This is a genomic window from Pseudomonas sp. GM41(2012), assembly GCF_000282315.2.
In the GTDB taxonomy this organism is placed as follows: Bacteria; Pseudomonadota; Gammaproteobacteria; order Pseudomonadales; family Pseudomonadaceae; genus Aquipseudomonas.
Genome location: NZ_AKJN02000006.1, coordinates 1143889 through 1200625 on the forward strand (window position 1 = coordinate 1143889; position 56737 = coordinate 1200625).

A 56737-nucleotide genomic window follows, 5' to 3' on the forward strand; every position below is an offset into this window, starting at 1 on the left:
TAATTCATGACGAGCGCGATGGTGCTGTGCCGCTTTCTGCATTTCACCGTCGTGCTGATGCTGTTCGGGGCGTGGGTGTTCAGGCCTCTGCTGGTCAATGGCGACGCTGGACATCTGGATCAGCGACTGACGAAAACAAGCCGCTGGCTGGCGGCGATGGCGTTGGTCACTGGCGTTAGCTGGTTGCTGCTGATCACCGCCAGCATGGCCGGTTCGTGGGACGCGGCATTCGATCCGTCGACCCTGCGCCTGGTGCTGGGCAATACATTTTTCGGCCAGGTCTGGCGCTGGCACTTGCTGCTCAATGCGTTGTTGGTCGCGCTGCTGATGACACCCTTGCGTGCAAACCTGCCCCTGCGAATCGGACTCGCCAGCCTGCTGCTGGCCACCCTCGCCCCGGTCGGCCACGGGGCCATGCTCGACGGCCTCAACGGCCAATTGTTGATCCTCAATCAAATCATTCACCTGACCTGCGTCGGCGCCTGGCTCGGCGGCTTGATGTTGTTGGTGATGATCCTGCAGCAGCCGGTAGAGCATTCCATCAAGGCGACCTTGCAACGCTTCAGCGGCATTGGTTACGTATTGGTGGCGGGGTTGGTGATGACCGGGTTGATCAACGTGCGGGTGCTCACCGGGCAGTTCTGGCCGACGCCGTTGCTGTCCGGGTTTGCGCTGATTCTGTTGATCAAGGTTGTGCTGGTCGCCGCGATGCTGGGGCTGGCGTTGTTCAATCGGCTGCGGATCAAGCATTGCGAGCAACAACTGCCAACGCTGAAAACCAGCGTGATCATCGAATGGTTTCTGGGGATTGGCGCGGTGGCGGCGGTTTCCCTGCTGGGGACCATGCCACCGATGATTGTGAGCTAAAACACAAAACCCTGTGGGAGTGAGCCTGCTCGCGATAGCGGTGTGTCATTCAACATCAATGTTGCCTGACAGGGCCTAATCGCGAGCAGGCTCACTCCCACAGGGGTTCTTCGACATACCATAAAACCGAGCCAAGTCATCGTACAACTTCTGATTGACAATCCCGGTAACACTTGCAAATAATCCGCCCCGATGTTGTACGACGACGTATAACAAAAAAAATAAAAACAACAAGAAACACGGGAGCGTCACTGTGAGCAAGCTCGTCCGCAATTCCTCCGTCAGCACCCCTCGCCCAACCTTCGCACGCCGTCACACCCTGAGCCTGATCGGTTGCAGCAGCCTGGCCCTCGCCCTGCCCATGACCAGCCATGCCGAAGGTTTCGTCGATGACGCCAAAGCCACGCTGAACCTGCGCAACTTCTACATCAACCGCAACTTCACGAACCCGGCCTACCCGCAGGGCAAGGCTGAAGAGTGGACCCAAAGCTTCATCCTCGATGCCAAATCCGGGTTCACCCAGGGCCCCGTCGGTTTCGGCATGGATGTGCTGGGCCTGTACTCGGAAAAACTCGACGGTGGCAAAGGCACGGGCGGCACCTCGTTGCTGCCGATTCATGACGACGGCCGTCCGGCCGACAATTACGGACGCCTGGGTGTGGCGCTGAAAGGTAAAATTTCGAAAACCGAATTGAAGGTCGGCGAATGGATGCCGGTGTTGCCGATCCTGCGCTCCGACGACGGCCGCTCCCTGCCGCAAACTTTCCGTGGTGGTCAGTTGACGTCCACCGAGATCAGTGGCCTGACGCTCTACGGCGGCCAGTTCCGCGCCAACAGCCCGCGCAACGATGCGAGCATGGAAGACATGTTCATGAACGGCAAATCCGCGGCCTTCACCTCGGACCGTTTCAACTTTGGTGGCGGTGAATATGCGTTCAACGAGAAGCGCACCCAGGTCGGCGTCTGGTACGCGCAACTCAGCGACATTTATCAGCAGCAGTATTTCAACCTGAGCCACAGCCAGCCCATCGGCGACTGGACCCTCGGCGCCAACCTCGGCTACTTCATCGGCAAGGAAGACGGCAGCGCCCTGGCCGGCGACCTCGACAACAAAACCGCGTTCGCCATGCTCTCGGCCAAATACGGCGGCAACACCTTCTTTGTCGGCCTGCAAAAACTCACCGGCGACGATGTCTGGATGCGGGTCAACGGCACCAGCGGCGGCACCCTGGCCAACGACAGCTACAACTCCAGCTACGACAACGCCAAGGAACGATCCTGGCAACTGCGCCACGACTACAATTTTGTGGCGCTCGGCATTCCCGGCCTGACAATGATGAACCGCTACATCAGCGGCGATAACGTGCACACAGGCACCATCACCGACGGCAAGGAATGGGGTCGCGAGTCAGAACTGGCTTACACCGTGCAGAGCGGCGCGCTGAAGAACCTCAACGTCAAATGGCGTAACGCGTCGATCCGCAAGGACTTCAGCACCAACGAATTCGACGAAAACCGCATTATCATCAACTACCCGATCTCGTTGCTGTAAAGGCGAACATCTTTTGCAAGGCTGACACAACCCTGTGGCGAGGGGGTTTACCCCCGTTCGGCTGCGTAGCAGTCGTAAACCGAGTCCTTGCCGTGTGCCTGATGGAATCAGATTCTGGGGGCTGCTGCGCAGCCCAACGGGGGTAAACCCCCTCGCCACAGGTTAGTGCGTGCATGAGGACCCTTCGTCAATTTCAATGGATGCCGCGTTGACAACGGCCTGAGACCCTAACGATACTTCGACTTAGTCGTACGACAACCTACAACAAATTCAATAACAATGACTGCTTGTTCAGGGACTTCCATGACCATCACAACTAACGCCCGCGCTCCTTTCAATCGTCTCCTCCTGACCGGTGCCGCCGGTGGCCTCGGCAAAGTCCTGCGCGAACGCCTGCGGCCCTACGCCAATGTGATTCGCCTGTCGGACATCGCCGACATCGCCCCGGCCATCGATGACCGTGAAGAAATCGTGCCCTGCGACCTGGCAGACAAGCAAGCAGTCCATCAGTTGGTTGAAGGTGTGGACGCGATCCTGCACTTCGGTGGCGTGTCGACGGAGCACTCGTTCGAAGAGATCCTCGGCGCCAACATCTGCGGCGTGTTCCATATCTACGAAGCAGCGCGCCGTCATGGCGTGAAGCGGGTGATTTTCGCCAGTTCCAACCACGTGATCGGCTTCTACAAGCAGGATGAAGTCATCGACGCCCACTCCCCTCGCCGCCCGGACAGCTACTACGGCTTGTCCAAGTCCTATGGCGAAGACATGGCCAGTTTCTACTTCGATCGCTATGGCATCGAGACCGTCAGCGTGCGCATCGGCTCCTCGTTCGCGGAACCGCTGAACCGCCGAATGATGAGCACCTGGTTGAGCTTCGGCGACCTGACTCAATTGCTCGAATGCGCGCTGTACGCCCCTAATGTCGGCCACACCGTGGTTTACGGCATGTCCGACAACAAGAACGTCTGGTGGGACAACCGTTTCGCCACCTGCCTGGGTTATGAACCTCAGGACAGCTCCGAAGTGTTCCGCGAAAAAGTCGAAGCCCAACCGATGCCAGCCGCTGATGACCCGGCACGGGTCTACCAGGGCGGAGCGTTTGTCGCGTCCGGCCCGTTCGGCGACTGAACCCGCGTACCTCACTTGATCCCGACAACAAAAACCCGAGGGGATGAGCTGTCATGCAAGCCGAATTGATTGTCGATGCCCGCAACGCAGTCGGTGAATGCCCGGTCTGGGTGCCTGAGGAAAACGCCCTGTATTGGGTCGATATTCCTGCCGGTGGACTTCAGCGCTGGAGCGCCGAAACCGGCCATGTCCATGCCTGGAAAGCACCGGAGATGCTCGCCTGCATTGCACGTCACCGCGACGGCGGCTGGGTTGCCGGGATGGAAAGCGGGTTCTTTCACCTGCACCCGCATAACGATGGCAGCCTCGACAGCAACCTCCTGGCTCCGGTCGAACACGCCCGCACAGACATGCGCCTGAACGACGGTCGCTGTGATCATCAGGGGCGTTTCTGGGCCGGTAGCATGGTGCTGAACATGGGCGCCAACGCTGCCGACGGCACGCTTTACCGTTACAGCGCCGGTCAACGCGGGCCACTCGAGGCGCAACTCAGCGGGTTTATCGTGCCCAACGGCCTGGGTTTCAGCCCGGATGGGCAGACGATGTACCTGTCTGACTCTCATCCCTTGGTCCAGCAAATCTGGGCCTTTGATTACGACACCGACAGCGGCACGCCGTCCAACCGGCGGCTGTTTGTCGACATGCATCAGTTCGCTGGTCGTCCCGATGGCGCAGCGGTCGATGCCGAAGGCTGCTACTGGATTTGCGCCAATGACGCCGGGCTGATTCACCGTTTCACCCCCGACGGCCGACTGGACCGTTCCCTTGCCGTACCGGTGAAAAAACCGAGCATGTGCGCCTTCGGCGGCAGTCGCCTGGACACCCTGTTCGTGACCTCTATCCGCCCCGGCGACGACCATGACGAACAGTCACTGGCCGGCGGTGTGTTCGCCCTCAATCCCGGGGTGAAAGGTTTGCCGGAGCCGTTGTTCAAGGACTTTTGATCGACTTCGCATCAGGTGTTGTGCCCCTTAAAAGATCGCAGCCTCGTTTCACTCGACAGCTCCTACAGGGGTAAGCATTTCAATGTAGGAGCTGTCGAGTGAAACGAGGCTGCGATGTTTTCAACCATTCAATGCAAGACGAAAACCCATGACACTCCTCGAACTCGAAGACGAATTCACCCACCTCACCCTCGCCCCGGAACTCGGTGGCAGCATCGTCAACTGGAGCGTGCGCGGCACGGGTCTGCCGCTGTTGCGCCACAGCGATGCCCACGCGCTGAACACCGGCCTGCCCGGCAAGCTCGGCTGTTTTCCCTTGGCACCGTGGTCAAACCGCATTGCCGAAGGCGGTTTTGAATGCCCCGAAGGCTGGCTGACCCTGACACCCAACAGCCTCACCGATCCCCTGCCGATTCACGGCAGCGCCTGGCAACAGCCGTGGCAGGTGGTTTCGCAGACGCACGATGAAGTCGTCCTGCAACTCGACAGCACCACGCCCTTCGCCTATCGCGCCCGGCAACGATTCCATCTGAGCGGAGGCAAGCTGAGCATTGATCTTAAGGTCACTCATCTGGCCGAAAGTTCTGCCTGGCATGGGCTCGGTTTACACCCTTACTTTCCGCGTACCACGGGCACCCAGTTGCAGGCGCAAGCCCGGCAGGTCTGGTTGTGTGACGGGACAAAACTGCCGACGCACCTCAGTGCATTACCAGCCGAATGGGATTTCCAGTCACTCAAGACGTTGCCCGGCACATTGGTCGACAACGGTTTCTGCGAATGGGACGGCCACTGCCTGATCCGCCAGCCAGCGCTGGGCTATGAGCTGGAATGCCGGGCCACCGGCAGCGATTACTACCTGCTCTACTGCCCGGTGGGCCTGGATTTTTTCTGTATCGAACCGGTGAGCCACCCGGTCAACGCGCATCACCTGCCCGGTCGACCGGGGTTGCGACTGCTGAAGCAAGGCGAGTCAGCCGAGCTCGGTTTCAGCCTGCACTATCGCTACCCCAGCAACTGACTCAGCACCGCGCGCAACTTGCCGGGTTTCACTGGTTTGTTCAGCAGCGGTGCGTCAAGTCGCTGCAATGAGCGCCGACACTGATCCGTGCGGTCGGCGGTAATGATGACCGCCGGAATCGCCTGGTGGTAATGCTCGCGCAAATGCCTGACCACGTCACAGCCCACCACCCCGTGATCGAGGTGGTAGTCCGCCAGAATCAGTTCCGGCGGTCGTCCCTGCAAGGCGGCCAGTGCGGAGAATTCATCGGTGGCCGTGACCACTTCGCAGCCCCATTGCCCGAGCAACGCGCTCATGCTTTCGAGGATGCTCACTTCGTTGTCCAGCACCAGCAAACGCCGGCCCGGCAATGGATTGCCGGTGCCGGGTTGTGGTGCCGCCAGGCTGATCGGCAACGGAACCTCACGGGAAATCGGCACGTCGATGCTGAACATCGAACCGCGCCCCGGCAACGAATGAACCCCGACTTTATAGCCGAGAATCTTGGCGATGCGTTCAACGATGGCCAGCCCCAGGCCCACACCCTTGCGGTCGGCGGCGCGGCCGACGTCCAGTTGGTTGAACTCGAGGAAGATCGAATCCAGTCGGTCCGCCGCGATCCCGCGTCCGGTGTCCCAGACTTCCAGGCGCAGCATTTCACCCCGGCGCCTGGCCCCCAGCAGGATGCTGCCCTCGTCGGTGTAGCGGCAGGCATTGCTGAGGAAGTTGCGCAGAATCCGCGTCATCAGCCGCAAGTCAGTGCTGATGGCGTAATCGCCCATGTGCACCCGCAGGTTCAAACCTGCAGCCTGGGCCACGGACTGGAACTCCGAGACCAACGGCGCGAGCAATTCGTCGAGGCGGTACAGCGCGATGTCCGGCTTGACCGCGGCCTGATCGAGCCGGGAAATATCCAGCAAATCGGTGAGCAAATCTTCTGCGCCTTCGAGCGCCTGGTGCGTACGCTCCACCAGCACTTGCTCGACGTCGGGCAGTTTGCGTTCGCGCAGGGTCGAGATCAGCAAACGCGCGGCATTGAGCGGTTGCAGCAGGTCATGACTGGCGGCGGCGAGGTATTTGTCCTTGCTGCGGTTGGCGGCCTCGGCGGCGTCCCGGGCATCACGCAAGGCTTGGGCGATCTGCTTACGCTGGGTGATCTGTTGTTGCAGGTTGCGGTTGGCTTCCAGCAATTCGTCGGTGCGCGCGGTGACGCGCTGCTCCAGTTCGTCGTTGAGTTGTTGCAGACGCTGCTGGGCGAGTTTGCGTTCGGTGATGTCGGCAACAAACCCCTCCACCAGCCCTTCCTGATCGGGCTTGAGCAACAGGTTCATCAGCACGTCGAGGTTGCTGCCATCCTTGCGTCGCAGTTGGGTTTCGTAGCCATGCAGGCTGCCCTGGTGCCTGAGGATTTCGCCGATATTTTCCAGTTCCTGTGCACCACCGACAAACAGGTTGCTCGCCAGATCCGCCAGTGAAAACAGCACTTCCTGGGGATTGTCGTAGCCGAGCATCCGCGCCAGTGCCGGATTGGCGGCGCGCATGCCTTCAAGAAGGCTGGCCTGGAAGATCCCGTGGACCGCGTTTTCGAACAGCCATTTATAGCGATTGCGCTCGGCTTCCAGCTCGTCGAGGCGCGCGGCCAGTTCCGGGTAATGACTCTTGCGCGCCGAGTGGCTGCCTAATCCCAGTAACCCCGCCAGCGCCCGTTGCTGTTCGTCAGAGGGCTTCGCCATAGACGACCTCGACATCACGCTGACTGGACTCGCGCGGGTTGGTCAGGATGCACGGGTCGTGCATGGCGTGTTGCGACAGGAACGGAATGTCCGCCGTGCTGACCCCGTGCAGTCCAAGGGTTTCGTGAAAGCCGATGGCGTGTTTCAACGCAATCAGATGTTCGACCAGACGCCCGCAAATCTGCCGGTGATTGAGGCCACGGCAATCGATGCCAAAGGTCTCGGCGATCACCTTGAAGCGCTCCGGTGCGGAGCTGTAATTGAACGCCACCACGTGTTCCACCAGCACCGCGTTGCACAAGCCATGAGGCAAGTCGAGAAAGCCACCGAGGCTGTGGGACATGGCGTGCACGGCGCCGAGGATCGCGTTGGAGAACGCCAGCCCGGCCTGCATGCTGCCGAGCATGATTTTCTCGCGCAGGGCAATGTCGTTCGGGTTGGCGATCATCTGCACCAGGTTGCCGTTGATCAGGCGCATCGCCTCCAGCGCGTGGGGATCGGTCAACGGCCCGTGACCGGTGGACACAAACGCTTCGATGGCATGCACCAACGCATCGATGCCGGTACAGGCCGACAGGAACGGGTCCATGCTCAGCGTGGTTTCCGGGTCGATCAGCGACACATCCGGGACCACCGCCTTACTGACGATGGAGAACTTCATGCGTTCTTGCTGGTTGGAAATGATCACGAATTGCGAGACATCGGCCGAGGTCCCGGCGGTGGTCGGAATCAGGATCAGCGGCGGACTGGGGACGCGGATGGTGTCCACGCCTTCGAATTCGAGAATGCTGCGCCCGTGGGCGACGACAATGCCGATGCCTTTGCCGCAATCCATCGGACTGCCGCCACCGACGGCCACGATCACATCGCAATGGTTTTCCCGGTACAGATCGGCGCCGAGCATCACTTCTTCGACCCGCGGGTTGGGCGAGACCGCGCTGTACAGGACGTACTCGATACCCTGGGCTTGCAGGCTGGCCTCGACATCGGCGACCCAACCGGCGGCAATCACACCGGGGTCGCTGACCAGCAGCACCTTGCGGGCACCAAAGGTTTTCGCGCAATTGCCGACGTTGTGCCGGCAGCCGGCACCAAAGATGATTTCAGGCGAAACGAATTTACGCAGCTGACTGAGACTCTGGCTCATTGGAAAGCCTGTTTTTATTGTTTTGGAAGGTAATGTCCACACTAAAGCATCCGGCTGTGAATGCAATCAGACCAATGGGTAGCAGGCGGGTGTACGCAAATCCTATATCCACCGCAAATCCCCTGTGGGAGCGAGCCTGCTCGCGATAGCGGTCTTCCAGTCACCATTGATGCTGCCTGACACTCCGTCATCGCGAGCAGGCTCACTCCCACAGGGGATTTGTGTTGCTTGAATCATCCGCGATAGATCAGTCGCGAAGCTTTCTCGTTACGTAACGTCAGGTGTTCCATGCCCAACCCCGGTGCCTCGGCTTCCTCGCGGGCCTTGAGAATCACACCGTGGTGCGGGGATTTGCTGCACACCGGGTCAGCGTTGGCGGCGTCGCCGGTCAGCATGAAGGCCTGGCAGCGGCAGCCGCCCAGGTCCTTGTGCTTTTCATCGCAGGAGCGGCACGGTTCCTTCATCCAGTCATCGCCACGAAAGCGATTGAAACCGAAAGAATCAGTCCAGATGTGCTCGATGCTGTGCTCGCGCACGTTGGGAAACTGCACCGGCAACTGTCGGGCGCTGTGGCAAGGCAACGCCGTGCCGTCGGGGGTGATGTCGAGAAACAGATTGGCCCAGCCGTTCATGCAGGTCTTGGGACGTTCTTCGTAGTAATCCGGGGTGACGAAGATCAACTTGCACGGGTGGCCCTGCGCTTCAAGACGCTCGCGGTATTCGTTGGTGATGCGCTCGGCACGCTGCAATTGTTCGCGCGTGGGCAACAGGCCGACACGGTTGAGCTCGGCCCAGCCATAGAACTGGCACGTCGCCAACTCAACGAAATCCGCTTCCAGCTCCAGGCACAAATCGATGATCTGCGCGATCTGGTCGATGTTGTGCCGATGAGTGACGAAGTTCAGCACCATCGGGTAGCCCTGGGCCTTCACCGCGCGGGCCATCGCGAGTTTCTGGGCGAAGGCCTTGCGCGAACCGGCGAGCATGTTGTTCACCGCCTCGTCAGCGGCCTGGAAGCTGATCTGGATATGGTCCAGCCCTGCGATCTTGAAATCGCGCACTTTCTGCTCGGTCAGGCCAATGCCCGAGGTGATCAGGTTGGTGTAGTAACCCATGTCCCGGGCGGCCTTGATCAGTTCGGCCAGATCCTGGCGAACCAACGGCTCGCCGCCGGAAAAACCCAGTTGCGCGGCGCCCATCTCCCGGGCTTCGCGGAACACCCGGATCCACTCTTCGGTGCTCAACTCTTCGCCTGATTGGGCAAAATCCAGCGGGTTGGAGCAATAAGGGCATTGCAGCGGGCAACGGTAGGTCAACTCCGCCAACAGCCACAGCGGCGGACCAGGACGCGAGTCACTCGATCCAGAATTGAGCATGGGCCACCTCCAGAAATGCCAGCACGTCTTCATCGATCCCCGGTACGCCGGGGAAACTCTCAGACAGTCGATCAATGATCGTCGCAACGCTGCGCTGGCCGTCCACCAGTTCAAGGATTTGCCCGGCACTGGTGTTGAGTTTGATCATGCCTTCGGGGTACAGCAGCACGTGACAGTCCTGACGCGGTTCCCATTGCAGGCGAAAACCCTGGCGCAGCGACGGTGATTGCTCGCGGTTAATCAGGCTCACAGGGCAATCCCCCGGTGCCAGACCCGTTCCGTGGTGACGCTGTGATACGGCGGACGCTCCAGCTCGTAGGCCATGCTCATGGCGTCGAGCATGCTCCACAGCACGTCGAGCTTGAATTGGAGGATTTCCAGCATGCGTTGCTGGCCTTCGACCGTGACGTAGTGCGCCAAGGTAATGCGTAAACCATGCTCGACATCCCGTCGCGCCTGACTCAGGCGAGTACGGAAATAGTCGTAACCGCCGACGTCAATCCACGGGTAATGGGCCGGCCAGGTATCGAGCCGGGATTGGTGAATCTGTGGCGCAAACAGCTCGGTCAGCGAACTGCTGGCGGCTTCCTGCCAACAGGCGCGACGGGCGAAATTGACGTAGGCGTCGACGGCGAAACGCACACCGGGCAGCACCAGTTCCTGCGAGAGGATTTGCTCGCGATCCAGCCCCACCGCTTCGCCCAGCCGCAGCCAGGCTTCGATCCCGCCTTCGCTGCCGGGTGCACCGTCGTGGTCGAGAATTCGTTGCAGCCACTCCCGGCGCACGTCGCGGTCCGGGCAGTTGGCGAGAATCGCGGCGTCTTTCAGGGGGATGTTGACCTGATAGTAGAAACGATTGGCGACCCAGCCTTGAATCTGCTCGCGGGTTGACCGGCCGGCGTACATGGCTTGGTGGAATGGATGATGGATGTGGTAATAGGCGCCTTTGGCGCGCAGGGCTGCTTCGAATTCGGTGGGGGACATTGGGGTGTCAGTCATTGCGGTTCTCCGGGGAATCTGCGGTGTCTGGTCTGGCCTCATCGTCGGAACGCCGCCCGGAGCAAGCTCGGCTCCTACAGTTTTGTGTCGTGCCTCTGCCTTGTAGGAGCTGAGCTTGCTCGCGAAGGGGCCCTCCGCTACAGCTCAATACTCATGCCGTCATAGGCCACTTCGATCCCGCGCCGCTCCAGCAGCGCCCGCTCGGCCGAGTCTTCATCGAGGATCGGATTGGTGTTGTTGATGTGGATCAGCACCTTGCGCTGGCGGGTGAAGCCTTCAAGGATGTCCAGCATGCCGCCAGGGCCGCTTTGTGACAGGTGCCCCATTTCACTGCCCAGGTTCTGGCCGACTTCGCAGACTCGCATCTCGTCGTCGCGCCACAAGGTGCCGTCCAGCAACAGGCAATCGGCGCGTTGCATCCATCTCAGCACCTCGTCGTCGACCTGTCCCAGACCCGGCGCGTAGAACAGCGAAGCACCGCTGCGCCGATCTTCGATAAACAAACCGATGGTGTCGCCCGGCTGCGGATTGCCGCGATTGGGCGAGTACGGCGGCGCGTTGCTGACCAAGGGGATCGCGCGAAATCTCAGGTGCGCGCAAGCCGGAATGCTGAAGGGCTCGCGGTCGAGTCCGACCGGTTGCCACTGCAACCCGCCGTTCCAGTGCTTGAGCATGGTGAACAACGGGAAGCCGCTGCTCAGGTCTTCATGGACCCGTTCGGTGCACCACACCGAATGCGGGCACCCTTCGCGCAGACTCAACAGGCCGGTGCAATGGTCGATCTGGCTGTCCAGCAGGACGACGCCGGCGATCGCGGTATCCCGCACCCGGCGCGCCGGTTGCAGCGGCGCGAAACTCTCGAGTTGCGCGCGAATGTCCGGTGAAGCATTGCACAGCACCCAATCCACACCGTTGTCGCTCAGGGCAATCGAGGACTGGGTCCGGCGTTGGGCCCGCAGGCTGCCATTGCGCATCGCGGCGCACTGGCGGCAGTTGCAATTCCATTGCGGAAAACCACCGCCAGCGGCGGATCCGAGAACGCGAATGTGCATGGGCAATGCTCCAGAAGGCAGGCCCGGCCAACGCAACAGCTGGCCGGGTGAACAATCAGCGGTTGGCGAAATACATCGTCACTTCGAAGCCAATGCGCAGATCGGTAAACGCGGGTTTAGTCCACATGGGTCAATCCTCTTCTTGTGCCGGACGATTCCGGTAAAGCCATTAATGCACGGGGCGCCAGGCACCCGAATGCTACTTTCGAACGAGGTGGCGGCGTGCATTGGTAGGGGGTGTTGCGGGGTGTCATGAATGGCCAAATCGCGGGCAAGCCATGCTCCTACAGGTACAACGCAGTCCTGTAGGAGCCGAGCTTGCTCGCGATAGCCGTTACGCGGTATCGCGCCGAATCAGAAGAACCCCATCGGATTGATGTCGTAGCTCACCAGCAGGTTTTTGGTCTGCTGATAGTGGTCGAGCATCATCTTGTGGTTTTCACGGCCGACACCGGACTTCTTGTAGCCCCCAAACGCGGCGTGGGCCGGGTAAAGGTGGTAGCAGTTGGTCCAGACACGTCCGGCCTTGATCGCCCGGCCCATGCGGTAGGCACGGTTGATGTCGCGGGTCCACAGACCGGCGCCGAGGCCGAACTCGCTGTCGTTGGCAATCGCCAGGGCTTCGGCTTCGTCCTTGAAGGTGGTGATACCCACCACCGGGCCGAAGATTTCTTCCTGGAACACGCGCATTTTGTTGTGGCCCTTGAGCAGGGTCGGCTGGATGTAATAACCCGTCGACAAGTCGCCCTCAAGACGCTCGGCCGCGCCGCCGGTGAGCAGCTCGGCGCCCTCTTCCTGAGCAATTTTCAGGTACGAGAGGATCTTGTCGTATTGCTGCTCGGACGCCTGGGCGCCGACCATGGTTTCGGTATCCAGCGGGTTGCCGCGCTTGATCTTGACGATCTTCTGCATCACCACTTTCATGAAGTCGTCGTAGATCGACTCCTGTACCAGCGCTCGCGATGGACAGGTGCAGACTTCGCCCTGGTTGAAGAACGCCAGCACCAGGCCTTCGGCGGCCTTCTCGATGAACTGCGGCTCGGCTTGCATGATGTCTTCGAAGAAGATGTTCGGCGACTTGCCGCCCAGCTCGACAGTGCTCGGAATGATGTTCTCGGCCGCGCATTTCATGATGTGCGCGCCAATCGGGGTGGAACCGGTGAAGGCAATCTTGGCGATGCGCTTGCTGGTGGCCAGCGCCTCACCGGCTTCACGACCGAAGCCCTGAACGATGTTCAGCACGCCGGGTGGCAGCAAGTCGGCGATCAGCTCGGCGAAGACCATGATCGACAGCGGCGTCTGCTCGGCGGGTTTGAGTACCACGCAGTTACCGGCAGCCAGGGCCGGGGCGAGTTTCCAGGCGGCCATCAGCAGCGGGAAGTTCCACGGAATGATCTGTCCGACCACGCCCAGCGGCTCGTGGAAGTGATAGGCGGTGGTCAGCTCGTTGATCTCGGCGGCACCGCCCTCTTGAGCGCGGATGCAACCGGCGAAGTAACGGAAATGGTCGGCGGCCAGCGGCACGTCGGCATTCAGGGTTTCGCGCACGGCTTTGCCGTTGTCCCAGGACTCGGTGACGGCGAGGATTTCCAGGTTCTGCTCGATGCGGTCGGCGATTTTCAGCAGCACCAGTGAGCGGTCTTGCGCCGAGGTCTTGCCCCAGGCGTCAGCGGCGGCATGCGCGGCGTCGAGGGCTTTTTCGATGTCGGCGGCGTTGGAGCGCGGGAATTCGGCGATCACTTCACCGGTGACCGGCGAAGAGTTGGTGAAGTACTCACCATTGACCGGAGCGACGAACTCGCCGCCGATGAAATTGCCGTAGCGCGGTTTAAACGTAACGATGGCGCCAGGTGTACCAGGTTGTGCGTAGATCATGGTGGGCCTCTGTCTGGGTCGATGCCTGTCGGGCAAACAGGCGATGAACCGATAGTAGAGAGCCCTGCGCGCCAGACGAATGCGCCGTTGGCAGGAGGACTCTCGTTATTTGGTAGTAGGAGCTGAGCTTGCTCGCGATGGGAGCGCCACAGTTATCCGGGCAATCTGTAGGAGCAAGGCTTGCCCGCGATTGAGGCGCCGCGGTGATTCAGTCAAAACGCGGTGCGTTCATCGCGAGCAAGCTTTGCTCCTACAGGTTTGGCGCGGGCGGCAGCGTCAGTGCTTGGCGACCAGGTCTTTCGGCAGCTTGAACGTCCAGAGCATGCCGCCCTGGTTGAAGTCCTTGATGCGCTTGGCCACTTCACCGCCCCACAGCGGTACGGCGCCGCCCCAACCGGACAGCACCGAGACGTACTGTTCGCCGTCCATTTCCCAGGTCACAGGTGAGCCGAGTACGCCGGAGCCGGTCTGGAATTCCCAGACTTTCTCGCCGGTCTTGGCATTGAACGCCTGCAGGAAACCTTCCGGCGTGCCGGTGAACACCAGGTTGCCCTTGGTGGTCAGTACCCCGCCCCACAGCGGCGCGAAGTTCTTGTGGCGCCAGACTTCCTTGCCGGTTTTCGGGTCGATGGCGCGCAGCACGCCGATGTAGTCTTCATTCAATGGCTTGATGGTGAAACCGGCACCAAGGAACGCCGCGCCTTTCTTGTAGGCGATGCCTTCGTTCCAGATGTCCATGCCCCATTCGTTGGACGGCACATAGAACAGTCCGGTGTCCTTGTTGTAGGCCATCGGCATCCAGTTTTTCGCGCCGAGAAATGCCGGTGCTACGAATACCGAACTGCCTTTGGCTTCGGTGCCGGGCGCGCCTGGACGGCTGGCTTCGTTGTAAATCGGCCGGCCGTCTTTATCCAGGCCGGTGGCCCAGGTGATTTTGTCCACGAACGGGAAGCCGCGAATGAATTTGCCGTTGGTGCGATCCAGCACGTAGAAAAATCCGTTACGGTCAGCGGTCGCGGCGGCTTTGATCTCTTTGCCGCCTTCGGTGTAGTTGAACGAGACCAGCTCGTTTACGCCGTCATAGTCCCAGCCGTCGTGAGGCGTGCTCTGGAAGTGCCACTTGATGGTGCCATCGTCCGGGTTCAGCGCCAGACGCGACGAGGAGTAGAGGTTGTCGCCAGGACGCAGGTGCGAGTTCCACGGCGCCGGGTTGCCGGTGCCGAACAGCAGCAGATTGGTTTCCGGGTCGTAGTAACCGCCCAACCAAGGCGCCGCGCCGCCGGTTTTCCAGAGGTCGCCGGGCCAGGTCTTGCCGGCTTCACCGCCGGAGATGCCGTTCTCTACCGCTTTGCCATCCTTGTAGGTGTAGCCCATGTGGCCTTCGACGGTGGGACGGGTCCACAGCAGGTCGCCGTTTTTCGGGTCGTAGGCTTCGATTTTGCCCACCACCCCGAACTCGCCACCGGCGACACCGGTGATCAGTTTGCCGTTGATCACCAACGGCGCGGCGCTGATGGAATAGCCTTCCTTGTGGTCGGCGACTTTCTTGCTCCAGACGACCTTGCCAGTGTCTTTGTTCAGGGCCACGAGCTTGGCGTCGAGGGTGCCGAAAATCACCAGGTCGCCATACAGCGCGACACCCCGGTTGATCACGTCGCAGCAAGGGCGGATGTCATCGGGCAGGCGCGCATCGTATTGCCAGAGCTTCTTGCCGGTGCGCGCATCCACCGCAAACACCCGCGAGTAGGAACCGGTCATGTACATCACGCCGTCCTTGATCATCGGCTGTGCTTGCTGACCGCGTTGTTTTTCACCGCCGAAGGAGAATGCCCAGACCGGCCGCAAGTCCTTCACGTTGTTGACGTTGAGCGTGTCCAGCGGGCTGTAGCGTTGACCCTGGACGCCCAGACCGTTGGTGACGATCTGCTCCGGGTTCTTGGGGTCCTGGAGGATGTCTTTATCGGTGACGCCGGCCAATGCCGAGCCAGACAACAGCATGGCACTGAGCAGCACACTCAAGACGAAGGGTTGGCGACGTGCGGGTTGGGTCATGACGGCTACCTCTGCAGTTTTTTGTTATACCCGGGAAATTTTCCCGGTCTGGTGCAGATTCTTGGGCGCCGCCGCCCTTGGAACAATTGCCCGCAGTGCTGAGATTGCTAGTTCCTTAGTACCGGGTCGGATGAGATGGACACCATCAAATCTATGGTCCACACCGATCCCCTGTGGGAGCGAGCCTGCTCGCGATGAGGCCCTCACATTCAGCATTGATGTCGGCTGATACACCGCCATCGCGAGCAGGCTCACTCCCACAGGGGTTTTGTGTTGATCATTTGTTCGCGGCGGAATCGACTCGGGTCATCTGCCCGCGCTCGTAGCGCGGATACAGATGGCTGACGCTGCGGATCAACTCGTAACGACTCAGGCTGATGCCAGCGAAACGTTCGGGAATGGGGCTGCGGATCATCTCGGCCATATCACTGCCATTGGCGACGCCATCGCGCATCAGCTGGTCGAGCCAGCTCAGGTAGTCGCGCATTTGCTCGAACGGTTGTTGATCGCTGGCCACCGGTCCATGGCCGGGCACAATCAGCGTCCACGGCAAGCCTTGAAGGGTGGCGATGTCCGCCAGCCAAACCGACAGCCCCGGACTGTTGGGCGTGGTCAGCGCCCGTTGGTAAAACACCAGGTCCCCGGCAAACAACACGCCGGTTTTCTGGTCGAGAATAGCCAGATCCGCGCCCGTGTGCCCACCCAGGCCCAGCAGACGCAGATCGTGATTCCCAAAACTTCGCACGCCGGGCGTCAGCGTCCGGGTCGGCAACACCACTTCGGTGCCGCGCATCCAGTCGCCCACCAGGCGATACATGTTCTCGGCCATGGCATCGCCCTGCTGATGCAACAGCTCGGTGGTGCCGGCCAGCGCGCCGATCGGCACGTCAGTGAAAGCCTGGTTGCCGAGCACATGATCAGGATGATGATGGGTCAGCAGCACCTCGATCACTGGTTTATCGGTGATCGCGGCAATGGCTTTGCGCATCGCTTCGCCGTAGCGTTTCGACGGCCCGCTGTCGATCACCACCACACCCTGCTCGGTGACGATGAACGCGGTGTTGACGATGTTGCCGCCGTTGGCCTTGGCGAAATTGTCTGTGCTGCCTTCCAGCAGCCAGGTGTCTTCGGCGATCTGCCGGGGCTTGAGTGAGTAGTCGAGATCGGCCAGAACCGGAAGGCTCAGGCTCATGAACAACAGCAGCATCCAGCGCATCACGCGCTCCTTTGGGTCAGGGTATGGCCGCATCGAATTGATTGCCGCTGTTGTCGCGCAGCATCAGGCGCGTCTGCCCTGCCCCTTCGATATCGAAGGCCAGGTTGGGGTTTTCGCTGACGGCGGGAAACAATTCCAGACGGGCCAGCAGCTGATCGTTCTGATCCCGCAGTTCGGCATGGTTGATGAAGAATTCCGGGATGCCGCTGACCATGCCGTTGTCCATCGGATGCGCCATCTGCAAGCGCACACGGCTGAATTCGCCACGGGGATAACGACCGCCCAGCACTTCGCCGATGTGCTCTTCCCAGCCCGGTTGAGTGCGCACCACACTCGGCGCCGTGCAACCGCCGCCCGCCGCATCGATCAGGGTCGAGCCGACATGCCAGACCCCATCGCGGGTCAGCACTGCCGCGCGCAACGGCGTGGCCTGTTCGATACGGATGCGGATCGACAGCCACGGCAGCACGCGATCCAGCGGCTGGAAATCGACAATTTTCGGCAAAGGGTTGAGCTCGGCCCAGGCGAGGATTTTCACCACCTCGCCCTTGAACGCTCGAGCATCGATTTCCAGCGGCACTTGCCGGGCGTCTTCGGCGAACGGCGGCGCCAGCAACTTGACCCGCTCGTCGAACACGAACGGCGCATCGCCGAGCATCTGCTTGTGATAGAAGGCCCACATCACCGAGGGCACCGGGTCTTTGCCCGGGTCGATGTCCACCGCATGCGCGGCGATGGGTAACCAACAGGCCAACAGACAACTTGCTCGCCAGTTCACTGTTGATACATCTCGGGCACGTCATAGCGCAGGCCGTAATGGCCATAAATGGTTTTGACTGCGCCCTCGCGAATCAAGGTTTCCAGCGCCTCTTCCACGGCATAGGCCAGTTGACGGTTGCTTTCGTGCACCGCCATGCCGATCTCCCAAAGCTGCTTGCCCATGTTCGGGTAGGCGTTTTCGGCCAGCGCCACTTGTGGGTCCGCCGCTTCATGCACTTGCCAGTCGATCTCGCCGCGCATGGCCATGACGGCGTCGACCTCACCGGCCTTCATGGCGGCAAATGCCTGAGGTACGCCGGGATAGTGGTGGGTTTTGCCGGCGAGCATGCCGTTGAACACCGAGGTCAGGTAGAACGACGGCACGCTGTCGACTTCGACGCCGATCGGGTGATGCTCGAACACGGCGACGCTACCGACTTTGTCCAGCCGACGGCGGTCATAGGCCACCTGCCATTGTTCGTTCTGGTACGGCCCGAACATCACCACATGGCCGTTTTCCAGCTCACCCAGTTCATTGCGTTTCTGCGCGTAGTCGCGGTCGTACGGCACCCGCATCATCAGGTCGGCCAGTTGCAGGTCGTGCAACTGACTGGCACGCCAGATGTAATCGCGCAGGTCGTCATCGAGCTTCTCGCCGGCGGGCGCCCAAATCAACGTCAGGTGCACGCCGAGTGCCTTGGCCAACGCCTCGGCAAGTTCGACATCAACGCCACGGGCCTGGCCGGCGTCTTCAAAACTGTAGGGGGCGAAGTCCTTGTAGACCGCCACTTTGAGTTCCCTGGCGGCGATCATTTCGTCATAGGTACGGACCTGCGCCTGCACTGCCTGGCAGCACAGCAACACAGCGCTGATTAACACAGCGAGCAGGCGCATGGATTACTCCTCGACGTGAACGGTGTCCAGATAAGTGCGTACCGCCCACAAAGCTTCCTGGCTCAGGTAGTCGGCCATCTTCGGCATGTAGACCCGGCCATCACGCACGGCGCCGTGGCGCACGCGTTCGACGAACCACTCATCACCCGCCTCGGCAACATCCAGCATGCGCAAATCGGGGGCGATGCCACCGGATTTGGCTTCCAGGCCATGGCAGGCCGCACAGTTCTGGTTGTAAGCCGAAGAGCCGATTTCCACGGCCTTATCGTGTTCCGGGGAGGTGCGGTAAGGGTTCACCGAGGCCCAACCATCGGCATCGACCGATACGCCGGCGTCCTTGATCGGGGTCAGACCCGGGGTGGCGACAGCCTGGGGGACCACGTTGCCGTGGGCCCAGACCGAACCTGCACTGATAAAGCCGGCCAGCAGACCGGCAACGAGTAAGGCGTTGCGTTTTGTTGTCATTGTTATGCCCTCTTGATTGCACGCAAAACCTCTTTGAAGAGGCTATGGCACCCATCTTAGGAAGGGCTTCGCGCAAGCCCCATGCTGCTTTGGTGGGCGCGGTCTAGTTCCTTGGTAGTAGGGCTTGTGGCGCACACCTGAATCAGGTGCCTGCGGGAATTCTTCCCGGCCGAAAGAGGCAGACAGATCAAAAGATCGTCCGAACGCGGCCCGAGCCTTCGACAGCTCCTACGGTTGATCGGTGTACACCCACCACTCAACAGGCCGAGCGTTAGCTCGCCTGCAGCTTTTGATGTTGACGCACCGCCCCTCACGCCCTGAGCCTGTCCGTCGACCTGTGGCTACCTCCATCGGCGCCTCTATCAACGTTGATCCGCCACAGGGCCGACGGGCCTAGCGCCCCGGTGTCATGGGCAAGACCAGCAACGGCGCGGGACGCGGGCCGTGGAGCTTGTCGACGCCGATCAGGGTCAGGATCAGCAGCAACGGCAGGAGCAGCGCTTTGAGAATTCGCATGATCAATCGCCTCCCGTGTGATGGCCGTTATTGCCCATGCTAAAACTGCGCCACCCCGGGCGAGTTACTACCTTGGTACTGGCTCACTGGTACTTTCTGCATATTTCCTTCTGCCTCACAGCGTTCCTATGCTGGCGCTACCTGTAATGGAGTGCCTTATGCGCCAGCTTGCCCCTTACGCCCTGATCTACCTGTTGGCGATTGCCTGTGCCGCCGGGTTGGCGACCCAGAGCCAGGCTGCGGACGCGCCGTTGCAGGTGCAGATCGGCTACCTGGGCTATCGCCCCGACCCAGGCCCGTTGCTGTCGAACGTCATTCCCGAGCCGGTCGATGCCGGGGGGCGTGGCGCCGAACTGGCGATCACTGACAGCAACAGCACCGGCCGTTTCCTCAACCAGAGCTACACCCTGGTCAGCGCCAACGTCGACAATCCGGATGCCCTGGTCGAGGCGGCCAAGGCTCAGCATGAACAAGGTCTGCGCCTGTTTGTCGTCAACGCACCGGCCGCCAGCCTGCGCCGGCTCGCCGCTGTGCTGCCCGACAGCTTGCTGTTCAACGCCGGCAGCCCCGACGACAGCCTGCGCACCACCGACTGCCTGCCGAACGTGCTGCACAGCCTGCCGAGTCGGGCGATGCTCGCCGATGCGCTGGCGCAATTTCTGGTGGTGCGCAAATGGCAACGGGCGCTGCTGATCGTCGGCCCAACCCCGGACGATCAAGCCTATGCCACCGCCCTACGCCGCGCCGCCAAGCGCTTCGGCCTGAAACTGGTCGCGGAAAAAGCCTGGAGTTTCGATAACGATCAGCGCCGCAGCGCCCAGGCCGACATGCCGCTGTTCACCCAGACCGCCGAGTACGACGTGGTGCTGGTGGCGGATGAACGCGGTGATTTCGGCGAATACGTGCCCTACCAGACCTGGTACCCACGGCCGGTCGCCGGCACTCAGGGGCTGACCCCGGTGGGCTGGCACAAAACCGTGGAAACCTACGGCGCCGCCCAGTTGCAGAAACGCTTCGAAGCCCTGACCGGGCGCTGGATGAATGACCGGGATTTCGCGGCCTGGATCGCCGTGCGCAGCATCGCCAGTGCCGTGAGCAAACTGCGTCAGGTCGATCCGGTGGCGATCCGTACGCTTGAAATCAGCGATCAATTGCCGCTGGACGGTTTTAAGGGTCGCAAGCTCAGTTATAGACCGTGGAACGGCCAGTTGCGCCAACCCATTCCCATCGTGCAGCCCCGGGCGCTGGTCAGCACGTCGCCGCAAGACGGCTTCCTGCACCCCTTCAACGAAATGGACAGCCTCGGTTACGACAAGCCCGAAGTCACCTGCCGTTTTCCCTGACCCGATAATTAAAACAACAAGGAATCTGCCATGCGCCGCACCCTGCTTTCCTGCGCCCTTCTGCTCGCCGCCGGGCACGCCGCGGCCAGCACCGCCTGGGTCTCCAACGAAAAAGACGACAGCCTGAGCCTGATCGACCTGCAGACCCTGCAAGTCACCGACACCCTGCCCGTCGGCCAGCGCCCCCGCGGTCTGCTGCTGTCCCATGACAACAAGCTACTGTACATCTGCGCCAGCGACTCGGACCGGGTCCAGGTGATGGACGTGGCCACGCGCAAGATCATCAAGGAATTGCCTTCGGGCAAAGATCCTGAACAATTCGCCCTGCACCCGAATAACCGCTGGCTGTATGTTTCCAACGAAGACGATGCACTGGTGACAGTGATCGACACCGAAACCTCCAAGGTGCTGAGCCAGATCAACGTCGGCGTCGAACCCGAAGGCATGGCCGTCAGCCCCGACGGCAAGTGGGCGGTGAACACCAGCGAAACCACCAATATGCTGCACTGGATCGACACTAGCACCCAGACCCTGGCCGACAGCACCCTGGTGGATCAGCGGCCGCGCTTCGTCGAGTTCACACCCGATGGCTCTAAGCTCTGGGCTTCGGCGGAAATTGGCGGCACGGTGACCATTCTCGACGTCGCCACCCGCAAGACCCTCAAGACCCTGACCTTCCAGATCAAGGGCGTGCACCCGGACAAAGTCCAGCCGGTGGGGATCAAGCTCAGCGCTGACGGCAAGTACGGTTTCGTCGCCCTCGGCCCGGCCAATCATGTGGCGGTGATCGACGCCAAGACCTTCGAAATCCTTGATTACCTGCTGGTCGGCCGGCGTGTCTGGCAGATGTCGTTTACCCCGGATCAAAAGCAATTGCTGGCCACCAACGGCGTCAGCGGCGACGTGTCGGTGATCGATGTCGACAGCCTCAAGGTGACCAAGTCGATCAAGGTCGGGCGTTATCCGTGGGGCGTGGTGGTGACACCATGAACGCACTCGAAGTCAGCGAGCTGAGTTTCGCTTATGGTGCAAAAGAGGCGTTGCGCCAGGTGAGTTTCAACCTGGCACCTGGCCGTTTCGCGGCGCTGCTCGGGCCGAATGGCGCGGGCAAATCGACGCTGATTGCCTTGCTCACTCGACTCTACGATGTGCAGCGCGGAGATATCCGCGTCGGCGGCTGTTCGTTGCGCAACGCCGCACGTCCGGCACTCAAGCAATTGGGTGTGGTGTTTCAGCAAAGCACGCTGGACCTGGACCTCAGCGTCGAACAGAACCTGCGTTATCACGCCGCGCTGCATGGGATGTCCCGGCGCCAGACCGGCCTGCGGGTCGACGCCGAACTGGCCCGTCAGGCCTTGACCGAACGCCGCCGCGAGCGGGTTCGCGAACTCAATGGCGGCCACCGTCGCCGTGTGGAGATCGCCCGCGCCTTGCTGCATGAACCACGCCTGCTGCTGCTCGATGAGGCCAGCGTCGGCCTCGACCCGGCCAGTCGGCTGGCGCTCAATCAACACATCCGCAGCCTGTGCCGCGAGCAGAACATCAGCGTGCTCTGGACCACCCATTTGCTGGATGAAGTGCAGCCCAGCGATGACTTGCTGATTCTCCATCAGGGCCGGTTGGTGGCCAGCGGACAGGCCGACGCGCTGAGTCTGGAACATGGCGGCGACCTCGGTTCGGCCTTCGCTCGACTGACCACTTCAGGAGCCGCCCAATGAATGCCTACTGGCAATGTTTCAGCGGCATCGTGCTGCGTGAATGGCTGCGTTTTGTGTTGCAGCGCACGCGGTTTCTCAGTGCGCTGGTGCGACCGTTGCTGTGGCTGCTGGTGTTCGCCGCCGGTTTTCGCGCGGCACTCGGGATCGCGATCATCGAACCCTACGACACCTACATTCCCTACGAGGTCTACATCATTCCCGGGCTGGCCTGCATGATCCTGCTGTTCAACGGCATGCAAGGTTCGCTGTCGATGGTCTACGACCGGGAAATGGGCAGCATGCGCGTGCTGCTGACCAGCCCCCTGCCCCGGACTTTCCTGCTGTGCAGCAAATTGTTGGCCACCTCGTTGATCTCGCTGTTGCAGGTGTACGCCTTTCTGGCGATTGCCTGGGTGTACGGCGTGCAGCCACCGGCCATGGGGCTGTTGATCGCCTTGCCGGCGTTGCTGCTGGTGGCGTTGATGCTCAGCGCGCTGGGTTTGTTGCTGTCGAACGCGATCCGTCAGCTGGAGAACTTTGCCGGGGTGATGAATTTCGTGATCTTCCCGCTGTTTTTCCTGTCGTCGGCACTGTATCCGCTGTGGAAGATGCGCGAGTCCAGTGAGTGGTTGTACTGGTTGTGCGCGTTGAACCCGTTCACCCATGCGGTGGAACTGGTGCGGTTTGCCTTGTATGAACGGTTCAATCCGTTGGCGCTGGCAGTCTGTGTAGGGCTGACGCTGGTATTCGCGCTGCTCGCCGTACTTACCTTCAACCCGCAACATGCCGCCCTGCGCAAAACCAACTAACAACACAAATCCCCCCTGTGGGAGTGAGCCTGCTCGCGATGAGGGCATCACATCCAACATTGGTGTCGGCTGACACACCGCTATCGCGAGCAGGCTCACTCCCACAGGGGATCTCTGTTCAATTGGGTGAAATTACTACTTTAGTACTGGTTTTCCTGTCTATCGTCGCATTCCAATCGCACCGGGACTGGCATGTAATAGGTTCATAACTATAAGGATTGAACCCCATGCCGCGTGCCCGACGTCGTCTGCTGCGCCCTTCTCTCGCTGCGCTATCGCTGAGCCTGTTGCTGGGCGTCGCGCAGGCCGAAACACCGCTGTTTTCCGCTGACGGTTATCGCATTGGTCTCTACCGCAGCCCAACCCCGAATCAAGTCCAGAGCGCCGGCATCATCGATACCGCCGCCCTGCAAACCCTGCTGACCCAAACACCGCGTCCGGTGCTGATCGACGTCTACCGCCGCCAATGGTTGCAAGGACGTTTCATCGAGGACCAACCCCACGAAAACCTCCCCGGCAGCCATTGGCTGGCCAATACCGGCGACGGTGACCTGACGCCCGACTGGCAGGACTATTTTGCGCGTAAGCTGAACACATTGACCGCAGGTGATCTCGCGCAACCACTGGTCTTCTACTGCCGCTCCGATTGCTGGCTGAGCTGGAACGCCGTGAAGCGCGCCGCCGCCATGGGCTATAAGACTCTGTATTGGTATCGCGACGGCCTGGACGCCTGGCAGGCCGCCAACCTGCCCGTAACGCCCGCCCAGCCCGAGCCCTTCCCCTGACCTTTACGCGTGCGAGTTGTTGCCACACCCTAATCAAAATAATGAGGTGAAAGGCTATGTACAAAATTCTGATTGCCGACGATCACCCGCTGTTTCGCGAAGCCATTCATAACGTCATCAGCGATGGTTTTCCGGGAAGCGAGGTGATGGAAACCGCCGACCTGGACAGCGCCCTGGTGCTGACGCAGGAACACGACGACCTGGACCTGATCCTGCTCGACCTGAACATGCCCGGCATGCACGGCCTCAATGGCCTGATCAACCTGCGCAACGAGGCGCCGACCATTCCGGTGGTGATCGTCTCGGCCGAACAGGACAAACAAGTCGTGCTGCAAGCCATCACTTACGGCGCGGTGGGTTTCATTACCAAATCCTCGCCACGGGTGCAGATGACCGAAGCCATCCAGCAGATCCTCAACGGCAATGTCTACTTGCCGCCGGACATCATCCGCACGCAAAAATGCGGTACAAGGCGCATGAACGATGCCCCGAGCTTCCCACCTGAACTGCTCCAGGCCTTGACCCGCAAACAGTTGCTGGTGCTCGAACGCATGACCAAGGGCGAGTCGAACAAACAGATCGCCTACACCCTGGAAATCGCCGAAACCACCGTCAAGGCCCACGTCTCGGCGATCCTGCGCAAACTCAATGTGCACAACCGGGTGCAGGCGATTTTGAGTGCCGGGGATATTGATTTCGGATCTTACTTACGGCGTTGAGACCGAGTCGCCTTCATCGCGAGCAGGCTCGCTCCCACAGTTGACCGAGTTCACTCAGATCCAATGTGGGAGCGAGCCTGCTCGCGATGGGGCCAGCAAAAGCACTAGAGTACTCAAGGCCTGCCGAGCAAGTGACTCATCGCGGTCTTGAGCTTCATCGGCCGCACCGGTTTGTGCATCAGGGTGTGGCCCAGTTCGCGGATCTGTTGTTTGAGTTCATTGCTGTAGTTGGCGGTGATCATCATCGCCGGAATCGCCGAGCCGCGTCGGGCGTTGATCCGGGCCACGGCATCGACGCCGTTCTGATCGTCATTCAGGTGATAGTCGGCGATCAGCAAATCGGCTTCTTCGTGATAGTTGTCCACTTGCCGCGCCAGGTCCTGCTCGGACAGCGCCGTGACCACCAGACACCCCCATCCTTCGAGCAACGTGCGCATGCCGGCGCAAATCGCCGCGTCATTGTCCAGCACCCACACCCGCGCCCCGCGCAGACGCTCAAGCATCGGCTCACTCATCAACAGGCTCGGCAGCGCCTTGGGGGCCGTGGCGCTGAGCGGCACTTCGACCGAGAACATCGAACCCTTGCCCGGCCACGAACGCACGTGAATGCGGTGACCGAGAATCCCGGCAATCTTTTCCACGATCGCCAGGCCCAGGCCCAAACCGCGATCCTGATCCGGACGCTGCACATCACCGCGTTTGAATTCCTGAAAAATCTCCTCGAGGCGGTTTTCATCAATTCCCATGCCGCTGTCCCAGACCTCGATTGACAGGCGCTGGTGATGACGCCGGCAACCGAGCACCACACGACCGCTGTAGGTGTAGCGAATGGCGTTGCTCAACAGATTTCGAAGAATCCGCGCCAGCAACTGAATGTCGCTGCGCACCAATGCCGAACAGGGGATGAAATGCAGTTCCAGGCCTTCACTGCGAGCCACCTGGGTGTACTCGGCCGCGAGGTTTTCCAGCAATTCACTCAGGGCAAACGGCGCAATGTCGGCCTTGATCACCCCGGCATCCAGCTTGGAGATGTCGACCAGCGTACCCAGCAGGTTCTCCACGTCTTCCAGGGAGTTGCTGACATTACGCACCAAAATCGCATTGGCCACCGGTTCCCGTCGTTCGAGCAACGCGCTGGTAAACAGCCGCGCAGCGTTGAGCGGTTGCAGCAGGTCATGACTGACGGCAGCGAGAAACTTGGTTTTCGACAGGTTGGCTTGCTCGGCTTCGAGCTTGGCTTCACGCAGGCGAGATTCCGCCCGCCGACGCTCATCGATCTCACGCAGTAACTGATCGTTCAGGGTGGTCAGTTCCGCCGTGCGTTCGCGCACCCGCAGCTCAAGATTCTGATAGGCCTGGTGCAACGCTTCGGCGGTGCGGCGGCGTTCGGTGATGTCGCGGATCAACACGAAAATCCCCACCACTTCCCCGGTGGCCAAGCGATTGGGTACGTAGGAGCGCAGCATGTAGCGCTCCTGGTTGTTGATGTTGGTTTCAGCGACCTCGAACGTCACGCTCTCACCGGCCAGGGCCCGGGCCACGTAGGCTTCCAGGCGCTGGTAATGCTGTTCGCTGTGGACTTCGCGCAGGCTCTGCCCAAGCATCACGCCCCGAGGCCAGCAGTACCATTCTTCATACACCTTGTTGGTGAACTCGTAGACCAGATCGGCATTCAGGTAGGCAATCAGCGCCGGCACATGGTCGGTGATCAGGCGAATCCAGCGCTCGCTTTCGCTTAGCGCTTCGGCATGTTGGTAGCGTTCGGTGATGTCGGTGAAAGTGTTGACGAAACCGCCGGTGGGCAACGGATGGGTGCGGATTTCCAGCACCCGGCCATCGTAGAGGCGCTGCTCGCATTCCTGCACGTGCCGCCCGTTCAGATCCCGACTGGCCGGGGTCAGCAGATTCAACTCGCTATCGCCGATCACTTCGGCAAACAGACGATGGGCCGCCACCGGGGCCAGGCCGCTGAGTTCGAGGAAACGCCGGTTCCACAACTCCAGAATGCCCTCGGCGTTGACCATGGCCACGCCTTGGGACAGGTTGTCGACCGCCCGTTGCAACAAATGGGATTTCTGCGCCACCGCCTGCTCGCGGCGCACGGTTTCGCTGAGTTTGACGTCAGTAATGTCGGTGAACAGGATCACCCGCCCGCCTTCCTGAGTCGGCCTTTCGCTGACTTGCAACCAGCGACCGTCCTGCAGGCGATAGAGCAGGTTTTCGTCGGCATGCCCCCGCGGCTCTTCAGTGAACAGCCCGGTGGCGGACATTAACCGCTTGACCTCGGCCAGGCGCATGCCGGCGTTGATCCGCACCCGGCTGTTGCCCCAGAAGGCCTTGAAACGGCTGTTGAACAGCACGATTCGCTGGTCCGCATCGAACAGCACGAACGCATCGGAAATGCTCTCGATCGCATCGATCAAATGGCGATGTGCAGTTTCCGCCCGCAGGCGTGCCTCGCTGAGCAAGTGATTGCCTGACTTGAGTTCAGCCATGGCCTGGTTCAAGGCGTCGGTGCGCTCACGCACCTGCTCGGCCAGCACCACCGAATGCTGGAACGCCGCGTACGGGTCATTGCCGCGGGTGATGCCGGACTCGATCCGTTCGATCAGCGCGCCATTGATGCGCTGCAGTTTGTGGTTGTCGCGCTGCAGGCTGGCGATCTGCGCCTGAAGCTCAACGGTGTCCAGGGGACCGGCCTCGGGCAATGGCAACCCCGGTGAAGGTCTGGTTGATGTGCATGCCATTGAACTGTTCTCCGTAGGTGTTGAAACCCATCACCCGTTGGTCACGCAAAAACGTTCCGACCTGCTCCAGACTGCCGCCGTCTTCCAGTTCCATACGCCTGAGAAAGCAGTCGCAGCCGATGGTCAGCAACAGATCGCCGAGGCGCTCCTGCAAGCCTTCGAACAGGGTTTGCAGATTCGGCAGCATCGGGCCGGGCGTCATGACGGTGAGGACGATGCCGTTTTCCACCGCGCAGTAGAAACTCAAGCTCAGGTCCGGATGAACCTGCTGGATCGCCCGCACGTAATACTGATCGTTGATCCGCACGGCCAAGGGGTGCGCAGCGAAGATCCTGTGATCGAGCTCCGCCACTGGCACACCGATGTGCCGGGCGTACTCCTCGGCTGCCGGCTCGGCATTCAGCTCAAAGACCCGGCGTGAGGCGCTGTCGGCGCCGGTGACCACCAGTTTTTCCGCCCGAGGCAGGATGTGGTGGGTGGTGAAAACTTCGAAATCCAGCCAGGTATTGACCAGCACCACCACCGCCGCGCCGCTGTGGAACTCGCCATTGAAATAGACGTGGGTGTGGGTCAGGTAATTGTCGTCGCCGGCCGAACCGCCGAAATGCGGGATGTCGCCCAATGCTGCACTCAGGGCCGCGAGGACCATTTCTTCACGGCTGGACAAACCATCAAGCAGGGTCAGCGCAAAGCTGTTGCCCTTGATCGGCGCCAGGGTGTTGCTGCGACAGCCACTGACCAGGCGCTCGACCATTTGCTGGGCGTCGATCAGGCTGAAGCGCTCCATTTCGGAGATCAGTTCGGCGTCGATGGAGAAATGCCGGTGGTCGAAGCCGACCGCGGTCACGCAGTTGCGGCCGTAGCCCAAGGGCGTGATTTCCCCGGCGCTGGTGCAACCCACCAGGCGAATGCCGCCGAAGCTTTGTTGCAAGGCCTGGCCCAGCGCCTGCAAGTCGTACTCGGCGGAACAGAAGAACAGCACGAAACCCAGGTGCGGATGCAACAGTTGTCGCGCCAGCTCCTGCGCCACTTGCTGGGCATCGGTGGCCTGGGACATTGCACTGACCACACCTTCACTCTGGACCTGCTGCATCGTCGCCTCCCGCAGGTGCGCATGTAATGAGGTTCGAGTGTACGAAGCCTGTGAGCTGCTACGTATGCTACTTGGGTAGCGGGTAGGCGCTTCGATGGGATGAGAGTCGGCGGATTGACTGCCTGATGGCCGACGCTTTGTGGCGAGGGGACTTGTCCCCGTTGGACTGCGCAGCAGTCCCCATCGGTCGATGCGCGACCAACATCGGGGCCGCTTCGCGACCCAACGGGGACAAGTCCCCTCGCCACAGGTTTGGTTTCAAGCCAGTTCCTGTGTGGCTTTCAACTACTACCAGGTCAGCACCGCCCCCACCGCAAAGGTGTCGGTGTCTTCGTTCTGGTCGCTGGTGTCGTGGCCGTTGATTGCGAACTGGTTGTACTCGGCCACCAGCTTGAGGTTGTCGTTGACGTCATGGAACAGCGCAATGCCGCGCGTTTCGTAGTCCGCGCCGCTGCCGACCACGCCATTGCCGTCGTCGTTGGTCTTGCCGTAAGACAAGGCCAGCCGGTTCTTGCCCAGTTTGTAGGAGCCCTGCAGCAGGTAACCATCGCTGTCGACGTTACGCAGGGTCGGTTCGCCAGCGTTGTTGGTGAAGAACGGGTTGATGCCCTTGGCCTGGAAGCCGGAGCCAGTGAGGGACAAGCCGCCCATTTTCGCTTGCACGCCATAGCCGACGCCTTTGGAGGTGACGGACTCGACGGTGGAATCAGTATTGTCCGACGTCTGATAGCTGCCGTTGACCCAGCTGTAAATCTTCGCCCCGGCGAGGTCGAACTGATAGGTGATCTCGCTTTCGGTACGCGGGTTCTCTTGGTACGCCTTGCCTGTCGGGCTGCTGTCGTTGGTGTCCACCGGGTCCATGATCCCCACGGCCACCCGCAAACCCTCCATCACTGGCGTGCGGTAGGTGATCTGTGACGTCGGGAACGGGTACGGATAACCCGTGCCGATGTTGCCGAATGACACCCCGCCACCGTCCACCAGCCCCAGGGTATCGCTGACCTGGCCGTAACCGGCGAGCATTTCATCCAGCAGGATGTTGGAACGGGCGAACAGACCGAAGTCTTTGCCGATCAGTACTTCGCCCCACTCCGGATTAGCCACGGTGCCGTAGAACTGCCGCACGTCGATGGCGGTGTCAGTGCCGTTGGTTTCGCTGTCGTTGATGGTCACCCAGAAGGAGGACCGGGCGCCGAGCTTGAGGTCATCGACCTGCTTGCTCATGTTGAAGCCCAGGTAGTTGGGCAGAAAACCCATCTTCACCCGCGCCTGTCGCCGGTCGAACTGGTCGCCGGCACGGTCCACTTTGCTGTTCACATAGAAGGCGTTGATGTAGCCGTCGGTGGAAAACGTGGTCTGGTCCTTGTCGTACAGCACGATCTCGGCTTCGGCCATCGAGCTCAAACCGAGGGTCGAGAGGCTGGCGATGAAGGCAGGCAAGAAACGATGCTTGATGTTCTTATTGTTGTGCATGACGCGCTCCGCAGCGGGGGACTGGATGTCGGAGGCGATTATCGAAAGCTGACCGGCGACGTCATACGCTGCCTTGGAGGCGGTTTTGAAATGCTTTGGAGTGGCAGGTGATGCGCGACAAGTTCGGTGTAAGACCGTCCGTCGACGAGGCCCGAAACTTAAGGTGTACGCCTGTGGAACGGACTGGCGTCCACAGGAACCGGTACTTGCTAGACGCCCGCTCTAAACAGCATGTAAGCGGCGACCACGACACAGATGCTGGCGAAGCCGACCTGCAATCCCCGGGCCGGTACTCGCGCGCAAAGTCTGCGGCCAATGATCATGCCGACGATGCTCGCGACGATAAACGCCACGCCCAAACCGTCGATTCGCACCCCGGCCTGAAACGCGCCAATCACGCCGATGACGGAAATCAGGCTGATGACCATCAAGGAAGTGGCGACGATTCCACGCATCTGCACATCGGTCAGCTGCTTGAACGCCGGGACGATCAGGAAGCCGCCGCCCACCCCGAGCAGCCCGGAAACCACACCGGTCACTGCGCCCAATGCCGCGAGGGTGGCGGTGCACTTGGCGGTCCAGGAAAAGCGCCCGGTCTGCTGATCGAGCATGCAGTTCTTCTGGCCCCAGTTGGCATGGCCGTGGTCGCTTGGACCTTCGTCCTGGCGCTCACGACGCAGCATCCGCCAGGCCACCATGACCATCAGCAGGCTGAACAGGATCATCAGAATTTTTTCCGGCAACTGATGGGCGAAGTAGATGCCGATCGGCGAAAAAATCGCCCCCAGCAGGGCGATCAGCAACGCTGCGCGATAACGCACCAGGCCATGGCGTAACCCGTCAATGGCGCCGACAGCCGCCGCACTGCCCACTGCGAACAGTGCGACCGGCGCGGCTTGCGTCATGGTCCAACCCAACCCCAATACCAGCGCCGGCACCGCAAGAATGCCGCCACCAGCCCCGGTCAAACCGAGTACCAACCCCATCACCACGCCAAAGAAACTCGCCAGCAACATAAAACACTCGTGATCTGCGAAAAAAGCCGGGAGCGCCCGGTATCGATGACTGACAGGATAGAGCCCGCGCAGTTTTTTTCATTAATTGAATTGATGCGGGCTGGTCAGCGCAGGGAAAATGAAACTACCCTCATGGCTTGTCCTAAAAGAAAACGGCCACCATGCCCGCCTTGATTGAAGCTTTTTTAGACCCTGCCTCGTCGACCTACAGCTACGTCGTCTACGAGCACGATGGCGGGCACTGCGCCATCGTCGACCCGGTGCTCGACTACGACCCCGCCGCCGGACGAACCGCCACCACCCAGGCCGACAAGATCATCGCCTTCGTTCGCCAACATCAGCTGCAGGTGCAATGGCTGCTGGAAACCCACGCCCATGCCGATCACCTGTCCGCTGCGCCTTATCTGCGTAGGGAACTGGGCGGGAAGATTGCGATTGGTCAGTCGATCAGCAAGGTTCAGGGCGTATTCAAAACCCTGTTCAACCTTGAGCCGGAGTTCTGTATCGATGGTTCGCAGTTCGATCACTTGTTCGCGCCGGATGAATCGTTCCGCATCGGCAATCTCAAGGCCACGGCCCTGCATGTTCCCGGCCACACACCAGCGGACATGGCTTATCTGATCGACAGCGATGTGATTCTGGTGGGCGATACGCTGTTCATGCCGGACGTGGGCACCGCGCGCTGCGACTTTCCCGGCGGCAACGCCAACCAGATGTTTGCTTCGATTCGCAAACTGCTGGCCTTCCCTGCCAGCGTTCGGCTGTATGTCTGCCACGACTACCCGCCCGAGGGGCGTGAACCGCAGTGCATGAGTACCGTGGGCGAGCAGCGCAAAAGCAATATTCACATTCATGACGGCATTGATGAGGCCGCCTTCGTTACCATGCGCACCCGGCGCGATGCGGGGTTGGGCATGCCGACGCTGTTGCTGCCGGCGATCCAGGTGAATGTGCGGGCGGGGAATTTGCCGCCGGCTGAGGGCAATGGCGTCACTTACCTGAAGATCCCGCTAAACAAACTTTAAGATCAAAAGATCGCAGCCTGCGGCAGCTCCTACATTGACCGGGGACGACCGTGAACTTGCGGATGGTCCAAACCCTGTAGGAGCTGGCGAAGCCTGCGATCTTTTGATCTGCCGTCAGGCGAGGGTCAGCCCATTCGCCGGCAACGGCAGCGCAGTTTTATAGCGCACTTGCTTGAGCGCAAAGCTCGAGCGGATGTTCGCCACGCCGGGGACTTTGGTGAGGAAGTCCATCATGAAGCGCTCCAGCGACTGAATAGTCGGCACCAGCACCCGGATCAAATAGTCCGGGTCGCCGGCCATCAAATAGCACTCCATCACTTCCGGGCGATCCGAAATCGCCTCCTCGAAATGCTGCAACGCCTCCTCCACCTGTTTTTCCAGGCTGACGTGAATGAACACATTCACATGCAGCCCCAGCAAATCGGCATCCAGCAGCGTCACTTGCTCGCGAATCAGGCCCAATTCTTCCATCGCCTTGACCCGGTTGAAGCACGGAGTTGGCGACAGGTTGACCGAGCGTGCGAGGTCGGCGTTGGTGATGCGCGCGTTCTCCTGAAGGCTGTTCAAAATGCCGATATCGGTACGGTCCAGTTTGCGCATGAGACAAAACCACCTGTTTTTTATGTTTATGCAGATTTTTTATCCTCAAATGATCGCCAACGCAACGAAACAGAGAGAAATATTCTTCTTGGCCCGGCCTATGATTGTTGTAGGACAAGATTTCTTTCATCGAAGAATGACGGTCAGCTCACTACAAAAAATTCACAAGATCGAGCGTAGAAGCCATGAACCAAGCGTACGAACCGCTGCATCTGCACGTTCCCGAACCATCGGGCCGTCCTGGCTGCAAAACCGACTTCTCCTACCTGCGTCTGACCGACGCCGGCACGGTGCGCAAACCCCCAATTGACGTTGAACCGGCCGACACCGCTGATCTGGCCAAGGGCCTGATTCGCGTGCTCGATGACGAGGGTAATGCTCTCGGTCCATGGGCTGAAGGCGTGCCGTCCGAGATCCTGCGTAAAGGCATGCGCGCCATGCTCAAGACGCGGATCTATGACAACCGCATGGTGGTCGCCCAGCGTCAGAAAAAAATGTCGTTCTACATGCAGAGCCTTGGCGAAGAAGCCATCGGCAGCGGCCAGGCCCTGGCTCTGAACGTCGATGACATGTGCTTCCCGACGTACCGCCAGCAAAGCATCCTGATGGCACGCGAAGTGCCGCTGGTGGACCTGATCTGCCAGCTGCTGTCCAACGAGCGTGATCCGCTCAAGGGACGTCAGCTGCCGATCATGTACTCGGTCAAAGACTTCGGTTTCTTCACTATTTCCGGCAACCTCGCCACCCAATTTGTACAAGGCGTGGGCTGGGGCATGGCCTCGGCAATCAAGGGCGACACCAAAATCGCCTCGGCCTGGATCGGCGACGGCGCTACCGCTGAATCCGACTTCCACACCGCCCTTACCTTCGCCCACGTTTACCGGGCGCCAGTGATCCTCAACGTGGTCAACAACCAATGGGCGATCTCCACGTTCCAGGCGATTGCCGGTGGTGAAGCCACCACGTTCGCCGGTCGTGGCGTCGGTTGCGGCATTGCCTCCCTGCGGGTCGATGGCAACGATTTCGTCGCGGTCTACGCCGCCTCTGCCTGGGCCGCCGAACGCGCCCGCCGCAACCTCGGCCCGACCATGATCGAATGGGTCACCTACCGCGCCGGTCCGCACTCGACTTCTGATGATCCATCCAAATACCGTCCTGCCGACGACTGGAGCTACTTCCCGTTGGGCGACCCGATTGCGCGCCTGAAACAGCACCTGGTGAAAATCGGTCAGTGGTCCGAAGAGGAACACGTCGCCGTCAGCGCCGAACTGGAAGCCGAAGTGATCGCCGCGCAGAAAGAAGCCGAGCAGTACGGCACCCTCGCCGGCGGCCAGATTCCGAGCGCCGCGACCATGTTCGAAGACGTCTACAAAGAGATGCCGGAGCACTTGAAGCGCCAGCGTCAAGAGTTGGGGATCTGACATGAACGATCACAACAACAAAATCGAGTTGGAAACCGCCATGACCACGACCACCATGACCATGATCCAGGCCCTGCGCTCGGCCATGGATGTGATGCTTGAGCGTGACGACAACGTCGTGGTGTTCGGCCAGGACGTCGGCTACTTCGGCGGCGTGTTCCGTTGCACCGAAGGCCTGCAGAACAAGTACGGCACCTCCCGGGTGTTCGATGCGCCGATCTCCGAAAGCGGCATCGTCGGCGTTGCCGTGGGCATGGGCGCTTACGGTCTGCGGCCGGTGGCCGAGATCCAGTTCGCCGATTACGTTTACCCGGCGTCGGACCAGATCATTTCCGAAGCCGCCCGCCTGCGTTATCGCTCGGCCGGCGAGTTCACCGCGCCGATGACCCTGCGCATGCCTTGCGGCGGCGGCATCTACGGCGGCCAGACCCACAGCCAAAGTATTGAGGCGATGTTCACCCAGGTCTGCGGTTTGCGCACGGTGATGCCGTCCAACCCTTACGACGCCAAAGGCTTGTTGATTGCCTCCATCGAAAACGATGACCCGGTGATCTTCCTCGAGCCAAAACGCCTGTACAACGGCCCGTTCGACGGTCACCACGAACGCCCGGTTACCCCGTGGTCGAAACACCCGGCCGCACAAGTCCCGGACGGTTACTACACCGTACCGTTGGACGTGGCCGCGATCACCCGTCCGGGCAAGGACGTGACCATCCTGACGTACGGCACCACCGTTTACGTGTCGCAAGTGGCGGCTGAAGAAACCGGCATCGACGCTGAAGTCATCGACCTGCGCAGCTTGTGGCCGCTGGACCTGGAGACCATCGTCAAGTCGGTGAAGAAAACCGGCCGCTGCGTGATCGTTCACGAAGCGACCCGCACCTGCGGTTTCGGCGCCGAACTGGTCGCCCTGGTGCAAGAGCACTGCTTCCACTACCTGGAAGCGCCTATCGAACGCGTCACCGGTTGGGACACTCCCTACCCGCACGCACAAGAGTGGGCGTATTTCCCTGGTCCGTCCCGAGTGGGCGCGGCTTTGCATCGGGTTATGGAGGTCTGAATGGGCACGCACGTTATTAAAATGCCGGACATTGGTGAAGGCATTGCAGAAGTTGAATTGTCGGTTTGGCACGTCAAAGTCGGCGACATGGTCGTCGAAGACCAGGTACTCGCCGATGTCATGACCGACAAGGCGATGGTCGACATCCCTTCGCCGGTGAACGGCAAGGTGATTGCGCTGGGCGGTGTGCCCGGCGAAGTCATGGCGGTTGGCAGCATCCTGATCAGCATTGAAGTCGAAGGCGCGGGCAACGTTAAAGAGTCGGCTCAGCCTGCACCTGTTAAAGAAGCACCGGTTGCGGCACCGAAAGTTGCCGCCGCTGTTGAAAGCAAACCGGTTGCCGCTGCAGCGCCGCGAGCTGCCGTATGCCAGGGCCCAATGGTCGCTCGCGAAGCTGATGAGCGTCCGCTGGCCTCCCCGGCCGTGCGCAAACATGCGCTGGACCTCGGCATTCAATTGCGTCTGGTGCGTGGCACCGGCCCTGCCGGTCGGGTGCTGCACGAAGACCTCGACGCCTATCTGGCCCAGGGTCAGCAGCCGCAATCGACCGCCGCCGCCGCTTACGCCCAGCGTAACGACGAAGAACAAATCCCGGTTATCGGCATGCGCCGCAAGATTGCCCAGCGCATGCAAGACGCCACTCAGCGCGCCGCTCACTTCAGTTACGTCGAGGAAATCGACGTCACCGCCGTGGAAGAACTGCGCGCTCATCTGAACGAAAAACACGGCGCGACCCGCGGCAAGCTGACCTTGTTGCCGTTTTTGGTCCGCGCTTTGGTCGTTGCCCTGCGCGACTTCCCGCAGATCAACGCCCGTTACGACGACGAAGCCCAGGTCATCACCCGCCTCGGCGCCGTGCACGTGGGCATCGCCACCCAAGCCGACATCGGTTTGATGGTGCCGGTGGTCCGTCACGCCGAAACCCGCAGCTTGTGGGATAGCGCTCAGGAAATTTCTCGCCTCGCTACCGCTGCCCGCACTGGCAAGGCCAGCCGCGATGAGTTGTCCGGTTCGACCATCACCCTGACCAGCCTCGGTGCCTTGGGCGGTATCGTCAGCACCCCGGTGCTGAACCTGCCGGAAGTGGCGATCGTGGGCGTCAACAAAATCGTCGAACGCCCGATGGTCGTCAAAGGCCAGATCGTGATTCGCAAGATGATGAACCTCTCCAGCTCCTTCGATCACCGCGTGGTCGATGGCATGGACGCGGCGCAATTCATCCAGGCCATTCGTGGCTTGCTCGAACAACCCGCAACCTTGTTTGTGGAGTAAGACATGCAGAATTTGAACACCACGCTGCTGATCATCGGCGGCGGCCCTGGCGGTTATGTGACGGCGATTCGTGCCGGTCAGCTGGGCATCTCGACCATTCTGGTTGAAGGCGAATCGTTGGGCGGTACGTGCCTGAACATCGGATGCATTCCGTCCAAGGCGTTGATCCACGTCGCCGAACAGTTTCACCAGACGCAACATCACAGCCAGCACTCGGCGTTGGGCATCAGCGTGTCGGCGCCGACGCTCGATATCAGCAAGAGTGTCGAGTGGAAGGACGGCATCGTTGATCGCCTGACCACCGGCGTGTCAGCGTTGCTGAAAAAGAACAAAATCCAGGTTATTCAAGGTTTTGCGAAAGTCATTGATGGTAAAACCGTAGAAGTCGGCGACACGCGCATTCAGTGCGAGCACCTGGTGCTGGCCACCGGTTCGAAAAGCGTGAACCTGCCGATGCTGCCGATTGGCGGCCCGATCATCTCCTCCACCGAAGCCCTGGCGCCGACGTCCGTACCGAAACGGCTGATCGTGGTCGGTGGCGGTTACATCGGTCTGGAGCTGGGGATTGCCTATCGCAAGCTCGGTGCCGAGGTCAGCGTGGTCGAGGCTCAGGATCGCATCCTGCCGGCCTACGACGCGGAACTGACGCAGCCTGTGCATGACGAACTGAAAAAGCTCGGTATAAAGCTTTACTTGAAACACAGCGTCCAAGGCTTTGATTCTGTTAGCAATACACTGCAAGCTCTTGATCCGAATGGCGACACCTTGAACCTGGAAACCGATCAGGTACTGGTAGCCGTCGGCCGCAAACCGAACACCCAGGGTTGGAACCTCGAAGGTTTGAACCTGGACATGAACGGCTCGGCGATCAAGATCGACAACCGCTGCCAGACCAGCATGCGCAACGTGTATGCCATTGGCGACGTGAGCGGCGAACCGATGCTCGCGCACCGGGCCATGGCTCAGGGCGAGATGGTTGCCGAACTGATCAGCGGTAAATCCCGCGAGTTCAACCCGACCGCCATCGCCGCCGTGTGCTTTACCGACCCGGAACTGGTGGTGGTCGGCAAGACCCCGGACGACGTCAAGGCTGCGGGTCTGGACTGCATCGTTTCCAGCTTCCCGTTTGCGGCCAATGGTCGGGCGATGACGCTGGAATCGAAAAGCGGCTTCGTGCGGGTCGTGGCGCGGCGTGACAATCATGTGATTGTCGGCTGGCAGGCGGTCGGCGTAGGCGTGTCGGAATTGTCGACGGCGTTCGGTCAGAGCCTGGAAATGGGCGCCCGACTGGAAGACATTGCCGGCACCATCCACGCGCATCCGACGCTCGGCGAAGCGGTACAGGAAGCGGCGTTGCGAGCCCTTGGCCACGCGCTGCACCTGTGATTCAGAACAATTGATGGCGGCAGAGATGGCCCCATCGCTAGCAGGCTAGCTCCCACATTTGGAACGCGTTCTCCTGTGGGAGCTAGCCTGCTAGCGATTTCTTGAGGCCAACTCGATTTATCTGTCTGTCATCCGATAGTCCGGGCTGCGAAATGGGCCCGGAATGAAGTATTGTTGTCCCCATCCAGAAAAACGTCAGAAGCCTTGAACCGTTTCGGCGGTTGTTAAGTGATAGAGGGTGTCATGGGTAACGAAAGCATCAATTGGGACAAGTTGGGTTTTGACTACATCAAGACAGACAAGCGCTATCTGTCGCACTGGCGTAATGGCGAGTGGGACAAAGGCACCCTGACCGAAGACAATGTGCTGCACATCAGCGAAGGTTCCACTGCCCTTCACTATGGCCAGCAATGCTTCGAAGGGCTGAAGGCCTATCGTTGCAAGGACGGTTCGATCAACCTGTTCCGCCCGGACCAGAACGCCGCACGCATGCAACGCAGCTGCGCGCGCCTGCTGATGCCGCACGTGTCCACCGAGCAGTTCGTCGAAGCCTGCAAGGAAGTGGTCCGCGCCAACGAGCGTTTCATCCCGCCTTACGGCACCGGCGGCGCGCTGTACCTGCGTCCGTTCGTGATCGGCGTGGGTGACAACATCGGCGTGCGTACCGCCCCCGAGTTCATCTTCTCGATCTTCGCCATCCCGGTCGGTGCCTACTTCAAGGGCGGCCTGACCCCGCACAACTTCCTGATCTCCAGCTACGACCGCGCCGCCCCACAAGGCACCGGTGCAGCCAAGGTCGGTGGTAACTACGCGGCCAGCCTGATGCCAGGTTCCCAGGCCAAGAAAGCCCACTTCGCCGACTGCATTTACCTGGACCCGATGACCCACACGAAAATCGAAGAAGTCGGTTCGGCCAACTTCTTCGGGATCACCCACGACAACAAGTTCGTGACCCCGAACTCGCCGTCGGTCCTGCCGGGCATCACCCGTCTGTCGTTGATCGAGCTGGCCAAAACGCGTCTGGGCCTGGAAGTGGTCGAAGGCGACGTGTTCATCGACAAGCTGTCTGACTTCAAGGAAGCCGGCGCTTGCGGTACTGCCGCAGTGATCACCCCGATCGGCGGTATCAGCTACAACGACAAACTGCACGTGTTCCACAGTGAAACCGAAGTCGGCCCGGTCACCCAGAAGCTCTACAAAGAGCTGACCGGTGTACAGACCGGCGACATCGAAGCGCCAGCGGGCTGGATCGTCAAGGTTTGATCCAGCGCTTCAGGCACTAAAAAAGCCCACCCCTCGCGAATGCGTCGGGTGGGCTTTTTGTTGGCCGGTGTATTTCAGCGCCGGTCACTTGCAGACGAATCACCCTGCAATCAACTGCCCCACCTGACCGGCATCCTCTTCGATCCGGGCAAACAGCCACTCAACAAACACCCGAGTCTGCACCGTCACGTCCGGCGCGACACCGTAGTAATAACGCGGCAACGGCATTCGCAATTCGGGCAACGGGCAAATCAGGCGACCGCTCGAGAGGTGGGTGCCCAGCAAAGAGGTCGGGCACAAGGCAATACCCTGTCCTTCCACGGCGGCCTCAAGCACGAGGTGCATGTGATCAAACTGCCGGGTGACCTGAGTGGCTGACTGGCCTTGGCCAAAATGCAGGGCCCAGTTGTGCCAATCTTCGCGACGCGCCTTGGCGGTCAGTAACGTGTGCCGGCTCAGGGACACGAGGTCTTCAAGGGCCAGGCGCTCGATCAGCGAGGGTGCCGCGACCAGCAACAGTTCGTCTTCGAAGAGGGCTCGCGCCTCAATCGCCGGCGCCCAGTCGTCACGACCACGGCGAATGACGATGTCGAACCCGTCGCGAGCATGATCGGGTGCCTGGGTTTGGGTCATCACTTGCGGTTTGATGTCCGGGTGCTGCGCAATGAAATCCTCCAGTCTGGGCGCTAGCCAAAGCATGGCAAAGGATGGACGGACATTGATCTTCACGGTCGGCAGCGACGCATGTTGCTTGAGCGCAGCCGCGGCGTTGGCGATCTGCGCCAGCCCGGCACTGACCTGCTCATAAAAGCGCTGACCGGCCGGCGTCAACACCGATTGACGGACACGCCGCTCGAACAGCAGCACACCCAGGTGTTCCTCAAGCAATTTGATGTGCCGGCTGACGGCACTGTGACTGACATGCAGCTCTTCGGCCGCCAGGCTGAAACTTTGATGGCGAGCAGCAACGGCGAAGGCGCGAACAGCATTAAGCGGCGGTAGTGGATTCATCATGTGTCTAATTTAGTCACATATGCAGCGCAATTAAAGCGTTTGTCACGCCCACGTCGTCACGCCAATCTGCCCGCACACAGCCAGCGCCACCTGACGGAGCAAGACATGAACAGCTACGGACTCTTTTTACTTTTCGCCACCTTGACCATTTTGAGTCCGGGGCCTGGCGTGGTCCTGACCCTGTCCAACGCGGTGCGTCACGGCTGGACCGGGGCAGTGCCGGGCATTCTGGGGATCGCCTCGGGTGCGTTTATTGTCGCCGCCATCAGCGCCACCAGTGTCGGCCTGATCCTCAGCACCTCCGCCAACGCCTTTACCGCGTTGAAATACGCAGGGGCCGCCTACTTGTTGTACCTGGGTTACAAAAGCTGGCGCTCGGCTGGTTTCAACACGCTGCTTGAAACGCGCCCCTCAAGCCCGGGCTACCGCTTCCTCGAAGCGGCTTCGATCCAGTTTTTGAACCCCAAGGCCGTGTTTTTCTTTCTGGCGGTGTTCCCGCAATTCATCGACACCTCAGCGCACTTCTCCACCCAGTTTTTCAAACTGGTCGCCTCCTATGGCGTACTGGTGATCCTCGTGCATGGCAGCTATGCCTTGCTCGCCAATGCCGCCAAAGGCTGGTTGTCGAGCCCGAAGGGTTCCTGGCTGGCGGCGAAAGTCTCGGGCGTGACCTTCGCCGGTTTCGGCGTGCTGATGGCCTCGGCCAGTCGCTAAGGTGCAGAACCGGCGCTCGCGCGACGCCGGGTCTCGGTGAACGCGGGTTGTGCTGTCGATACCTGAATCGGCAGTTCAACAGCGAACCGGCTGCTGAGTTCCTTGCGTCCCGTCGCGGTCAACGCCAGCGCCCGGCTGTCCAGGTCCTGGGTCACCCATTTGCGCTTGATCGCCGTTTGCAACAACGCCGCCCCCAACGAACCGCCCAGATGCGGGCGGCGCATGCTCCAGTCCAGGCACGGGCAGGCGAAGCGGCGACGCAGCGTACTCAGATCCTTGACCTCGATACCCAACCCTTCAAACAACACCTCACCGCTGTCGCTCAGTTGATAGACCTGTTCATCGGTTTCCAGCAGCCACCCCGCTTCGATCATCCGGTCATGCAGCAGCACTGCCAACGTGCCGGCCATGTGGTCGTAGCACGTGCGGGCGAATTGCAGGCGATCCGGGGTGCGCGAATTGAAGGTCGGCGCAGCGTTCTGGCCGATCACCATCAACGCTTCCAGCGCCTGGGCGACACGCTTGTCCGTCAAGCTGTAATAGCGATGTCGGCCCTGTACGTGCAGCCGCACCAGCGCCAATTCCTTGAGTTTGGCCAGGTGCGCGCTGGCGGTGGAGGCGCTGACTTCGGCAATCGCCGCCAACTCGGTGCTGGTGCGGGCGTGGCCGTCCATCAGCGAACAGAGGATTTTCGTCCGGGCCGGTTCCGCGATGGCCGCGGCCACGTGAGAAACGCCGATGTCGTGCTGTTCTACGTTCATATTTCGTTCCCGGACGAATCAAGGCCATTTCGAACTGGAGATAGTAGCAACACTTTTCCAACCACAAACAAGGCTACGCCCCATGGACCCGACCATCGCTGCGACTCATGCCGATCCTTACCCCTATTACGCACAATTGCGTGCGGAGGGCGGGTTGGTTTTTCACCAAGGACTGAAAATGTGGGTGGCGAATAGCGCCCGAGCCGTCGCGGCCGTGCTGGCGCATCCTGACTGTCATGTCCGACCGTCCCACGAACCGGTGCCCAAGGCGATTGTGGGCGGAATGGCCGGCAAGGTCTTTGGTCAGTTGATGCGGATGAATGAGGGCGAACGGCAGCGTTGCCCGAGGTCGGCGATTCAGCCAGGGTTGGCGTCGATTGATGTCGATGAAGTCAATGCGCTGGTCGGCGCTCGCCTGATCACTCCGGGCGCCGAAGGGTTGTACAACGCGATGTTCCGCGGGCCGGTTTGTGTGGTGGCTGCATTGCTGGGGTTCTCGCCGGCTCAGGGCCGGGCTATCAGCGAGCTGACCGCAGACTTCGTCACGTGCCTGTCGCCCCTTGGCGATCAGGCGCAACGGGATGCAGCGCACGTTGCGGCGGAACACTTGAGCGGCTATTTCGTTGAGTTGCTGGATGACCCGAGCAATCAGAGCGCCCTGCTCGCCGGGATCCGCCAGCGCTTCGAGGCAACCTCTGGCGACGCTGAAATGTTGATCGCCAACCTTATCGGGCTGTTTTCCCAGACCTATGAAGCCATCGCCGGACTGATCGGCAATGCGCTGTTGGCGTTGATTCGAAACCCGTCGCTGCACAGTGAATCGACACCGGTTGGCGACTTGATCGCTGAAGTTCAGCGCTTCGACCCGTCGGTGCAGAACACCCGCCGGTTTGTCGCTGCGCCTTGTGAAATCGAAGGGGTAAGCCTGAACCCCGGCGACGTGATTCTGGTGCTGCTGGCCTCGGCTAATCGCGATCCGCAGCTCAATGACCATCCCGACGTCTTTCTTCTTGATCGTCCAGACCGGCGTAGTTTCACCTTTGGGGCTGGGCGGCATCAATGTCCGGGGCAGTTGTTGGCGTTGAGTATTGCCAGCGCTACGTTGAAGGAGATTCTGGCAATGAAGCCCACGCTAGATCAATTGGAATGGCACTACCGCCCTTCCCTCAACGGCCGCATTCCGATCTTCAGCGACCGCGTCATCGTTCATCGCGAGCAGGCTCGCTCCCACAGTTGATGGGTGTCGCACACCAATCAACCCGACCAACCCGCTCCGCATCCGGCCAGAACAGTGCCGCCTGCCCCCGATGCTCACCGTGCCGATCGATCAGCGTCCAGACTTTGCCTTCATGAATCATGAAGGCATTGCCATCCCGATCCACCCGATAACCGCTGTAGCCATGAGCAATCCCGCCCTCCCACGCAAAGGCGTTGGTTTTTGATGCGCCGTAGCCTATCGAAACCCGCCTGAAAAATCCGCTTCCGCAACGGTCACGCCAATCGCTGCGCAACAAAATCGATAAAGGCTTTCAACTTCGGCAGTGATTTTCGCGAGCGTGGATACACCATCTGTACCGGCTTAGGCGGCGGCGCATAGGCGTCCAGGATCCGCACGAGTTCGCCTTTGGCCAACGCGGCCGACACCAGGAAATCGGGTTGCATCAAAATTCCCTCTCCGGCCACAGCCGCTTGCAGCAGCACTTGGCCGTCATTGCTTTTCAGCACCGCTCCTTCGGGCCAGGGAACCTCGCTGGCGCCGTTTTGCAAAGGCCAGGCAAAACGATTGTTCCAGGACGTGTGGGTGAGAATTCGGTGTCGGTGCAGGTCTTCGGGGGACTGAGGTTCCTGCCATTTTTCGAGATACCGGGGCGATGCGCAGATCACCATTCGATAAGGCGGCAATGGCTTGGCCAGCAGATTCACGCCGATCAGTTCGGAGATCCTGAACGCCAGATCGAATGAGGTCTCGTACAGGTCCACCACTTCATTGCTCAGAATCAGCTCGACCTGGATCTGCGGATAACACTGCATGAACGCCGACACCAGAGGACCGACCAAAGACACGCCGAGGGTCATCGGCGCGGTGATTCGCAACAGGCCGCTGGGCACCGGGTTCGACGCCTCCACCCGGCTGAACGCGTACTTCACCTGCTCCAGCGCCCGCTTGGCTTCTTCATAAAACAACCGCCCTTCCCCGGTGATGGATTGGCGTCGGGTGGTGCGTTGAATGAGCTGGGTGTTGAGGGTTTTCTCCAGGCTCTGGATATGCCGTCCAACCATGACCGCCGACATTCCGATGTCACTGGCCGCATCGGCGAAGCTGCCCGCCTCGACCACGGCGACGAAAACTTCCATTTGCCTGAGTTTGCTCATGACCATGCCTTGTAAAAGGAGGAAACGGAACGCTTGATTAAATACATCAGGTTAAAGGAGTAATAACCGGCAATGCGTTTATCACGAAGGCCGTTCTCCATAGAGTCACATTATTAAAGGTGAACAACGAGGCTCCATTGATGCAAACCCTACTGGACACGTCACTGAGTTCTTTTGCGCGGGCAGACCTTCTGCAAGGCCCCACGCCCATACAGCGCGCCGAACGCCTCGAACACCTGCTGGGCTTGAAGCCGCAGGGAATCGGCCTGTTTCTCAAGCGCGACGATCATATGCTGATTGGCGGTGGCGGTAACAAACTGCGCAAACTCGAATTCCATATCGGCGCGGCGCTGGCGGCCGGAGTCGACACGGTGATCACCGTGGGCGGCATTCAATCCAACCATGCGCGCCTGACCGCCGCGATGTGTGCTCGCCTGGGCCTGGCCTGTGAACTGATCCTGACCCGCGCGGTACCCAAAACCGATGTGGATTACGAACTCAACGGCAACGTTCTGCTCGACCAGTTGTTCGGCGCACAGCTACAGGTGCTTGCCGGGGGCAGCAACTCACTCGCCGTGGCCGAAACACGGGCCACGCAACTTCGGGATTCGGGGCGCAACGTGCTGGTGATTCCCACCGGTGGCTCAACGCCGCTGGGCAGTCTCGGTTATGCGCGCTGTGCAGCGGAGATCGCACAGCAAGAGACGGAACTCGGCCTCACCTTCAATCAGGTCGTGGTGCCCAACGGCAGCGCCGGCACCCACGCCGGGCTCGCGGCCGGCTTCCAGTTGCTGGGCCGAGGCACCTCGATCGTAAAATCCTATTCAGTTTTGTCCGATCGAGACACGTCAGCGGCCAGAACCCGGCAATTGACCCAGGACGCACTGGCGCTGTTGGGCAGTAGCGCCATTGTGCAGGCTGAAGAGATCGCCATTGACGGCAGTCAGTTGGGCGACGGTTACGGTCTGCCAACGCCAGCCATGCAGGAAGCAGTGCGCCTGATGGCTCGCGCCGAAGGCCTGTTGATCGACCCGGTGTACTCCGGCAAAGCGTTTGCCGGGCTGTTGGCCGATCTCAGGCAAGGGCGCTACCGTTCCGGAGACAATGTGCTGTTCGTGATGACGGGTGGAGCACCGGGTTTGTATGCCTATCGGGAGACCTTTCAGTCTTAGCGGTTAATCGTCGCGCGTCAGCACTTCCAGCAACTCAATCTCGAAAATCAAATTCGAGTTCGGCGTGATCTTGCCCATGGTCCGTTCACCGTAGGCCAGATGCGCCGGCACCAGCAACTTGCGCTTGCCGCCGACCTGCATGCCCATAATCCCTTGATCCCAACCCTTGATCACCCGCCCCGTGCCAATCACGCACTGGAAAGGTTTACCCCGGCTGTAGGAAGAATCGAATTCAGTTCCGTCTTCCAGCCAACCGCGATATTGGGTGGTAATCAGTGCGCCTTTGACGGCGGTTTTGCCGTCGCCCGGCTCAAGGTCAATGATTTGCAACTCGTCGTTCATGATTCCTACTCGTTCACTGTCGCCCAGTGATTGGGGCGCGGACGGAGGTTTTCGCAGAAACCGGCGCGCAAGGCAATCCACGGAACCGAAAGACCGTCATCCGGCTCACATGAATAACGACTTTCTATTCAGGAAAGGATGCTCTGATGACCGACTCATCACCGCTGTACAGTTTCATCCCGCCCTACATCCTCAACCGAATCATCGCCCACGGTTCCGACCGTCAGCGCTCCAGCGCCCAGACCACGCTGAGCCATGTCCGCCGTCTGCGGCACAATCCCGGACCGCCATTGCGACCACCCGCCAAAGCTATCCTGCCGCTGCCCGGCCGCCCCGGTCTGGCACAGCGCAGCATTCATGACGCGCAAGGGAAAATGCTGCTGCCGGGTATGCCTGTGCGACTTGAAGGCCAGGCGGCAACCGGCGATCCGGCGGTCGACGAGGCCTACGACGCAATGGGGGCCAGCTATGATTTCTTCTGGAAGGTGCTGGGTCGGGACTCCATCGACAACAAGGGTTTTGCCCTGATCGGCAGCGTGCATTACGGCCTTGATTACCAAAACGCATTCTGGAATGGCGCGCAAATGGTGTTCGGCGACGGCGATGGCGAAATCTTCGAGCGCTTCACCCGCTCTCTGGATGTGATCGGTCACGAGTTGACGCATGGCGTGATCGAAAGCGAAGCCGGTCTGGCCTATACCAGCCAGTCCGGGGCATTGAATGAATCGATATCGGACGTTTTCGGGGTGCTGATCAAACAACATGTACTGGGCCAGACCGCCGAAGAGGCTGACTGGCTGATCGGCGCCGACTTGCTGGCACCGCGCATCAAAGCTATCGGTTTGCGCTCGATGGCCCATCCGGGCACGGCCTATGACGACCCGCTGCTCGGCAAGGACCCGCAACCGGATCACATGCGCAAGTTCGTCATCACCCAGGAAGACAACGGCGGTGTGCACATCAATTCGGGCATCCCCAACCGGGCGTTTTATCTGGCCGCGATGGCGCTGGGCGGTTTTGCCTGGGAAAAAACCGGCCGCATCTGGTACGACACGCTGTGCGATAAACGCCTGAGTAGCGAAGCGACATTCAGTGCCTTCGCGCAATTGACTGTCGAGCATGCCCGGCAAGGATTTGGGGCAAAGGCAGTCGAGGCGGTGCGACACGGCTGGTCTGAAGTGGGCGTCGACCTGACGCCGGAGGAACAATGAAAACCTTGCCAACACTGGACAATAACGCGGTGGTCTGTGTCTCCCGCCAGGGCGGCATGGCGGCGATCCACAGTTTGACCCGCCCCCGAGAGATCGAATTCGCCCAATGCAATGCCGACCAACGCACCCGCATTTGCTCGTTGCTCGAGGGTTGCCTGCTGATGACGAGTTCATCTGCCGGTCGGGGCGATCAGCGCTTCTATCAAATCGAAGTGCGCTACCGCAGCGGCGAACAGGACGACCGAATGGTGATGAAGGTGCCTGAAGATCAGGCGCCTGGGGAATTGGTGCATCTGTGGGACAAAGGTGAACTGCTATAAGTTGGGCGCCCTTCGTAATAGGGGCTGATGATCGGGGGCCGTGTGAACTAACATAGGCACACCTCTCCCGATACGGCTGATACGCCACGATGGCGAAACCTGAATGAATGTCGACTGGACCAGCGCCGCCATCGGCTCAATGATGCTTGCCCTGATCGTCGCGTTGATCGGTCGCGAGCGCTCGCTGCAAAAGCAGCTGGCCGAGTATCGCGTGCTGATCACCAACCTGACGGATGGGCAAAATATCCATCAGGACGGTGACGCCGAACGCTTCAAGCGCAGCCAGTACTTCGCCCGTATCGGCACGTGGGACTGGGACGTCGACACCGACAAGCTCTATTGGTCGGACGCGATCTACGCCATGTTTGGCTTCAAGATCGACGAAGTAACGCCCTCCTACGCCTTGTTTTGCTCATGTGTTCACCCGGACGACCGGGCCAGGGTCCGGGCCGGGGAATTGCGTTGCCTGGCAACCGGCGACAACCATGACGAGGAATATCGGGTGGTCTGGCCCGACGGCACGATCCGCTGGCTTCGGGAAACCGGCAATGTGGTCAAGAACGACCACGATGCAACGATCAAGATGATGGGCGTGGTACGCGATATCACCGAGGAAAAAGCCTCCGCCAGCTACCTGCAACACTTGGCCCACTTCGACCCGCTGACCGGCCTGCCCAATCGTCTGGTGCTTGAGGAGCGTCTGTCCGAAGCGCTGGAACAGGCGCGCATCAGCGCTACGCGGGTTGCACTGGTGTTTGTCGACCTCAATGGTTTCAAGGCCATCAACGACCATTACGGCCATGCCGCCGGCGATCGGGTACTGATCACCACCGCCACCCGACTGAAGAAAATCCTGCGCTCAACCGATACCGTCGCCCGGATCGGCGGCGACGAGTTTGTGGTCATCCTTCAAGGCCTGCCCCAGGGCAACAGCCTGCAAGACGAAGCCCGCAGCATCTGCCAGAAAATCTTCGTCGAACTGTCGCCGCCGGTGACCATCGGTAATGATCAACGCCACATCGGCACCAGCCTTGGGGTCGCGGTGTTCCCTGACCATGCGCCGAGCATGGACCGGTTGATTCATATTGCGGATCTGGCGATGTATGAGGCGAAGCGCAGTGGGAATAATCAGTATCGGTTGGGCACTGAAAGCCCCGTACGCGCTCACAGCGAATAGCCCTTCGACGGTTTAACGCACCTTATGGGTTGCATTGATCCGTTTCACACATCAATGCATGCCAACAATGCAATTAACATATCGATCACCCTGCTCCACTATCCGCCCCAATAAGAACCGTGCGCCGCGTCCAGGCGGTGCACGTCATAAAAGCGGTGGAGTACACGTCTATGACAGCATCAACCCAACGGCCCTCGACTTCCGGTCGCTCCCGGGCCAGTGCGATTTTCCGGGTCACCTCGGGCAACTTCCTCGAACAATTCGACTTCTTCCTGTTCGGCTTTTACGCCACGCAGATCGCTGCCGTGTTCTTCCCGGCCAGCAGCGAGTTCGCCTCGCTGATGATGACCTTCGCGGTGTTCGGCGCAGGCTTTCTGATGCGACCGTTGGGCGCCGTCGTGCTGGGCGCCTACATCGATGATGTGGGTCGGCGCAAAGGGTTGATCGTCACCTTGTCGATCATGGCCAGCGGCACGATTTTGATTGTGCTGGTGCCGGGCTATGAAACCATCGGGTTGTTCGCCCCGGCCATCGTGTTGATCGGCCGCTTGCTGCAAGGCTTCTCGGCTGGCGCAGAAATGGGTGGCGTCTCGGTGTACCTCTCGGAGATCGCCACGCCCGGCAACAAAGGCTTCTTCACCAGTTGGCAGTCGGCCAGCCAGCAAGTGGCGATCATTGTCGCGGCGGCGTTGGGCTATGGCCTGAACCAATGGATGGCGCCAGCGATGATTGCCGACTGGGGCTGGCGAATTCCGTTTTTCGTCGGTTGCATGATCGTACCGTTCATTTTTTTCCTGCGCCGCAACCTTGAGGAAACCGAAGCGTTCGCCGCCCGTAAACACCGCCCGAGCATGGGCGATGTGTTCCGCACGTTGGCGCAGAACTGGGTGATCGTGTTCGCCGGGATGATGATGGTCGCCCTGACCACCACTGCGTTTTACCTGATCACCGTGTACGCACCGACCTTCGGCAAGACCGTGCTGCACCTGAGTACTTCTGATGCGCTGCTGGTGACCTTGCTGGTGGGCGTTTCGAACTTCTTCTGGCTGCCGATGGGTGGCGCACTGTCGGACCGCATCGGCCGTCGTCCGGTGCTGATTGCCATGGCCCTGCTGACCTTGGCCACGGCGTATCCGGCACTGACGTATCTGGTGCAGGCGCCGAGCTTCATCAACATGCTGTTGGTGCTGCTGTGGTTGTCGTTCATTTACGGTTTGTACAACGGCGCGATGATTGCCGCGCTGACGGAAATCATGCCGGTCGAAGTTCGGGTTGCCGGTTTCTCCCTGGCTTATAGCCTGGCCACGGCCGTGTTCGGTGGTTTCACCCCGGCGATGTCGACCTTCCTGATCCAATACACCGGCGACAAGGCTGCGCCCGGTTACTGGATGAGTTTCGCCGCGCTCTGTGCCCTGTGCGCGACGCTGTATCTCTATCGCCGTTCGACCGGTCGCCTGCAATCGGCGATGTCCTGAATCCTTCTAGAGCACATGACCATGAAGAAGCTATTTAATTTTGCTGCCCTGACTTTGCTGGCCAGCCTGGGTCTGAGCACCGTCGCCCAGTCCGAAGAGATCCGCGTGATGACCTCTGGCGGTTTCACCGCTGCCTACAAAGTCCTCGGCCCGAAATTCGCCGCCTCCACGGGTAACACACTGGACACCGCCCTTGGCCCTTCGATGGGCAAGGCGCCGGAAGCGATTCCCAATCGTCTGGCTCGCGGTGAAAAGGCCGACGTGGTGATCATGGTCGGCTACGCGCTCGATGACCTGATCAAGCAAGGCAAAGTCGATCCCGCCTCACGGGTCGAGCTGGCGGACTCGCGGATCGGCCTGGTGGTACGTGAAGGCGCGCCGAAACCGGACATCAGCTCTGTCGACGGCCTGAAAAAGACCTTGCTCGACGCGAAGTCCGTGGCCTATTCCGACAGCGCCAGTGGCGTATACATCGAGGAGCAATTGTTCAAACGGCTGGGCATCGAAGACCAGCTCAAACCCAAGTCGACGATGGTTGCGAAAATCCCGGTGGGCTCGGTGGTTGCCACCGGTGACTATCAACTGGGCTTTCAGCAGGTCAGCGAGTTGCTGCCGGTGCCGGGCGTGAGTTTTGTGGCGAAGATTCCAGAGTCAGTGCAGTCGGTCACGCGTTTCGCCGCCGGCATTCCGGTCGGTGCGCAACACCCGGCGCAAGCCAAGGCATTGCTGGATTACCTGGCCTCCACCGCCGCTCAACCGGATGTGAAAGCCACCGGGCTGGACTCAGTCAGTCGCTGACCTGGACTTTCATTTCCACCACCAGCCGTTCCAGTTCCAGTGCCGCCGGGGTCAAGGTGCGACCCCGGCGTTTAATCAAACCGACACTGCGCATCACCTGCGGATCGGTCAGCGGCACCCGTGTCAGGATCGGGTGATCCGCTGCCGGCATTGCCATCAAGGGCACCGCTGCCACACCCAACCCCGCTTCGACCAAACCAATCATCGTCGTCACATGCCGGGTTTCGCAGATGCTCGACCGCTGCGGCACGATGCCCGTGAGCGCCTGATCCAGCAGAAAGCGATTGCCGGACGTCTTGTCCAGCGAGATGTAGTCCTGCTGATAAAACTCATCCCACGTCACGCTGGCGCGTCCGGCCAACGGATGATCACGCCGGCACGCCACCACATAACCTTCCTGTACCAGCGGCTCGAACTCCACTTCCGCCTCCAGGGTGCCCATGAAACTCAGGCCGAAATCCGCCTCGCCGTTGACCACCGCACTCAGCACTTCGTGGGCGCTGGAATCGAGGACCTTGACCTTGATCCGTGGAAACTGCCGGTGGTAGTGCGCGATCACTCGCGGCATGAAGTAGTAAGCCGCTGAAGGCACGCAGGCGACGGTGACGTGACCGAGGCGGGTCGAGGCGACTTCGCTGATGCCCAGTAGCGCCACGTCCAGGTCGTCCAACAGACGCTCGACACTCGGCATAAAACCGCGTCCGGCCTGGGTCAGGCTGACCTTGCGGGTGGTGCGCTCGAACAACCTCACACCGAGGGCGTCTTCGAGCTTTTCGATGCGCCGGCTCAGCGCCGGTTGGGAGATGCGCACCGTGTCGGCCGCCTTGCGAAAGCTGCCCTGCTCCACCACGGCGCGAAAGGCTTGCAGGTCGTTAAGGTCGAAGTTGATGGCCATGATGCGCACTCGGGAAACGGGACAGATTGATCAGCCTATCGCATAAATGTAACTAATTAATGCAACATGTAACTATATTTTCGTCGTCCTTCAGGCCGCCATCGCGAGCAGGCTCGCTCCCACAATGGATCTGCGGTGGACACAGTATCTCTGCCCCCAACAAACAAATGTGGGAGCGAGCCTGCTCGCGATGGCGGTATGTCAGCCAGCAGGATTGTATGTTCATGGCTGACGCATGACGCATCACCCTTTATCCTTGTCCCCCCCGCCGTACCGAGTTCTGGAGTAAGCCATGCCCCATGAAGGCAACCTGTTGCAAGCCGCTGTCGTGTTTCTGTTCGCGGCGGTGCTCACCGTTCCCTTGGCCAAGCGTCTGCAGCTGGGGGCGGTACTGGGTTATCTGTTTGCAGGGGTGATCATCGGGCCATCGGTGCTGGGCTTGATTGGCAATCCGCAAAGCGTCAGCCACATTTCCGAACTCGGGGTGGTGTTGCTGCTGTTCATCATTGGTCTTGAACTGTCGCCGCGACGTTTGTGGGTGATGCGCAGATCGGTGTTCGGCGTCGGCCTGGCGCAAGTGCTGCTGACGGGCACGGTGATTGGTGTGCTGGCGTTGTTCGTGTTCGGCCAACCGTTGAACAGCGCGATCGTGCTGGGCTTGGGCCTGGCGCTGTCGTCCACGGCGTTCGGTTTGCAAAGCCTGGCCGAGCGCAAGGAACTGACCAGTCCCCACGGGCGCTTGGCATTCGCGATTCTGTTGTTCCAGGACATCGCCGCTATCCCGTTGATCGCCATGGTGCCGTTGCTGGCGGGCGGCGATCACACCAGCAGCCCTAGTGAAGGCCTCAATCACGGCTTGCGCGTGCTGGGCAGCATCGCGGTGATGGTGATCGGTGGGCGATACCTGTTGCGGCCGGTGTTCCGGGTGGTGGCCAAGAGCGGTTTGCCGGAAGTCTCCACGGCCACCGCGTTGCTGGTGGTGATGGGCACGGCGTGGCTGATGGACCTGGTCGGCGTGTCCATGGCGCTGGGGGCGTTCCTCGCCGGGTTGCTGCTGGCGGACTCCGAATACCGCCACGAACTGGAAGCGCAAATCGAGCCGTTCAAGGGATTGCTGCTGGGGCTGTTTTTCATCAGTGTCGGCATGGGCGCCAACCTGAGTCTGCTCCTGAGCGCGCCGATCACAGTGCTGGGCCTGACCCTGTTGCTGATCGCAATCAAACTGCCGCTGCTGTTTGTGGTCGGTCGGCTGGCGGGTGGTCTGGGCAAGGTCAGTGCGATTCGCCTCGGCATCGTGCTTGCGGCCGGTGGTGAATTTGCGTTTGTGGTGTTCAAGATCGGCCGCGACCAGGGCCTGTTCGAGCCGAACCTGTACGACTTGCTGGTGCTGACCATCACCTTGTCCATGGCGGTGACGCCGCTGCTGTTGCTGGTGTGCGCGCGACTGGTCAGGCCAAAGGTTCAACCGGTGGTGGTGCCGGAGAAATTCCGCGAGATCCATACCGACACGCCACGCGTGGTGATCGCCGGCATGGGCCGTATGGGGCAGATCGTCGCGCGAATTTTGCGCGCGCAGAACATCAAGTTCGTCGCCCTCGACACCTCGGTGGAAACCATCGAACTGTCGCGCAGCTTCGGCGGTGTGCCGGTGTTCTACGGCGACCCGATGCGCCCGGAGATCCTCAGTGCGGCCAAGGTCGAGCAGGCGGAATACTTTGTCATCGCCACCGACGACCCGGACACCAACATCAAGACCGCTGAACTGGTGCACAAACTCTACCCGCACATCAAAATCATCGCCCGGGCCCGTAACCGTCAGCATGTGCATCGCTTGGTGGACCTTGGCGCCGAGGCCATTCGGGAAACCTATTACTCGAGTCTGGAAATGAGCCGGCGCACGCTGGTCGGCCTGGGGCTGACCCAGGCCCAGGCCGATGCGCGGATCAAGCGCTTCAAGCATCACGACGAACAGGTGCTGGAGGCCCAGCATGCGATTTATGACGATGCAGCGAAGGTATTGCAGACGGCGCAGGAAGCCCGGGCGGAACTGGCGAGATTGTTTGAGTCGGATCAGTTGGGGGAGCAGGAATCGGGTAAGGCTTGAGATCCAGCCCCTCACCCTAACCCTCTCCCCAAGGGGCGAGGGGACTGATCTGGGAGTTCTTTAGAAATACTGCGACCTGAATTATCGAGTCGAACTCAGAATTTGAAAGCCATGGAGATCGGCTCCCTTTCCCCTCTCCCCCGTGGGGAGAGGGGACCGACCGAGGAGTTTGGTTGAAATACTGCGACCTGAGATATCGAGTCGAACTCAGGATTTGAAAGCCATGGAGATCGGCTCCCTTTCCCCCTCTCCCCCGTGGGGAGAGGGGACCGACCGAGGAGTTTGGTTGAAATACTGCGACCTGAGATATCGAGTCGAACTCAGGATTTGAAAGCCATGGAGATCGGCTCCCTTTCCCCCTCTCCCCCGTGGGGAGAGGGGACCGACCGAGGAGTTTGGTTGAAATACTGCGACCTGAGATATCGAGTCGAACTCAGGATTTGAAAGCCATGGAGATCGGCTCCCTTTCCCCCTCTCCCCCGTGGGGAGAGGGGACCGACCGAGGAGTTTGGTTGAAATACTGCGACCTGAGATATCGAGTCGAACTCAGGATTTGAAAGCCATGGAGATCGGCCCCCTTTCCCCCTCTCCCCCGTGGGGAGAGGGCTGGGGTGAGGGGATGGATCTAACGGACACACAACCATTCGAGCAAACCCATCCTATGACCAACACCAACCAACCCGCCCCCGCCCTGAAAGAAATCTTCAACGCCGACCGCCTCAAACACATCGCCACCGAGATGACCGCCGTTTACCCCGCGTTCAACGCCAAGGCCTTCCTGAAACTGGCCAACGACGGGCTAGGCGAATTATCAATCATGCAGCGCATGGCCCGAGTCAGCGAGTGCCTGCACACCGTCCTACCGTTGAACTATGAAGAAACGCTTGAAGTACTGCGCGCCCTCGCCCCGCGCCTGAACAGCGGCTTCGTCAGCATCTCATTGCCGCATTACGTCGCGACCTACGGCGGACACGCCTTCGAGCAGTCCATGGAGGCGCTGAAATACTTCACTACCTTCGGCTCCTCGGAATTCGCGATCCGCTATTTCTTGCGCAGCGACATCGAACGCTCCCTGGCGGTCATGCACCAGTGGTCCCTGGACGAAAACGAACACGTCCGCCGCTTGGCCAGTGAAGGCAGCCGACCGCGCCTGCCATGGTCGTTTCGACTGGAACAGATTCAGGCTGACCCAACATTGGCGGCGGTGATCCTCGACAACCTCAAGGCCGACAACAGCCTCTACGTGCGCAAGTCCGTGGCCAACCACCTCAACGACATCACCAAGGATCATCCCGAATGGGTGCTGGACCTGATCGAAGGCTGGTCGCTGGACAACAAACACACGGCATGGATCGCCAAACACGCGCTGCGCAGCCTGATCAAACAAGGCAATCAACGAGCGTTGGCGATCATTGGCGCGGGCGGCAAGCCTGAGGTCGAGATCATCGATGTGAAGGTGCAACCGGCGGTGATTCGTCTGGGTGAAAAAATCACCCTGTCCTTCGCCGTGAAATCCACGGTCCAGGACAGTCAGCGACTGGTGATCGACTACGCGATCGATTACGTAAAAGCCAACGGCAGCACCTCGGCAAAGGTGTTCAAGCTCAAGGCGCTGACGCTTCCCGGCAAGGCGACCGAATCCATCGCCCGTAGCCAGCAGATCAAGGAGCTCACCACCCGCAAACACTACGTGGGCAAACACGCCGTGCACGTGCTGGTGAATGGGGAGCGCCTGGCCAGCACCTCATTCGAAATCCTCCCGTGAAACACGAACCCCTGTAGGAGCAAAGCTTGCTCGCGATGGCGTCAGGTCTGGCATACCGCGTCTTCGTTCATCGCGAGCAAGCTTTGCTCCTACAGTGATCCCATCGCAATCTGAGCCACACATCCAGCATCCATGTCATTGCCCACGTTGCGAGCCGTTTACGGGTGGCTCACGTTTTAGCGCTCGCCAGATAATGCGCAACCAAAGCATTGGCATGGCCATGCCCCATACCGTGCTCAGTCTTCAGCCACGCCACCATTTCCAAATGCTTCTTTGTGCTCACTGTCCCCAGCAGATCCAGCCAGTGACTAATGGGCTGCCCGTACTTTTTCTCGATTGACGGGAAGTACGACGCTGGGCCTTTCACTTTTGCATCGTCGGTCATGCTGCAAGCTCCCTTTATCGCGACGGAGTGTCGGATAACGCTCCTTGTCGTCATCCAATAGACTGGACGACAAACGCTATCCCATCAACAACCCCTGCTCGGCCTCACACAACCCCACCACGTAATCCCACAACACCCGCAACCGCACCGACTTGTGCAGCTCACGCCGCGTGCTGATCCAGTAGCTGCGCTGGATACTCTCATCCGGCAGCAACGGCACCAGACCGGGATCGGCGCTGGCCATGTAGCACGGCAGCACGGCGATCCCCAACCCGGAACGCGCGGCCTGTTGTTGGGCGATGACGCTGGTGCTGTGAAACACCACCTGCGGATTGCGGCAGAAGCTGTTGAGGAACATCAGTTCCTGGCTGAACAGCAAGTCATCGACGTAGCCGATCCACGCGTGACGACCGAGGTCTTCGCGGCTGCGCAGCGGTGGTGAACGATCCAGATACTCCTGGCTGGCGTACAGCGCCAATCGATAGTCAGTCAGTTTGCGCGTGACCAGCATGTCGGCGGCCGGGCGCTCGAGGTGGATGCTGATCTCGGCTTCGCGGTTGAGGATGCTGACGAAACGCGGCACCGCCACCAGTTCCACTTCCAGCCCCGGATAACGTTCGAACAAGCCGTTCATGCGGCTGGCGAGGAACATGATGCCCAGCCCTTCGGTCACGCCGACGCGGATCTTGCCTAACGGTGCGCTCGACTGAGTGATTTCTTCCTGAGCCAGCAAGGCGACGTTTTCCATGGCTTCGGCGTGTTTGAGCAACGCTTCGCCGGCCGGAGTCAGCTCATAGCCTTGGGCATGCTGGACAAACAACGCCGTGCCGAGGCTCTTTTCGATGGCTTCGATGTGCCGGGCCACGGTGGCGTGGGTGGTGTTCAAACGGCGGGCAGCGGTGAGCAAACGCCCGCTGCGCTGCAACTCGAGAAAAAACCGCAGGTCATTC

Annotated in this window: 54 protein-coding genes and 1 pseudogene (2 of these 55 running past the window's edge); 28 read left to right on the top strand and 27 right to left on the bottom strand. The window is 60.4% G+C overall.

What is annotated here, in order from left to right; all coding sequences use genetic code 11:
- From copC to PMI27_RS20730, 6 genes are all read left to right on the top strand, one after another.
- A protein-coding gene (copC, locus tag PMI27_RS20755) for a copper homeostasis periplasmic binding protein CopC (RefSeq protein WP_008149781.1) crosses the window boundary here: on the top strand, window positions 1-3 show its final stretch. It extends 363 nt beyond the left edge of the window; the window shows 3 of its 366 coding nt (coding positions 364-366); its start codon lies beyond the left edge, outside the window; its stop codon occupies window positions 1-3.
- Between the two features lie 3 nt (window positions 4-6).
- Complete coding sequence (gene copD / locus PMI27_RS20750) at window positions 7-867, top strand: copper homeostasis membrane protein CopD (protein WP_008149779.1); 861 nt, start codon at window positions 7-9, stop codon at window positions 865-867.
- Window positions 868-1120: 253 nt separating this feature from the next.
- Window positions 1121-2419 carry an OprD family porin gene (locus PMI27_RS20745; protein WP_008149777.1) on the top strand — a complete coding sequence of 433 codons (1299 nt, stop codon included), beginning with the start codon at window positions 1121-1123 and terminating at the stop codon, window positions 2417-2419.
- A gap of 303 nt (window positions 2420-2722) precedes the next feature.
- Complete coding sequence (locus PMI27_RS20740) at window positions 2723-3547, top strand: NAD-dependent epimerase/dehydratase family protein (RefSeq protein WP_008149774.1); 825 nt, start codon at window positions 2723-2725, stop codon at window positions 3545-3547.
- A 53-nt stretch (window positions 3548-3600) separates the two neighbouring features.
- Window positions 3601-4491, top strand: a complete 891-nt coding sequence (locus tag PMI27_RS20735) for an SMP-30/gluconolactonase/LRE family protein (protein ID WP_008149772.1) — start codon at window positions 3601-3603, stop codon at window positions 4489-4491.
- A gap of 148 nt (window positions 4492-4639) precedes the next feature.
- Window positions 4640-5509: an aldose 1-epimerase gene (locus tag PMI27_RS20730; RefSeq protein WP_008149770.1), complete on the top strand. Its 870-nt coding sequence runs from the start codon at window positions 4640-4642 to the stop codon at window positions 5507-5509.
- Here the strand turns inward: PMI27_RS20730 and PMI27_RS20725 are convergent.
- The 14 genes from PMI27_RS20725 to PMI27_RS32235 all read right to left on the bottom strand — a co-directional run bounded on the left by PMI27_RS20725 (window position 5494) and on the right by PMI27_RS32235 (window position 19572).
- On the bottom strand, window positions 5494-7221 hold the full coding sequence (locus tag PMI27_RS20725; RefSeq protein ID WP_008149768.1) for a PAS domain-containing hybrid sensor histidine kinase/response regulator: 1728 nt from the start codon (window positions 7219-7221) through the stop codon (window positions 5494-5496). The two genes, PMI27_RS20730 and PMI27_RS20725, sit on opposite strands and share 16 nt — an antisense overlap.
- A complete protein-coding gene (gene ercA, locus PMI27_RS20720) occupies window positions 7205-8368 on the bottom strand; it encodes an alcohol dehydrogenase-like regulatory protein ErcA (protein ID WP_008149766.1) in 1164 nt (387 codons plus the stop codon). Before ercA ends, PMI27_RS20725 begins: the two co-directional genes overlap by 17 nt.
- A gap of 233 nt (window positions 8369-8601) precedes the next feature.
- Entirely contained in the window at window positions 8602-9744 is a 1143-nt protein-coding gene (gene pqqE / locus PMI27_RS20715; RefSeq protein WP_008149764.1) for a pyrroloquinoline quinone biosynthesis protein PqqE, read from the bottom strand.
- Window positions 9722-9994, bottom strand: coding sequence for a pyrroloquinoline quinone biosynthesis peptide chaperone PqqD (pqqD, locus tag PMI27_RS20710; RefSeq protein ID WP_008149762.1), 273 nt, complete (start codon window positions 9992-9994; stop codon window positions 9722-9724). The genes pqqE and pqqD overlap by 23 nt, the downstream gene beginning before the upstream one ends.
- Window positions 9991-10743, bottom strand: a complete 753-nt coding sequence (gene pqqC / locus PMI27_RS20705) for a pyrroloquinoline-quinone synthase PqqC (RefSeq protein ID WP_008149759.1) — start codon at window positions 10741-10743, stop codon at window positions 9991-9993. Before pqqC ends, pqqD begins: the two co-directional genes overlap by 4 nt.
- Before the next feature lie 137 nt (window positions 10744-10880).
- On the bottom strand, window positions 10881-11795 hold the full coding sequence (gene pqqB / locus PMI27_RS20700; RefSeq protein ID WP_008149756.1) for a pyrroloquinoline quinone biosynthesis protein PqqB: 915 nt from the start codon (window positions 11793-11795) through the stop codon (window positions 10881-10883).
- Between the two features lie 55 nt (window positions 11796-11850).
- Entirely contained in the window at window positions 11851-11922 is a 72-nt protein-coding gene (pqqA, locus tag PMI27_RS30290; protein WP_003253598.1) for a pyrroloquinoline quinone precursor peptide PqqA, read from the bottom strand.
- A 227-nt stretch (window positions 11923-12149) separates the two neighbouring features.
- On the bottom strand, window positions 12150-13670 hold the full coding sequence (exaC, locus tag PMI27_RS20695; protein ID WP_008149755.1) for an acetaldehyde dehydrogenase ExaC: 1521 nt from the start codon (window positions 13668-13670) through the stop codon (window positions 12150-12152).
- Between the two features lie 276 nt (window positions 13671-13946).
- Window positions 13947-15722, bottom strand: coding sequence for a PQQ-dependent methanol/ethanol family dehydrogenase (locus PMI27_RS20690; RefSeq protein ID WP_008149753.1), 1776 nt, complete (start codon window positions 15720-15722; stop codon window positions 13947-13949).
- Between the two features lie 277 nt (window positions 15723-15999).
- Window positions 16000-16938, bottom strand: a complete 939-nt coding sequence (locus PMI27_RS20685) for a quinoprotein relay system zinc metallohydrolase 1 (protein WP_008149751.1) — start codon at window positions 16936-16938, stop codon at window positions 16000-16002.
- A gap of 16 nt (window positions 16939-16954) precedes the next feature.
- Complete coding sequence (locus PMI27_RS20680) at window positions 16955-17716, bottom strand: quinoprotein dehydrogenase-associated SoxYZ-like carrier (protein ID WP_008149750.1); 762 nt, start codon at window positions 17714-17716, stop codon at window positions 16955-16957.
- Complete coding sequence (locus PMI27_RS20675) at window positions 17713-18591, bottom strand: substrate-binding periplasmic protein (protein WP_008149748.1); 879 nt, start codon at window positions 18589-18591, stop codon at window positions 17713-17715. The genes PMI27_RS20680 and PMI27_RS20675 overlap by 4 nt, the downstream gene beginning before the upstream one ends.
- Before the next feature lie 3 nt (window positions 18592-18594).
- Window positions 18595-19056: a cytochrome c-550 PedF gene (gene pedF, locus PMI27_RS20670; RefSeq protein ID WP_008149745.1), complete on the bottom strand. Its 462-nt coding sequence runs from the start codon at window positions 19054-19056 to the stop codon at window positions 18595-18597.
- A gap of 393 nt (window positions 19057-19449) precedes the next feature.
- Window positions 19450-19572 (bottom strand): hypothetical protein, encoded by a 123-nt coding sequence (locus tag PMI27_RS32235; RefSeq protein WP_008149743.1) that lies wholly within the window; start codon window positions 19570-19572, stop codon window positions 19450-19452.
- A gap of 158 nt (window positions 19573-19730) precedes the next feature.
- Between PMI27_RS32235 and PMI27_RS20665 the strand changes: the two genes are divergently transcribed.
- From PMI27_RS20665 to PMI27_RS20640, 6 genes are all read left to right on the top strand, one after another.
- Window positions 19731-20915 carry an ABC transporter substrate-binding protein gene (locus tag PMI27_RS20665; RefSeq protein WP_008149741.1) on the top strand — a complete coding sequence of 395 codons (1185 nt, stop codon included), beginning with the start codon at window positions 19731-19733 and terminating at the stop codon, window positions 20913-20915.
- 30 nt (window positions 20916-20945) lie between these two features.
- A complete protein-coding gene (locus PMI27_RS20660; RefSeq protein ID WP_008149738.1) occupies window positions 20946-21905 on the top strand; it encodes a YVTN family beta-propeller repeat protein in 960 nt (319 codons plus the stop codon).
- Entirely contained in the window at window positions 21902-22633 is a 732-nt protein-coding gene (locus tag PMI27_RS20655; RefSeq protein WP_008149736.1) for an ABC transporter ATP-binding protein, read from the top strand. The genes PMI27_RS20660 and PMI27_RS20655 overlap by 4 nt, the downstream gene beginning before the upstream one ends.
- Window positions 22630-23421: an ABC transporter permease gene (locus tag PMI27_RS20650; RefSeq protein WP_008149735.1), complete on the top strand. Its 792-nt coding sequence runs from the start codon at window positions 22630-22632 to the stop codon at window positions 23419-23421. The genes PMI27_RS20655 and PMI27_RS20650 overlap by 4 nt, the downstream gene beginning before the upstream one ends.
- Before the next feature lie 227 nt (window positions 23422-23648).
- Window positions 23649-24206 carry a PQQ-dependent catabolism-associated CXXCW motif protein gene (locus tag PMI27_RS20645; protein ID WP_008149734.1) on the top strand — a complete coding sequence of 186 codons (558 nt, stop codon included), beginning with the start codon at window positions 23649-23651 and terminating at the stop codon, window positions 24204-24206.
- A 56-nt stretch (window positions 24207-24262) separates the two neighbouring features.
- Window positions 24263-24925 carry a response regulator transcription factor gene (locus PMI27_RS20640; protein ID WP_008149733.1) on the top strand — a complete coding sequence of 221 codons (663 nt, stop codon included), beginning with the start codon at window positions 24263-24265 and terminating at the stop codon, window positions 24923-24925.
- 113 nt (window positions 24926-25038) lie between these two features.
- On the opposite strand, the gene nahK is transcribed toward PMI27_RS20640, so the two are convergent.
- The 4 genes from nahK to PMI27_RS20620 form a co-directional block, all read right to left on the bottom strand.
- Window positions 25039-27633 carry a hybrid sensor histidine kinase/response regulator NahK/ErcS' gene (gene nahK, locus PMI27_RS20635; RefSeq protein WP_008149732.1) on the bottom strand — a complete coding sequence of 865 codons (2595 nt, stop codon included), beginning with the start codon at window positions 27631-27633 and terminating at the stop codon, window positions 25039-25041.
- Entirely contained in the window at window positions 27602-28765 is a 1164-nt protein-coding gene (gene nosP, locus PMI27_RS20630; RefSeq protein WP_008149731.1) for a nitric oxide-sensing protein NosP, read from the bottom strand. The genes nahK and nosP overlap by 32 nt, the downstream gene beginning before the upstream one ends.
- A 288-nt stretch (window positions 28766-29053) precedes the next feature.
- Entirely contained in the window at window positions 29054-30238 is a 1185-nt protein-coding gene (locus PMI27_RS20625; RefSeq protein WP_008149730.1) for a porin, read from the bottom strand.
- A gap of 209 nt (window positions 30239-30447) precedes the next feature.
- Window positions 30448-31254 (bottom strand): sulfite exporter TauE/SafE family protein, encoded by an 807-nt coding sequence (locus PMI27_RS20620; RefSeq protein WP_008149729.1) that lies wholly within the window; start codon window positions 31252-31254, stop codon window positions 30448-30450.
- Between the two features lie 161 nt (window positions 31255-31415).
- On the opposite strand from PMI27_RS20620, the gene PMI27_RS20615 reads away from it, so the two are divergent.
- Window positions 31416-32279, top strand: coding sequence for an MBL fold metallo-hydrolase (locus PMI27_RS20615; protein ID WP_008149728.1), 864 nt, complete (start codon window positions 31416-31418; stop codon window positions 32277-32279).
- Between the two features lie 114 nt (window positions 32280-32393).
- Here PMI27_RS20615 and bkdR read toward each other — a convergent pair whose 3' ends face one another.
- Window positions 32394-32879 (bottom strand): Bkd operon transcriptional regulator BkdR, encoded by a 486-nt coding sequence (gene bkdR, locus PMI27_RS20610; protein ID WP_008149727.1) that lies wholly within the window; start codon window positions 32877-32879, stop codon window positions 32394-32396.
- A gap of 185 nt (window positions 32880-33064) precedes the next feature.
- Between bkdR and PMI27_RS20605 the strand changes: the two genes are divergently transcribed.
- From PMI27_RS20605 to PMI27_RS20585, 5 genes are all read left to right on the top strand, one after another.
- Window positions 33065-34300 carry a 3-methyl-2-oxobutanoate dehydrogenase (2-methylpropanoyl-transferring) subunit alpha gene (locus PMI27_RS20605; RefSeq protein ID WP_008149726.1) on the top strand — a complete coding sequence of 412 codons (1236 nt, stop codon included), beginning with the start codon at window positions 33065-33067 and terminating at the stop codon, window positions 34298-34300.
- Window position 34301: 1 nt separating this feature from the next.
- Complete coding sequence (locus tag PMI27_RS20600) at window positions 34302-35360, top strand: alpha-ketoacid dehydrogenase subunit beta (RefSeq protein WP_008149725.1); 1059 nt, start codon at window positions 34302-34304, stop codon at window positions 35358-35360.
- Window positions 35361-36632 (top strand): dihydrolipoamide acetyltransferase family protein, encoded by a 1272-nt coding sequence (locus tag PMI27_RS20595; RefSeq protein ID WP_008149724.1) that lies wholly within the window; start codon window positions 35361-35363, stop codon window positions 36630-36632.
- Window positions 36633-36635: 3 nt separating this feature from the next.
- Complete coding sequence (gene lpdA / locus PMI27_RS20590; protein WP_008149723.1) at window positions 36636-38018, top strand: dihydrolipoyl dehydrogenase; 1383 nt, start codon at window positions 36636-36638, stop codon at window positions 38016-38018.
- Between the two features lie 243 nt (window positions 38019-38261).
- On the top strand, window positions 38262-39281 hold the full coding sequence (locus PMI27_RS20585; RefSeq protein ID WP_008149722.1) for a branched-chain amino acid aminotransferase: 1020 nt from the start codon (window positions 38262-38264) through the stop codon (window positions 39279-39281).
- Between the two features lie 99 nt (window positions 39282-39380).
- Here PMI27_RS20585 and PMI27_RS20580 read toward each other — a convergent pair whose 3' ends face one another.
- On the bottom strand, window positions 39381-40295 hold the full coding sequence (locus PMI27_RS20580; protein WP_008149721.1) for a LysR substrate-binding domain-containing protein: 915 nt from the start codon (window positions 40293-40295) through the stop codon (window positions 39381-39383).
- Window positions 40296-40400: 105 nt separating this feature from the next.
- Here PMI27_RS20580 and PMI27_RS20575 point away from each other — a divergent pair, with 105 nt between their 5' ends.
- On the top strand, window positions 40401-41009 hold the full coding sequence (locus PMI27_RS20575; RefSeq protein WP_008149720.1) for a LysE family translocator: 609 nt from the start codon (window positions 40401-40403) through the stop codon (window positions 41007-41009).
- Here PMI27_RS20575 and PMI27_RS20570 read toward each other — a convergent pair.
- Window positions 41006-41770 (bottom strand): ArsR/SmtB family transcription factor, encoded by a 765-nt coding sequence (locus PMI27_RS20570; protein WP_008149719.1) that lies wholly within the window; start codon window positions 41768-41770, stop codon window positions 41006-41008. The genes PMI27_RS20575 and PMI27_RS20570 overlap by 4 nt on opposite strands.
- An 82-nt stretch (window positions 41771-41852) precedes the next feature.
- On the opposite strand from PMI27_RS20570, the gene PMI27_RS20565 reads away from it, so the two are divergent.
- A complete protein-coding gene (locus PMI27_RS20565) occupies window positions 41853-43007 on the top strand; it encodes a cytochrome P450 (RefSeq protein WP_008149718.1) in 1155 nt (384 codons plus the stop codon).
- Here PMI27_RS20565 and PMI27_RS30295 read toward each other — a convergent pair.
- A pseudogene (locus tag PMI27_RS30295) lies at window positions 42970-43182 on the bottom strand (MEKHLA domain-containing protein); the annotation flags it as partial. The gene PMI27_RS20565 and the pseudogene PMI27_RS30295 overlap by 38 nt on opposite strands.
- A gap of 79 nt (window positions 43183-43261) precedes the next feature.
- On the bottom strand, window positions 43262-44143 hold the full coding sequence (locus tag PMI27_RS20560; protein ID WP_008149717.1) for a LysR substrate-binding domain-containing protein: 882 nt from the start codon (window positions 44141-44143) through the stop codon (window positions 43262-43264).
- Between the two features lie 140 nt (window positions 44144-44283).
- Between PMI27_RS20560 and PMI27_RS20555 the strand changes: the two genes are divergently transcribed.
- The gene (locus PMI27_RS20555) at window positions 44284-45315 is read left to right on the top strand and encodes a D-cysteine desulfhydrase family protein (protein ID WP_008149715.1); all 1032 of its coding nucleotides are present in this window, start codon (window positions 44284-44286) and stop codon (window positions 45313-45315) included.
- A gap of 3 nt (window positions 45316-45318) precedes the next feature.
- Here PMI27_RS20555 and PMI27_RS20550 read toward each other — a convergent pair whose 3' ends face one another.
- Complete coding sequence (locus PMI27_RS20550; protein WP_008149714.1) at window positions 45319-45657, bottom strand: FKBP-type peptidyl-prolyl cis-trans isomerase; 339 nt, start codon at window positions 45655-45657, stop codon at window positions 45319-45321.
- Between the two features lie 146 nt (window positions 45658-45803).
- Here PMI27_RS20550 and PMI27_RS20545 point away from each other — a divergent pair, with 146 nt between their 5' ends.
- From PMI27_RS20545 to PMI27_RS20525, 5 genes are all read left to right on the top strand, one after another.
- A complete protein-coding gene (locus PMI27_RS20545; RefSeq protein ID WP_008149711.1) occupies window positions 45804-46868 on the top strand; it encodes a M4 family metallopeptidase in 1065 nt (354 codons plus the stop codon).
- Window positions 46865-47188 (top strand): protealysin inhibitor emfourin, encoded by a 324-nt coding sequence (locus PMI27_RS20540; RefSeq protein ID WP_008149709.1) that lies wholly within the window; start codon window positions 46865-46867, stop codon window positions 47186-47188. The genes PMI27_RS20545 and PMI27_RS20540 overlap by 4 nt, the downstream gene beginning before the upstream one ends.
- Window positions 47189-47291: 103 nt before the next feature.
- The gene (locus PMI27_RS20535) at window positions 47292-48365 is read left to right on the top strand and encodes a sensor domain-containing diguanylate cyclase (RefSeq protein WP_008149707.1); all 1074 of its coding nucleotides are present in this window, start codon (window positions 47292-47294) and stop codon (window positions 48363-48365) included.
- Between the two features lie 170 nt (window positions 48366-48535).
- On the top strand, window positions 48536-49840 hold the full coding sequence (locus PMI27_RS20530; RefSeq protein ID WP_008149705.1) for an MFS transporter: 1305 nt from the start codon (window positions 48536-48538) through the stop codon (window positions 49838-49840).
- 21 nt (window positions 49841-49861) lie between these two features.
- Complete coding sequence (locus PMI27_RS20525; RefSeq protein WP_008149702.1) at window positions 49862-50638, top strand: substrate-binding domain-containing protein; 777 nt, start codon at window positions 49862-49864, stop codon at window positions 50636-50638.
- On the opposite strand, the gene PMI27_RS20520 is transcribed toward PMI27_RS20525, so the two are convergent.
- Entirely contained in the window at window positions 50628-51533 is a 906-nt protein-coding gene (locus PMI27_RS20520; RefSeq protein ID WP_008149700.1) for a LysR family transcriptional regulator, read from the bottom strand. The genes PMI27_RS20525 and PMI27_RS20520 overlap by 11 nt on opposite strands.
- 292 nt (window positions 51534-51825) lie before the next feature.
- On the opposite strand from PMI27_RS20520, the gene PMI27_RS20515 reads away from it, so the two are divergent.
- Both PMI27_RS20515 and PMI27_RS20510 read left to right on the top strand, forming a co-directional pair.
- Window positions 51826-53637 (top strand): monovalent cation:proton antiporter-2 (CPA2) family protein, encoded by a 1812-nt coding sequence (locus PMI27_RS20515; RefSeq protein ID WP_008149698.1) that lies wholly within the window; start codon window positions 51826-51828, stop codon window positions 53635-53637.
- Window positions 53638-54298: 661 nt separating this feature from the next.
- Window positions 54299-55402 carry a DNA alkylation repair protein gene (locus tag PMI27_RS20510; RefSeq protein WP_033053136.1) on the top strand — a complete coding sequence of 368 codons (1104 nt, stop codon included), beginning with the start codon at window positions 54299-54301 and terminating at the stop codon, window positions 55400-55402.
- 169 nt (window positions 55403-55571) lie between these two features.
- On the opposite strand, the gene PMI27_RS20505 is transcribed toward PMI27_RS20510, so the two are convergent.
- Window positions 55572-55787 (bottom strand): DUF4287 domain-containing protein, encoded by a 216-nt coding sequence (locus PMI27_RS20505; protein WP_008155083.1) that lies wholly within the window; start codon window positions 55785-55787, stop codon window positions 55572-55574.
- A 76-nt stretch (window positions 55788-55863) separates the two neighbouring features.
- A protein-coding gene (locus tag PMI27_RS20500) for a LysR family transcriptional regulator (protein WP_008155082.1) crosses the window boundary here: on the bottom strand, window positions 55864-56737 show its 3' portion. The gene runs 11 nt beyond the window's last position; 874 of the gene's 885 nt are visible here — the last part of the coding sequence; its start codon lies off the right edge, out of view; the stop codon is at window positions 55864-55866.

Excerpts from the sequence above, each read along its gene's own strand:
- PMI27_RS20575 (WP_008149720.1), top strand. The coding sequence starts at position 40,401 with ATGAACAGCTACGGACTCTTTTTACTTTTCGCCACCTTGACCATTTTG.
- PMI27_RS20650 (WP_008149735.1), top strand. The coding sequence starts at position 22,630 with ATGAATGCCTACTGGCAATGTTTCAGCGGCATCGTGCTGCGTGAATGG.
- PMI27_RS20545 (WP_008149711.1), top strand. The coding sequence starts at position 45,804 with ATGACCGACTCATCACCGCTGTACAGTTTCATCCCGCCCTACATCCTC.
- PMI27_RS32235 (WP_008149743.1), bottom strand. The coding sequence starts at position 19,572 with ATGCGAATTCTCAAAGCGCTGCTCCTGCCGTTGCTGCTGATCCTGACC.
- pqqE (WP_008149764.1), bottom strand. The coding sequence starts at position 9,744 with ATGCTCAATTCTGGATCGAGTGACTCGCGTCCTGGTCCGCCGCTGTGG.
- PMI27_RS20515 (WP_008149698.1), top strand. The coding sequence starts at position 51,826 with ATGCCCCATGAAGGCAACCTGTTGCAAGCCGCTGTCGTGTTTCTGTTC.
- PMI27_RS20740 (WP_008149774.1), top strand. The coding sequence starts at position 2,723 with ATGACCATCACAACTAACGCCCGCGCTCCTTTCAATCGTCTCCTCCTG.
- PMI27_RS20535 (WP_008149707.1), top strand. The coding sequence starts at position 47,292 with ATGAATGTCGACTGGACCAGCGCCGCCATCGGCTCAATGATGCTTGCC.
- pqqB (WP_008149756.1), bottom strand. The coding sequence starts at position 11,795 with ATGCACATTCGCGTTCTCGGATCCGCCGCTGGCGGTGGTTTTCCGCAA.
- PMI27_RS20615 (WP_008149728.1), top strand. The coding sequence starts at position 31,416 with ATGCCCGCCTTGATTGAAGCTTTTTTAGACCCTGCCTCGTCGACCTAC.
- PMI27_RS20505 (WP_008155083.1), bottom strand. The coding sequence starts at position 55,787 with ATGACCGACGATGCAAAAGTGAAAGGCCCAGCGTCGTACTTCCCGTCA.
- PMI27_RS20725 (WP_008149768.1), bottom strand. The coding sequence starts at position 7,221 with ATGGCGAAGCCCTCTGACGAACAGCAACGGGCGCTGGCGGGGTTACTG.
- PMI27_RS20510 (WP_033053136.1), top strand. The coding sequence starts at position 54,299 with ATGACCAACACCAACCAACCCGCCCCCGCCCTGAAAGAAATCTTCAAC.
- lpdA (WP_008149723.1), top strand. The coding sequence starts at position 36,636 with ATGCAGAATTTGAACACCACGCTGCTGATCATCGGCGGCGGCCCTGGC.
- PMI27_RS20730 (WP_008149770.1), top strand. The coding sequence starts at position 4,640 with ATGACACTCCTCGAACTCGAAGACGAATTCACCCACCTCACCCTCGCC.
- PMI27_RS20580 (WP_008149721.1), bottom strand. The coding sequence starts at position 40,295 with ATGATGAATCCACTACCGCCGCTTAATGCTGTTCGCGCCTTCGCCGTT.
- PMI27_RS20640 (WP_008149733.1), top strand. The coding sequence starts at position 24,263 with ATGTACAAAATTCTGATTGCCGACGATCACCCGCTGTTTCGCGAAGCC.
- pedF (WP_008149745.1), bottom strand. The coding sequence starts at position 19,056 with ATGACAACAAAACGCAACGCCTTACTCGTTGCCGGTCTGCTGGCCGGC.
- PMI27_RS20540 (WP_008149709.1), top strand. The coding sequence starts at position 46,865 with ATGAAAACCTTGCCAACACTGGACAATAACGCGGTGGTCTGTGTCTCC.
- PMI27_RS20685 (WP_008149751.1), bottom strand. The coding sequence starts at position 16,938 with ATGCGCTGGATGCTGCTGTTGTTCATGAGCCTGAGCCTTCCGGTTCTG.
- PMI27_RS20735 (WP_008149772.1), top strand. The coding sequence starts at position 3,601 with ATGCAAGCCGAATTGATTGTCGATGCCCGCAACGCAGTCGGTGAATGC.
- PMI27_RS20625 (WP_008149730.1), bottom strand. The coding sequence starts at position 30,238 with ATGCACAACAATAAGAACATCAAGCATCGTTTCTTGCCTGCCTTCATC.
- pqqC (WP_008149759.1), bottom strand. The coding sequence starts at position 10,743 with ATGACTGACACCCCAATGTCCCCCACCGAATTCGAAGCAGCCCTGCGC.
- PMI27_RS20570 (WP_008149719.1), bottom strand. The coding sequence starts at position 41,770 with ATGAACGTAGAACAGCACGACATCGGCGTTTCTCACGTGGCCGCGGCC.
- PMI27_RS20585 (WP_008149722.1), top strand. The coding sequence starts at position 38,262 with ATGGGTAACGAAAGCATCAATTGGGACAAGTTGGGTTTTGACTACATC.
- PMI27_RS20525 (WP_008149702.1), top strand. The coding sequence starts at position 49,862 with ATGAAGAAGCTATTTAATTTTGCTGCCCTGACTTTGCTGGCCAGCCTG.
- PMI27_RS20520 (WP_008149700.1), bottom strand. The coding sequence starts at position 51,533 with ATGGCCATCAACTTCGACCTTAACGACCTGCAAGCCTTTCGCGCCGTG.
- PMI27_RS20645 (WP_008149734.1), top strand. The coding sequence starts at position 23,649 with ATGCCGCGTGCCCGACGTCGTCTGCTGCGCCCTTCTCTCGCTGCGCTA.
- PMI27_RS20595 (WP_008149724.1), top strand. The coding sequence starts at position 35,361 with ATGGGCACGCACGTTATTAAAATGCCGGACATTGGTGAAGGCATTGCA.
- exaC (WP_008149755.1), bottom strand. The coding sequence starts at position 13,670 with ATGATCTACGCACAACCTGGTACACCTGGCGCCATCGTTACGTTTAAA.
- PMI27_RS20550 (WP_008149714.1), bottom strand. The coding sequence starts at position 45,657 with ATGAACGACGAGTTGCAAATCATTGACCTTGAGCCGGGCGACGGCAAA.
- PMI27_RS20600 (WP_008149725.1), top strand. The coding sequence starts at position 34,302 with ATGAACGATCACAACAACAAAATCGAGTTGGAAACCGCCATGACCACG.
- ercA (WP_008149766.1), bottom strand. The coding sequence starts at position 8,368 with ATGAGCCAGAGTCTCAGTCAGCTGCGTAAATTCGTTTCGCCTGAAATC.
- PMI27_RS20565 (WP_008149718.1), top strand. The coding sequence starts at position 41,853 with ATGGACCCGACCATCGCTGCGACTCATGCCGATCCTTACCCCTATTAC.
- PMI27_RS20560 (WP_008149717.1), bottom strand. The coding sequence starts at position 44,143 with ATGAGCAAACTCAGGCAAATGGAAGTTTTCGTCGCCGTGGTCGAGGCG.
- PMI27_RS20665 (WP_008149741.1), top strand. The coding sequence starts at position 19,731 with ATGCGCCAGCTTGCCCCTTACGCCCTGATCTACCTGTTGGCGATTGCC.
- PMI27_RS20690 (WP_008149753.1), bottom strand. The coding sequence starts at position 15,722 with ATGACCCAACCCGCACGTCGCCAACCCTTCGTCTTGAGTGTGCTGCTC.
- PMI27_RS20555 (WP_008149715.1), top strand. The coding sequence starts at position 44,284 with ATGCAAACCCTACTGGACACGTCACTGAGTTCTTTTGCGCGGGCAGAC.
- PMI27_RS20530 (WP_008149705.1), top strand. The coding sequence starts at position 48,536 with ATGACAGCATCAACCCAACGGCCCTCGACTTCCGGTCGCTCCCGGGCC.
- PMI27_RS20660 (WP_008149738.1), top strand. The coding sequence starts at position 20,946 with ATGCGCCGCACCCTGCTTTCCTGCGCCCTTCTGCTCGCCGCCGGGCAC.
- nosP (WP_008149731.1), bottom strand. The coding sequence starts at position 28,765 with ATGCAGCAGGTCCAGAGTGAAGGTGTGGTCAGTGCAATGTCCCAGGCC.
- copD (WP_008149779.1), top strand. The coding sequence starts at position 7 with ATGACGAGCGCGATGGTGCTGTGCCGCTTTCTGCATTTCACCGTCGTG.
- PMI27_RS20620 (WP_008149729.1), bottom strand. The coding sequence starts at position 31,254 with ATGTTGCTGGCGAGTTTCTTTGGCGTGGTGATGGGGTTGGTACTCGGT.
- bkdR (WP_008149727.1), bottom strand. The coding sequence starts at position 32,879 with ATGCGCAAACTGGACCGTACCGATATCGGCATTTTGAACAGCCTTCAG.
- PMI27_RS20655 (WP_008149736.1), top strand. The coding sequence starts at position 21,902 with ATGAACGCACTCGAAGTCAGCGAGCTGAGTTTCGCTTATGGTGCAAAA.
- PMI27_RS20605 (WP_008149726.1), top strand. The coding sequence starts at position 33,065 with ATGAACCAAGCGTACGAACCGCTGCATCTGCACGTTCCCGAACCATCG.
- PMI27_RS20675 (WP_008149748.1), bottom strand. The coding sequence starts at position 18,591 with ATGCGCCTGCTCGCTGTGTTAATCAGCGCTGTGTTGCTGTGCTGCCAG.